The 55830-nt window shown below is 60.5% G+C and carries 59 protein-coding genes and 2 tRNA genes (1 of these 61 only partly in view); 39 read left to right on the top strand and 22 right to left on the bottom strand.

What is annotated here, in order from left to right:
- The 23 genes from HX805_RS17445 to recX form a co-directional block, all read left to right on the top strand.
- On the top strand, nt 1–277 hold the 3' portion of the coding sequence (locus HX805_RS17445) for a phage tail protein (RefSeq protein WP_087695294.1). 107 nt of this gene lie to the left of the window's left edge; 277 of the gene's 384 nt are visible here — the last part of the coding sequence; its start codon lies beyond the left edge, outside the window; the stop codon is at nt 275–277.
- Nucleotides 270–482 (top strand): tail protein X, encoded by a 213-nt coding sequence (locus HX805_RS17440; protein ID WP_087695295.1) that lies wholly within the window; start codon nt 270–272, stop codon nt 480–482. The genes HX805_RS17445 and HX805_RS17440 overlap by 8 nt, the downstream gene beginning before the upstream one ends.
- Nucleotides 483–491: 9 nt before the next feature.
- Nucleotides 492–1499 carry a phage tail protein gene (locus HX805_RS17435; RefSeq protein WP_087695296.1) on the top strand — a complete coding sequence of 336 codons (1008 nt, stop codon included), beginning with the start codon at nt 492–494 and terminating at the stop codon, nt 1497–1499.
- A gap of 64 nt (nt 1500–1563) precedes the next feature.
- Entirely contained in the window at nt 1564–2154 is a 591-nt protein-coding gene (locus tag HX805_RS17430) for a hypothetical protein (RefSeq protein WP_177117123.1), read from the top strand.
- Nucleotides 2151–2333: a DUF2635 domain-containing protein gene (locus HX805_RS17425; RefSeq protein WP_087695298.1), complete on the top strand. Its 183-nt coding sequence runs from the start codon at nt 2151–2153 to the stop codon at nt 2331–2333. Before HX805_RS17430 ends, HX805_RS17425 begins: the two co-directional genes overlap by 4 nt.
- Entirely contained in the window at nt 2333–3829 is a 1497-nt protein-coding gene (locus HX805_RS17420) for a phage tail sheath subtilisin-like domain-containing protein (RefSeq protein WP_177117122.1), read from the top strand. Before HX805_RS17425 ends, HX805_RS17420 begins: the two co-directional genes overlap by 1 nt.
- Nucleotides 3830–3893: 64 nt before the next feature.
- Nucleotides 3894–4241: a phage tail tube protein gene (locus HX805_RS17415; RefSeq protein ID WP_010170089.1), complete on the top strand. Its 348-nt coding sequence runs from the start codon at nt 3894–3896 to the stop codon at nt 4239–4241.
- A complete protein-coding gene (locus HX805_RS17410; protein ID WP_102369827.1) occupies nt 4238–4534 on the top strand; it encodes a phage tail assembly protein in 297 nt (98 codons plus the stop codon). Before HX805_RS17415 ends, HX805_RS17410 begins: the two co-directional genes overlap by 4 nt.
- Nucleotides 4535–4539: 5 nt before the next feature.
- On the top strand, nt 4540–4665 hold the full coding sequence (locus HX805_RS32400; protein ID WP_010170085.1) for a hypothetical protein: 126 nt from the start codon (nt 4540–4542) through the stop codon (nt 4663–4665).
- Nucleotides 4665–6281: a hypothetical protein gene (locus tag HX805_RS17405; protein ID WP_177117121.1), complete on the top strand. Its 1617-nt coding sequence runs from the start codon at nt 4665–4667 to the stop codon at nt 6279–6281. Before HX805_RS32400 ends, HX805_RS17405 begins: the two co-directional genes overlap by 1 nt.
- Complete coding sequence (locus HX805_RS17400; RefSeq protein ID WP_177117120.1) at nt 6268–7506, top strand: DNA circularization protein; 1239 nt, start codon at nt 6268–6270, stop codon at nt 7504–7506. The genes HX805_RS17405 and HX805_RS17400 overlap by 14 nt, the downstream gene beginning before the upstream one ends.
- A gap of 3 nt (nt 7507–7509) precedes the next feature.
- A complete protein-coding gene (locus tag HX805_RS17395; RefSeq protein ID WP_177028949.1) occupies nt 7510–8547 on the top strand; it encodes a phage baseplate assembly protein in 1038 nt (345 codons plus the stop codon).
- 16 nt (nt 8548–8563) lie between these two features.
- Nucleotides 8564–9073, top strand: a complete 510-nt coding sequence (locus HX805_RS17390; RefSeq protein WP_177081954.1) for a phage baseplate assembly protein V — start codon at nt 8564–8566, stop codon at nt 9071–9073.
- Nucleotides 9073–9471, top strand: a complete 399-nt coding sequence (locus HX805_RS17385; protein WP_177117119.1) for a phage GP46 family protein — start codon at nt 9073–9075, stop codon at nt 9469–9471. The genes HX805_RS17390 and HX805_RS17385 overlap by 1 nt, the downstream gene beginning before the upstream one ends.
- Complete coding sequence (locus HX805_RS17380; protein ID WP_177070237.1) at nt 9461–10501, top strand: baseplate J/gp47 family protein; 1041 nt, start codon at nt 9461–9463, stop codon at nt 10499–10501. Before HX805_RS17385 ends, HX805_RS17380 begins: the two co-directional genes overlap by 11 nt.
- A complete protein-coding gene (locus HX805_RS17375) occupies nt 10489–11088 on the top strand; it encodes a YmfQ family protein (RefSeq protein WP_177070235.1) in 600 nt (199 codons plus the stop codon). Before HX805_RS17380 ends, HX805_RS17375 begins: the two co-directional genes overlap by 13 nt.
- Nucleotides 11089–11099: 11 nt before the next feature.
- Nucleotides 11100–12419: a tail fiber protein gene (locus HX805_RS17370; protein ID WP_177081956.1), complete on the top strand. Its 1320-nt coding sequence runs from the start codon at nt 11100–11102 to the stop codon at nt 12417–12419.
- Between the two features lie 8 nt (nt 12420–12427).
- On the top strand, nt 12428–13024 hold the full coding sequence (locus HX805_RS17365; RefSeq protein ID WP_177081957.1) for a hypothetical protein: 597 nt from the start codon (nt 12428–12430) through the stop codon (nt 13022–13024).
- A gap of 49 nt (nt 13025–13073) precedes the next feature.
- Complete coding sequence (locus HX805_RS17360) at nt 13074–13598, top strand: glycoside hydrolase family 19 protein (protein WP_371133023.1); 525 nt, start codon at nt 13074–13076, stop codon at nt 13596–13598.
- Nucleotides 13586–14098, top strand: coding sequence for a lysis system i-spanin subunit Rz (locus tag HX805_RS17355; RefSeq protein WP_177081959.1), 513 nt, complete (start codon nt 13586–13588; stop codon nt 14096–14098). The genes HX805_RS17360 and HX805_RS17355 overlap by 13 nt, the downstream gene beginning before the upstream one ends.
- A 71-nt stretch (nt 14099–14169) precedes the next feature.
- Nucleotides 14170–14670, top strand: coding sequence for a CinA family protein (locus HX805_RS17350; RefSeq protein WP_102370300.1), 501 nt, complete (start codon nt 14170–14172; stop codon nt 14668–14670).
- An 83-nt stretch (nt 14671–14753) separates the two neighbouring features.
- On the top strand, nt 14754–15812 hold the full coding sequence (gene recA / locus HX805_RS17345; RefSeq protein WP_003208645.1) for a recombinase RecA: 1059 nt from the start codon (nt 14754–14756) through the stop codon (nt 15810–15812).
- 8 nt (nt 15813–15820) lie between these two features.
- Nucleotides 15821–16288: a recombination regulator RecX gene (gene recX, locus HX805_RS17340; RefSeq protein WP_003208644.1), complete on the top strand. Its 468-nt coding sequence runs from the start codon at nt 15821–15823 to the stop codon at nt 16286–16288.
- A gap of 168 nt (nt 16289–16456) precedes the next feature.
- Here the strand turns inward: recX and HX805_RS17335 are convergent, their stop codons facing one another.
- The gene (locus tag HX805_RS17335) at nt 16457–17566 is read right to left on the bottom strand and encodes a TIGR00730 family Rossman fold protein (protein ID WP_177009844.1); all 1110 of its coding nucleotides are present in this window, start codon (nt 17564–17566) and stop codon (nt 16457–16459) included.
- 375 nt (nt 17567–17941) lie between these two features.
- On the bottom strand, nt 17942–18382 hold the full coding sequence (locus HX805_RS17330; protein WP_003208640.1) for a PA3611 family quorum-sensing-regulated virulence factor: 441 nt from the start codon (nt 18380–18382) through the stop codon (nt 17942–17944).
- A gap of 205 nt (nt 18383–18587) precedes the next feature.
- Here HX805_RS17330 and HX805_RS17325 point away from each other — a divergent pair, with 205 nt between their 5' ends.
- From HX805_RS17325 to HX805_RS17315, 3 genes are all read left to right on the top strand, one after another.
- Entirely contained in the window at nt 18588–19298 is a 711-nt protein-coding gene (locus HX805_RS17325) for a tRNA-uridine aminocarboxypropyltransferase (RefSeq protein WP_003208638.1), read from the top strand.
- Nucleotides 19299–19552: 254 nt separating this feature from the next.
- Nucleotides 19553–20203 carry a response regulator transcription factor ErdR gene (gene erdR / locus HX805_RS17320; RefSeq protein WP_003208636.1) on the top strand — a complete coding sequence of 217 codons (651 nt, stop codon included), beginning with the start codon at nt 19553–19555 and terminating at the stop codon, nt 20201–20203.
- Nucleotides 20204–20278: 75 nt separating this feature from the next.
- The gene (locus HX805_RS17315) at nt 20279–20641 is read left to right on the top strand and encodes a diacylglycerol kinase (protein ID WP_003208635.1); all 363 of its coding nucleotides are present in this window, start codon (nt 20279–20281) and stop codon (nt 20639–20641) included.
- Here HX805_RS17315 and HX805_RS17310 read toward each other — a convergent pair.
- Nucleotides 20638–21564: a LysR family transcriptional regulator gene (locus HX805_RS17310; RefSeq protein ID WP_003208633.1), complete on the bottom strand. Its 927-nt coding sequence runs from the start codon at nt 21562–21564 to the stop codon at nt 20638–20640. The two genes, HX805_RS17315 and HX805_RS17310, sit on opposite strands and share 4 nt — an antisense overlap.
- A gap of 124 nt (nt 21565–21688) precedes the next feature.
- Between HX805_RS17310 and fpr the strand changes: the two genes are divergently transcribed.
- Nucleotides 21689–22468: a ferredoxin-NADP reductase gene (fpr, locus tag HX805_RS17305; RefSeq protein ID WP_003189055.1), complete on the top strand. Its 780-nt coding sequence runs from the start codon at nt 21689–21691 to the stop codon at nt 22466–22468.
- A 118-nt stretch (nt 22469–22586) separates the two neighbouring features.
- Here the strand turns inward: fpr and tsaA are convergent, their stop codons facing one another.
- From tsaA to rimO, 5 genes are all read right to left on the bottom strand, one after another.
- Nucleotides 22587–23282, bottom strand: coding sequence for a tRNA (N6-threonylcarbamoyladenosine(37)-N6)-methyltransferase TrmO (gene tsaA / locus HX805_RS17300; protein ID WP_177117118.1), 696 nt, complete (start codon nt 23280–23282; stop codon nt 22587–22589).
- A gap of 4 nt (nt 23283–23286) precedes the next feature.
- Nucleotides 23287–23748, bottom strand: coding sequence for a DUF1456 family protein (locus HX805_RS17295; protein WP_003208629.1), 462 nt, complete (start codon nt 23746–23748; stop codon nt 23287–23289).
- Nucleotides 23749–23825: 77 nt separating this feature from the next.
- Nucleotides 23826–24536, bottom strand: coding sequence for an rRNA pseudouridine synthase (locus HX805_RS17290; protein WP_003208627.1), 711 nt, complete (start codon nt 24534–24536; stop codon nt 23826–23828).
- 71 nt (nt 24537–24607) lie between these two features.
- Nucleotides 24608–25081: a GNAT family N-acetyltransferase gene (locus HX805_RS17285; protein WP_003208626.1), complete on the bottom strand. Its 474-nt coding sequence runs from the start codon at nt 25079–25081 to the stop codon at nt 24608–24610.
- A 103-nt stretch (nt 25082–25184) separates the two neighbouring features.
- Nucleotides 25185–26525, bottom strand: coding sequence for a 30S ribosomal protein S12 methylthiotransferase RimO (rimO, locus tag HX805_RS17280; RefSeq protein ID WP_003208624.1), 1341 nt, complete (start codon nt 26523–26525; stop codon nt 25185–25187).
- Between the two features lie 301 nt (nt 26526–26826).
- Between rimO and HX805_RS17275 the strand changes: the two genes are divergently transcribed.
- Complete coding sequence (locus HX805_RS17275) at nt 26827–28728, top strand: potassium transporter Kup (protein ID WP_010170040.1); 1902 nt, start codon at nt 26827–26829, stop codon at nt 28726–28728.
- Nucleotides 28729–28782: 54 nt separating this feature from the next.
- On the opposite strand, the gene HX805_RS17270 is transcribed toward HX805_RS17275, so the two are convergent.
- The 4 genes from HX805_RS17270 to HX805_RS17255 all read right to left on the bottom strand — a co-directional run bounded on the left by HX805_RS17270 (nt 28783) and on the right by HX805_RS17255 (nt 33351).
- Nucleotides 28783–30069, bottom strand: coding sequence for a virulence factor family protein (locus tag HX805_RS17270; protein WP_003208620.1), 1287 nt, complete (start codon nt 30067–30069; stop codon nt 28783–28785).
- Entirely contained in the window at nt 30069–32711 is a 2643-nt protein-coding gene (gene mprF, locus HX805_RS17265; protein WP_008433574.1) for a bifunctional lysylphosphatidylglycerol flippase/synthetase MprF, read from the bottom strand. The genes HX805_RS17270 and mprF overlap by 1 nt, the downstream gene beginning before the upstream one ends.
- Before the next feature lie 280 nt (nt 32712–32991).
- Nucleotides 32992–33068: transfer RNA gene (locus tag HX805_RS17260), tRNA-Met, on the bottom strand.
- 206 nt (nt 33069–33274) lie between these two features.
- Nucleotides 33275–33351 (bottom strand) — tRNA-Met (locus tag HX805_RS17255).
- A 291-nt stretch (nt 33352–33642) separates the two neighbouring features.
- On the opposite strand from HX805_RS17255, the gene dinB reads away from it, so the two are divergent.
- Nucleotides 33643–34701: a DNA polymerase IV gene (gene dinB, locus HX805_RS17250; protein ID WP_003208617.1), complete on the top strand. Its 1059-nt coding sequence runs from the start codon at nt 33643–33645 to the stop codon at nt 34699–34701.
- Nucleotides 34702–34816: 115 nt separating this feature from the next.
- Here the strand turns inward: dinB and HX805_RS17245 are convergent, their stop codons facing one another.
- The 4 genes from HX805_RS17245 to HX805_RS17230 form a co-directional block, all read right to left on the bottom strand.
- A complete protein-coding gene (locus tag HX805_RS17245) occupies nt 34817–35770 on the bottom strand; it encodes a hypothetical protein (RefSeq protein ID WP_003208616.1) in 954 nt (317 codons plus the stop codon).
- Between the two features lie 20 nt (nt 35771–35790).
- A complete protein-coding gene (locus HX805_RS17240; protein WP_008433579.1) occupies nt 35791–37506 on the bottom strand; it encodes a proline--tRNA ligase in 1716 nt (571 codons plus the stop codon).
- 179 nt (nt 37507–37685) lie between these two features.
- Complete coding sequence (locus tag HX805_RS17235) at nt 37686–39227, bottom strand: AmpG family muropeptide MFS transporter (protein WP_008433581.1); 1542 nt, start codon at nt 39225–39227, stop codon at nt 37686–37688.
- Nucleotides 39228–39270: 43 nt separating this feature from the next.
- Nucleotides 39271–39585 (bottom strand): MGMT family protein, encoded by a 315-nt coding sequence (locus HX805_RS17230; RefSeq protein WP_218166212.1) that lies wholly within the window; start codon nt 39583–39585, stop codon nt 39271–39273.
- Nucleotides 39586–39787: 202 nt separating this feature from the next.
- Here HX805_RS17230 and HX805_RS17225 point away from each other — a divergent pair, with 202 nt between their 5' ends.
- A complete protein-coding gene (locus tag HX805_RS17225) occupies nt 39788–40795 on the top strand; it encodes a DUF481 domain-containing protein (RefSeq protein ID WP_003208606.1) in 1008 nt (335 codons plus the stop codon).
- Nucleotides 40796–40810: 15 nt separating this feature from the next.
- Here the strand turns inward: HX805_RS17225 and HX805_RS17220 are convergent, their stop codons facing one another.
- Nucleotides 40811–41569 carry an SDR family oxidoreductase gene (locus tag HX805_RS17220; RefSeq protein ID WP_003208604.1) on the bottom strand — a complete coding sequence of 253 codons (759 nt, stop codon included), beginning with the start codon at nt 41567–41569 and terminating at the stop codon, nt 40811–40813.
- A gap of 75 nt (nt 41570–41644) precedes the next feature.
- Between HX805_RS17220 and HX805_RS17215 the strand changes: the two genes are divergently transcribed.
- The 4 genes from HX805_RS17215 to groL all read left to right on the top strand — a co-directional run bounded on the left by HX805_RS17215 (nt 41645) and on the right by groL (nt 45159).
- Nucleotides 41645–42376 (top strand): HugZ family protein, encoded by a 732-nt coding sequence (locus HX805_RS17215; protein ID WP_003208603.1) that lies wholly within the window; start codon nt 41645–41647, stop codon nt 42374–42376.
- 66 nt (nt 42377–42442) lie between these two features.
- On the top strand, nt 42443–42919 hold the full coding sequence (locus tag HX805_RS17210) for an FxsA family protein (protein WP_003208601.1): 477 nt from the start codon (nt 42443–42445) through the stop codon (nt 42917–42919).
- Between the two features lie 249 nt (nt 42920–43168).
- A complete protein-coding gene (gene groES / locus HX805_RS17205; protein WP_003208599.1) occupies nt 43169–43465 on the top strand; it encodes a co-chaperone GroES in 297 nt (98 codons plus the stop codon).
- A gap of 50 nt (nt 43466–43515) precedes the next feature.
- Nucleotides 43516–45159, top strand: coding sequence for a chaperonin GroEL (gene groL, locus HX805_RS17200; RefSeq protein ID WP_003208597.1), 1644 nt, complete (start codon nt 43516–43518; stop codon nt 45157–45159).
- Nucleotides 45160–45290: 131 nt separating this feature from the next.
- Here the strand turns inward: groL and HX805_RS17195 are convergent, their stop codons facing one another.
- The 5 genes from HX805_RS17195 to HX805_RS17175 form a co-directional block, all read right to left on the bottom strand.
- Nucleotides 45291–46718, bottom strand: coding sequence for a glycosyl hydrolase family 8 (locus HX805_RS17195; protein WP_177117117.1), 1428 nt, complete (start codon nt 46716–46718; stop codon nt 45291–45293).
- Between the two features lie 85 nt (nt 46719–46803).
- Nucleotides 46804–48099 (bottom strand): HAMP domain-containing sensor histidine kinase, encoded by a 1296-nt coding sequence (locus HX805_RS17190; protein WP_177022732.1) that lies wholly within the window; start codon nt 48097–48099, stop codon nt 46804–46806.
- On the bottom strand, nt 48089–48787 hold the full coding sequence (locus HX805_RS17185; RefSeq protein WP_003208592.1) for a response regulator transcription factor: 699 nt from the start codon (nt 48785–48787) through the stop codon (nt 48089–48091). Before HX805_RS17185 ends, HX805_RS17190 begins: the two co-directional genes overlap by 11 nt.
- 73 nt (nt 48788–48860) lie before the next feature.
- Nucleotides 48861–49604, bottom strand: coding sequence for a phosphatase PAP2 family protein (locus HX805_RS17180; RefSeq protein WP_177081964.1), 744 nt, complete (start codon nt 49602–49604; stop codon nt 48861–48863).
- Nucleotides 49605–49658: 54 nt separating this feature from the next.
- Nucleotides 49659–51608 (bottom strand): LTA synthase family protein, encoded by a 1950-nt coding sequence (locus HX805_RS17175; RefSeq protein WP_177117116.1) that lies wholly within the window; start codon nt 51606–51608, stop codon nt 49659–49661.
- 201 nt (nt 51609–51809) lie between these two features.
- On the opposite strand from HX805_RS17175, the gene colR reads away from it, so the two are divergent.
- From colR to HX805_RS17150, 5 genes are all read left to right on the top strand, one after another.
- Nucleotides 51810–52493 (top strand): two-component system response regulator ColR, encoded by a 684-nt coding sequence (gene colR / locus HX805_RS17170; protein ID WP_003208587.1) that lies wholly within the window; start codon nt 51810–51812, stop codon nt 52491–52493.
- Complete coding sequence (locus HX805_RS17165; RefSeq protein WP_008433601.1) at nt 52483–53763, top strand: HAMP domain-containing sensor histidine kinase; 1281 nt, start codon at nt 52483–52485, stop codon at nt 53761–53763. Before colR ends, HX805_RS17165 begins: the two co-directional genes overlap by 11 nt.
- Before the next feature lie 188 nt (nt 53764–53951).
- Entirely contained in the window at nt 53952–54632 is a 681-nt protein-coding gene (locus tag HX805_RS17160; RefSeq protein WP_008433602.1) for a class I SAM-dependent methyltransferase, read from the top strand.
- A 4-nt stretch (nt 54633–54636) separates the two neighbouring features.
- Complete coding sequence (locus HX805_RS17155) at nt 54637–55353, top strand: lipopolysaccharide kinase InaA family protein (RefSeq protein WP_008433603.1); 717 nt, start codon at nt 54637–54639, stop codon at nt 55351–55353.
- A complete protein-coding gene (locus HX805_RS17150) occupies nt 55353–55583 on the top strand; it encodes a hypothetical protein (RefSeq protein WP_008433604.1) in 231 nt (76 codons plus the stop codon). Before HX805_RS17155 ends, HX805_RS17150 begins: the two co-directional genes overlap by 1 nt.
- Nucleotides 55584–55830: the final 247 nt, after the last annotated feature.

Below are 55830 nucleotides of genomic sequence, written 5' to 3'. Positions count from 1 at the left end.
TATTGCCGGCAAACCCAAATCCAGCCAGACCGGCCAGGCCCTGGAGACATTGACCTTCGGTGGCAAGGCGGCGCGGGCGACAGGGATGGCGCGGCTGGATGAACTTCGTGCGTTGCAAGCCATGCGTACGCCGTTGCCGCTGGTAGATGGCATAGGTCGTAACTGGGGGTTGTGGACGATCAAGTCGGTGGACGAGAAGCAGGCTAACGTGATCGACGACGGCACGGCGATGCTGATCAATTGGACGCTGACATTGGAGGAGTTCGTCAATGCGTAAAGTTCGAAGTATTGCCGGTGACTCGGTGAACTTGCTGCTCTACCGTGAACTGGGCCGCAGCGATGATGCGGCGGAGGAAGCACTGTGGAGCCTGAATCCCGAGCTTGCGGAGCATGGCGCGGTATTGCCTGCCGGCATTGGCGTGATCGTGCCGGAACTGAGCGTGCGCCCTGTGGCGAAAAGTCCGGTTTCGGCGTGGGATTAAGGAGGATTCATGGCACTAGGATTCACACCGGTAGTGGAGATTTACGGGGCCAATGCCGTGTTGCTCAACGAGCGACTGCTGGAGTGGGAACATACCGACACTGCGGGTTTCGTGTCTGACCAGCTCAAGCTGACCCTCGACATTGAAGGGCTTGAGGGCTTGCCCGATCTGGGCGGCAGGATCGGTTTGCGTGTCGGGTATCTCGAGTCGGGCCTGGTAGATAAAGGCCTGTTCAAGATTACTCAGCGCACGCCATACCTATTTCCCATGCGCCTGGTACTGGTCGCCACCGCGGCGCCGTTTGACGAGCACGAATTCAAACAGCGTCGCACCGCCAGCCATGGACCGATCACATTGGGCGCACTGTTTCGCCAACTGACGACACGCTATGGATTTTCACCGCGCGTGGCGCCGGACCTGGACGGTCAGATGATCAGCCATATCGACCAGACCAATGAAAGCGACATGAGCTTCCTGACCCGGCTTGCCCGGCGTTTTGATGCAGTGGCCAAGCCGGTTGACGAGCTGTACGTACTGGGCCGCAAAGGCCAGATCACCACATTGTCGGGCAAGGTGTTGCCAGACGTGCCGCTGTCGGTAACCCGCGATAATCGCCCCGGCGACCATGCGTTCATCAGTGCCAGCTTTACCGAGACAAGCCGCGCTAAATTCAATGGTGGTCAGGCGTCCTGGTGGGATGCATCTGCCGGTAAAAAACGTGAAGTAGAGGTCGGTTTCGCGCCGTTCAAAATTCTGTCGCAGCGTTATCAAAGCGAAGAAGAAGCCCGGGCTGCGGCTGAAGGCGAGATGCGCAGGGTTGGCCGTGAAGGTCTGGTCATCAATGTGGTCTGCCCGGGCGATCCGGCGCTGGGGGCTGAAGGGCTGTTACTGCTGGATGAGACCTGGCCCGGCTTCATGCAAGGGCGCTGGTCGATCGATACGGTGACGGCCAGCGGCAAGCGCAAAGAGAGCTACCGCTGCACAGTCAAGGCGAGCGGGTTGTCCGCACCTGAATGACACCTCCAATAATCCCCATTCACCCACCCGCCGTTGCGGGTTTTTTATTGCCTGGTGAGATGCCATGAAGATAACCCCTCTGGTCAGTCATCTTCGGGATCACTGCCCATCGTTCAACCAACACATCCGCGCCGGCCTCGACCTCGACGCGCTGCAAAACCTGCCAGTGCTCGACTCACCCCAGGCGGTCGTGACGCCGATCAGTGACAAGGCCAGCCCTAACGCTGCGCAAAACAGCAGTCGCCAACCCCTGCGCGAACATTTTGGCGTGGTGCTGGTGCTGGATTTGCCGGAGGGCCAGCAAGCCCAGGCGATGGACCAGCTGCATGCCTTGCGCGCCGAGGTCTGGCGGGCGCTGGTGGGCTACAGGCCCGAGGGGTTCTACGAGCCCATCCAGTACGACGCTGGCGAATGGCTGTTGCTCAGCAAGGTTCGCGGGTTGTACCGGCTACGGTTTTTTCTCGAGAGCCAGTTGGGACGCAACCTCAGCACACAGCCGGCGGAAACCTGGCTCGAGCTTGAACTGGACGCTTTGCCGTCCTTCAACGGGGTGACGGTGCGGGTCGATGCCATTGACCCAGCCGACCCCAACCTGCAACGCCCAGGCCCCGACGGGCGCCTGGAAATGACGTTTTCTGCCGAGGTAAAACCATGAGCAAACGCATCACCGTACTGCCGGTTTCCGGCCGTGCCGTACCTGACCCGGAGGCGGGCGATCTGTTGCCCGCCGAAGGCCGCGAAGTCCCGGACAACGCCTGGTGGCGTCGACGTCTGGCCGATGGCGACATCACAACCAAAGCCGTCAAGGCGGCAAAAACACAGGGAGCCAAGTAATGGCGATCGGATTCAGTCATATTCCGGCGGACATTCGTGTGCCGCTGTTCTACGCCGAGATGGACAATTCGGCGGCCAATAGTGCGTCGTCGGCCTTGCGCCGGCTGATCGTGGCCCAGGTCAACGACAACGTCACCAGCCCGGAAATCGGCAGCCTGGTGCTGGTATCGAGCGCGGCCATGGCCAAGCGTATCGGTGGCCAGGGTTCGATGCTGGCGTCGATGTACGAGACGTTCCGCAAGAGTGACCCGGTGGGCGAGATCTGGTGCCTGCCGCTGCACAGCACCGAAGGCAGCGCGGCCAAGGCCGAGCTCAAGCTGACCGGCGCCGCGACCCAAGGTGGCATTCTCAGCCTGTACGTCGGCGGCACCCGGGTTCAAGCGACCGTGATCAATGGTGCGACGGCTGCCGTGGCTGCCACCGCCCTGGCGCTGAAAATCAACGCCAGTGCCGACCTGCCGGTCAGTGCGGTAGCCGCCGATGGCACCGTCACCCTGACCGCCAAGTGGACCGGTGAGAGTGGCAACGACATCAGCCTGCAGCTCAACCGCCTGGGCCAGAGCAACGGCGAACAAACCCCCGACGGCCTGACCGCCGTGCTCGGCAAAATGGCGGCGGGCGCCGGTGTGCCGGACCAGCTCGCGGCATTGGCTGCGCTGGGCGACGAGCCGTTCGAGTTCATCTGCATGCCCTGGGCCGACACCACCAGCCTCAACGCCTGGCAAGCGGTGATGGATGACAACAGCGGTCGTTGGTCGTGGGCCAAGCAACTGTTCGGCCACGTCTACACCGCCAAGCGCGGCACTATCGGCACCCTGGTGGCGGCCGGGCAAGGGCGAAATGACCAGCACGTGACCATCCAGGCCATGGAGCCGGGCGTGCCGCAACCGTTCTGGGTCCAGGCCGCAGCATTGGCTGCACGCACGGCGGTGTTCATCTCTGCCGATGCCAGTCGTCCGACCCAAAGCGGTAGCTTGCCGGGCCTCGATCCGGCCGAAGCGAGCGAGCGCTTCACTCTGACCGAGCGCCAATCGCTGCTCAACTACGGCATCGCCACCGCTTACTACGAAGGCGGTTACGTGCGCATTCAGCGGGCGATCACCACTTACCAGAAGAACGCGTTCGGCCAGGCGGACAATTCCTATCTGGACAGCGAAACCCTGCACCAGTCGGCCTTTATCGTGCGCCGCCTGCAGAGCGTGATCACCAGCAAGTACGGGCGCCACAAACTCGCTGCTGACGGCACGCGCTTTGGCGCCGGCCAGCCGATCGTCACCCCGAGCACCATCCGCGGTGAGCTGATTGCCCAGTACGCCAAGCTTGAACTGGAAGGCCATGTGGAGAACGCCGAGCTGTTCGCCGAGCACCTGATCGTCGAGCGCGACAGCCAGGACCCGAGCCGGGTCAACGTGCTGTTCCCGCCGGATTACGTCAACGGGCTGCGGGTGTTCGCGCTGCTCAACCAGTTCCGTTTGCAGTACGACGCGGCGGTGTAGGCCCCGCGCTTTTCGCAACTGATTCCAGCCCGCCGAGTGCGGGCTTATTTTTGGGAGAAACATCATGGGTCAACTGATTGCGGGCACCTGCTACGTCAAAGTGGACGGCGCTCAACTGACCATCAACGGCGGCTGCGAAGCACCGTTGATGGCCGTCAAGCGGGAAACCGTGGTGCCGGGTTTCTATAAGGAAACCGACATCACCCCGTCTTTCAAAGTTACCGCGCTGCACACGCCGGACTTTCCATTGAAGCAACTGATCGCCGGCACCGACATGACCGTCACCTGCGAATTCAACAACGGCAAGGTCTACGTGCTGGCCGGTGCCTACCTGGTGGAAGAGCCGGTGGCCAAGGGCGACGATGCCGTGATCGAGCTGAAATTCGAAGGCATCAAGGGGACCTGGCAATGACCGATACGGTGAAGCTGCAAGCGGCCATCGAGGCCCACGGCGAGTCATTGACCGAACTCACCCTGCGCCGCCCGACGGTGCAGGAGGTGCGGGCAATCAAGGCGCTGCCGTACAAAATCGACAAGGGCGAAGACGTGAGTCTGGACCTTGACGTCGCCGCCAAGTACATCGCCGTGTGCGCGGGTATCCCGCCGTCGTCGGTCAACCAGCTCGACCTGATGGACTTCAACGCGCTGAGCTGGGCCGTCGCCGGTTTTTTCATGAGTGCGGCGCAGGCTCCGTCGCCGAGCTGATTGCGGTGGCCTATGACCTGGCCTGGTTCTGGAAGGTTGATCCCGAACAGATGCTGGCCAGGCCTTTGGATACGCTCCGGGAATCCCTGGAGCATGCGCAACGGATCAATGCGATGCAGCAGGTGCAGTGATGGCAGAAGCTCAGAAAGTAGAAAGTACCGCGGTGCGCCTGACCGGCATCGACCAGTTGTCGCCCAAGCTCGCTGCGCTGCAGGCCATGGTCGGTCGCTTCAGGCAGAACCTGGAACAGACCGGTCTCGGCAAGCTGGATATCGCCGGTTTGGAGAAGGGCGGTGGGCTGGCGGCACCGTTTATCAGCGGTATCAAATCGGCGCTGGCGTTCAGGGCTGAGGTCGGCGAGGTCAATGCCGCCGTAGGGCAGGGCGTTACCGAAACGGCGGCGCAAGGGCTGAAGGATTTCAACGCGTCGCTGGACAAGGTGTCGGTGGCGTTTGGTACTGCGCTGTTGCCGGCCGTCACGGCGGTGGTGGTCGGGTTGGAGCCGTTGCTGACGACGTTGGCCCAGGTGCTCACCGAAAATCCGCAACTGGTGCAGGGCCTGGCTGCCGGCGCAGTAGCGTTTACCGCGATGCAGGCGGCCGTCACCGGCGTGTCTCAGGCACTGGGCTTGATGCAGCTGGTGCTCAGCGCCAATCCGATAGTTTTGGTGGCTGTAGGCATTGCCGTGGCGGCAGGCTTGATCGTTGCCAACTGGAAGCCGATTTCGGCATTTTTTGTCGGGCTCGGCGAACGGGTGATGGCGGCGATTGGAACCTTGGGCGAGTTTTTCCAGACGGTCTTTGCGTTTCGTCCGCTGGAACAGGTGATGCGCTTGTGGGGGCCGATCACAGGCTTTTTTTCCGGGTTGTGGACGTCGCTGAAGGTAATGGCGCAGCCCTTGGTCGGCTTTTTCACCACACTGTTTTCCTGGTCGCCAATGGGTTTGATCGTCAACAACTGGACGCCGTTGAGCGGTTTTTTTGCGGCCCTCTGGGACTTGCTCAAGGCACTGAGTGTGCCGGTGGTCGAGTTCATGAAAAGCCTGTTCAGTTGGTCACCCCAAGGGCAAATCATTGCCAACTGGGGCGTGATCAGTGAGATGTTTGCGGCGATCTGGAGTGACTTCAAACTCACCGCGCTGGCGGCTTTTACCATCGTCAGCAGTTACTTCGATTGGTCGCCCCTGGACAAGGTTTCTGCCGTCTGGGGTAGCGTCAGCGGTGCATTCGCCTCGATCTGGGGCGATATCAAGTTGCAGGCCCAGGACGCCTTTGTAGTGTTGAGTGGCCTGTTCGACGACTGGCATCCGATGGAGCAACTTGAAGCCATGTGGGCACCGGTGCTGAGTTGGTTCACGGCGCTCTCGGAGAAGCTTGCGGTGATCACCGCACCGATTCGCAAGCTGTTCAACGGTGGGCTGGGTGAGGTGATCAACCAGGCGACCGGCAGTGTGCTGGAGTTGACCACCGAGCAACAGGAACGTAATGCCGAAAGCGCGCGCGATCCGTCCTGGTTCCGCAAGGGGCCTGGCTTGGTATCACCGCTGGCGTCCAGCTCCAGTTCGCTGCTGCAACAAACCGCTGCCAACAACCGCACGCAGCTCAACGGCGATTTGCGGGTGAGCTTCGACAATGCACCGGCCGGCCTGCGGGTCGACCAGCCCAGAACCAACCAGCCCGGCCTGAGCGTCACCCCACGTGTCGGCTACCGTTCCCTGTCCCTTGGAGGCTCCAATGAGCTGGCGTGATCGTTTGTTGCCGGCGTCGTTTCGTGGCGTCGGGTTTTGGGTTGACCAGGCGAAAGTCCCGGTCGGCAAGAAGGGCCAGTTGCACGAATACCCTCAGCGCGACCTGCCTTTTTTTGAAGGGCTGGGCCAACAGTCCAGGGTGCATGAGCTGACGGCATTTGTAGTGGGCGAGGATTGCCTGGAGCAACGCGACAAGTTGCTCAAGGCCCTGGAGGAGGGCGCCGGCGAGCTGGTGCACCCGTGGCTTGGACGGTTGCAGGTCAAGGTCGGCGAATGCGAGATGACCCAAACCCGCCAGGACGGCGGGCTGGTGACCTTTGCCCTGAAGTTCTATCCCGACGAACCTTTGAAGTTTCCCACTACGGCGGTCAATACCCGCCAGCTGTTGCTGGTGTCGGCCGACAGTTTGCTGGGTTCGGCGGTGCTGCGCTTTGAGCAGGCCGTCGCACTGGTGAAGCAGGCGCGGGTGGGCATCCAGGCGTTGCGCAATGGCCTGGCAGAGGTTTACCAGGTAATTGAGCAGCAGTTTGCCCCACTGATTCAGTTGTATGGCGACCTGAATGCCTTGGTCAAAGCCATCAAGGAAGTGCCCAAGGAATTGAGCGCCGAGTTCAAGGGCTTGCTCGGTGATGTGAAGGAGTTGAAGGCATTTGCCCGCAACGGCTATCGCGGCATGTTGGCCAACCTCTCGCAGCAGGTGGAAGCGGCTCGGAATATCGACGTGCCGAAGCTGACCACCGGCAAGGACAGCGTGGCGGCGGTGCAAGCCACTGCCAACCTGGTACAGGATGCGTTGTGGGTGAAGATCGCCCATTGGCTGGCGGACGTACCGGTGGCGACAAAAGCGGTGACCCTCAGTACCACGCCATCCCTGGCGCAACAGGCGGCACAGCCGGTGCAGCGCCGCGAAGTGCCGGTGGCCGACGATGTGCTGGTGCTGCGTGACCTTCTGAACGAAGCCATGTGGCAAGCCGCATTGAAGGCCGACGCCGGGCACTATGTTGCGCTGAACGACCTGCGCCAACAGATGTTCGCGCATCTGACGGCAGTGGCTTCGTCCGGTGTCCGGCTGGTCAATCTGACGCCGATGCGCAGCATGCCCGCCTTGCTGTTGGCCTATCAGCGGTTCGGTGACGCGACGCGAGTGGGCGAGGTGGTGCAGCGCAATCGGGTGGCCCACCCGGGCTTCCTGCCACCGGCGGACCTGCAAGTGGTCAGGGAGTAACCCATGAACGAGTTGGACAATGCCGTCACCCTGACCGTGGACGGCCTGGATTATGGCGGCTGGAAAAGCGTGGAAATCAGCGCCGACCTGGAGCGTCAATTTCGCACCTTCACCCTCAACATCACCTGGCAATGGCCCGGGCAAACCCTGGCGGCGCCGATCAAGCCCGGCGCCCGTTGCCAGGTACGCATCGGTTGCGACCTGGTGCTCACCGGCTTTGTGTTCAAGGCGCCCATCAGTTACGACGGCCGACAGATCAGCCTGAGTATTCAGGGCGGTTCAGTGACCCAGGACCTTGTGGACTGCGCAGCGATAAACCAGCCCGGCCAGTGGCGCGGGCAAAGTGTGCTGAGCATCGTCCGGGCGCTGACGGCCACCTATGGCGTGGAGGTGCACAGCGAGATTGCCGAAACTGCGCGCCTGCATACCCACAGCATCGTGCCCGGGGAGACGGTATTTCAATCCATCGACCGCTTGCTGACGTTGTATCGGGTGTTCTCCACCGACGATGCGGATGGGCGCCTGGTATTGGCATCGCCCGGTAGTGCAGGGCGTGCGAATGACAGCCTGGAGCTGGGACAGAACATCCTTTCGGCTAACGCACCGATGGACTTCAGCTCGGTATTTTCCGAGTACCGCGTCATCGGCCAGCACAAGGGCGATGATCAGAAAAGTGCAGCGGCGGTCAGTGAGGTTTCAGGGATTTCCCGGGATGAAAAAGCCACGCGAAAACGCGTCACGGTGATCAGCGAACCGACGCAGTTGACCCCCGAGCTGGCCCAGCAACGCGCCGACTGGGAACGCGCCACCCGTACCGGAAAAGCCCTGACCACCACCTACACCGTGCAAGGCTGGCGGCAGTCCAACGGCGATTTGTGGCGCCACAACCTGTTGGTGCGGGTGATCGATCCGGTGCTGGGCTTTGACCAGGACATGCTGATCTCCAAGGTCACCTGGTCGCTCTCCGACCAAGGTTCGATCACCACGCTACAGGTGGCGCCGCCGTCCACCTTTGATGCCAATCCGTTGCCATCCGCTTAACCACCAAGGAATTTCCATGAGCTTACTGACTCGCCTGCTGGCGCGCGGCACTGTCGTGCTCGCCCACTCGGCCACCAAGCTGCAATCGCTGCAAATGCGCCTGACGGCAGGCGAAGTGAACGACGACATGGAGCACTTCGAACCCTACGGTTTTACCAGCAACCCTCTGGCGGGTGCTGAAGGCATCGCCACCTTCCTGGGCGGTGACCGCTCCCATGCCATCGTGCTGGTGGTGGCAGACCGTCGCTATCGCTTGCAGTCCCTGGCGCCGGGTGAAGTGGCGATCTATACCGACGAAGGCGACAAAGTTCATTTCAAGCGCGGGCGGGTAATCGACATTGAAACCGGCACCTTGAATATCCGCGCCAGCCAGGCGGTGAACATTGATACGCCGATCCTGACCCAGAGCGGCAAGATCATCTCCCAGGGCGACCAGATTGCCGGCGGCATCAGCCAGATCCGGCACGTGCATGTGGGCGTCCAGCCCGGCAGCGGTCAGACCGGTGCGCCGGCGGGAGGCCAGTGATGTTTGTCTCCGACAACCTGAAAAAGGCCCTGACCCGCTCGGTGCTGATCAGCCTGTTCACCTGGCGCCGTGCCGCGCCGGATGACCCTGTTGACGATGACGAGCGCTTCGGCTGGTGGGGCGACAGTTTTCCCAGCGTGGCCGACGACCGTATCGGCTCAAGGTTGTGGTTGCTGCGCCGGGTCAAGCTGACCCGCCAGACGCAACTGGACGCCGAATTCTATGCCCGCGAAGCCTTGCAATGGCTGATCGACGACGGGCATTGCAGCGCCATCGAAGTCCTCAGTGTGCGCCTCGACACCCAGCGGCTCAACCTGCGCACGCAGCTGACCCTGGCCGATGGCGAGCGCCTGGACATCAACCCTCATAACAGTTGGCAGGTGATCTATGCCGTTTGAAACCCCTTCGCTGCCGGTGCTGATCAAACGCACCCAAAGCGACCTGGCCAGCGATTCGCTGCGCCAGTCCGATGCCCAGGTCCTGGCGCGCACACTGAGTGGTGCGGCGTTCGGCCTGTACGGTTATCTCGATTGGATCGCTGAGCAGATCCTGCCGGATACCGCCGATGAATCCACCCTGGAACGCATCGCTGCGCTGCGTTTGAACCAGGCACGCAAGGCGGCGGTAGCCGCCAGTGGCACCGTGAGTTTTACCGCCGCTGCGGGCGCGGTGCTGGATGTGGACACGGTGCTGCAAACCAGTGATGGTCGCAGCTTCAAAGTCACCGCTGCCGGTACCACCCATGCAGGCCTCAACACCGCCACGGTGCAGGCGATTGATGCCGGCACGCTGGGCAACGCTGATGCCGGGCTGAGCCTGATTGCGGTCCAGCCGCTGCAAGGTATTGGTTCGACCTTTACCGTGCTGGCGCCGGGGCTGACCGGCGGTGTGGCGCGAGAAACCCTGGAGTCGCTGCGGGCGCGGGTGATTCGTTCCTATCGCGTTATTCCCCAGGGCGGTTCGGCACAGGATTACGAGACCTGGTCCCTCGAAGTGCCCGGCATTACCCGCGCATGGTGTCGCGGCAATTACCTGGGGCCGGGGACGGTGGGGGTGTTCGTGATGCGTGACGACGACCCGCAGCCGATCCCTAATGCAGCGCAGTTGGCGCAGGTTCAAGCCCATATCGAACCGCTGCGGCCAGTCACCGCTGATGTGTATGTGTTGGCGCCGGTGATGAAACCGGTGGCTTATCAACTGCGCCTGACCCCCGACACCAGCGCCGTGCGCGCGGCTGTCGAGGCCCAACTGCGTGACCTGCACAACCGTGAGGCGGGGCTGGGCGACACCTTGTTGCTGACCCATATCGCCGAAGCCATCAGCACGGCGACCGGCGAGACCGATCACACCCTCACAAACCCGTTGGCGGATGTTGCAGCGGCGACGAATCAGTTGCTGGTGTTCGGAGGTATCACATGGCTGGAGTGAGAACCGCTGGCCAGTATCAGGAACAACTGATCGCCTTGTTGCCCAGCGGCCCGGCCTGGGATCTGGAGACCATGCCGCAGTTGCAGACGGTGCTCAAAGGCATCGCCGAAGAACTTACGCGCATCGACGCCCGCGCCTGCGACCTGCAAAACGAAATGGACCCCGTGACCGTCAGCGAACTGGTGCCGGAGTGGGAAAGGGTGATGCAACTGCCCGATCCCTGCCTGGGCTTGAGCCCGCTGTACGACGACCGTCGCCTGGCAGTGCGTCGACGCCTGTTGGCGGTGGGCAGCCAGCGCGCCGCCTACTACATCGAAATCGCCCGCAGCCAGGGTTATCCCGACGCCAGTGTCACTGAACATCGCGCCCCGCGCATGGGCCGCTCACGGTTTGGCGCTGCGCATTTTGGCACCTGGCGGGCGCACTTCATGTGGACGCTCAACACCGGCGGGCGCCAGCACCTGGGGCGGCGGTTTGGGGCGAGTTATTGGGGAGAGCGGTTTGGCGTCAATCCGGGGAACGCCCTGGAGTGCCTGATTCATCGCAGCGCACCTGCTCATACGCAGGTGCACATCAATTATGACTAGAGGGTAGAAGCGTGGATTATCCAAAGAGTGTGCCCAGCGTTGGGCTGGTGAATGGCAAGTTTGTGGATGAAAACCCGGTTACGGGGACGCCGGGGAGTTTGATTCCGGCGGCTTGGGGGAATGGGGTTACGCAGGAGATTTTGAATGTGCTGGCGGCGGCGGGGATCGCGCCGGACGAGACGAAGACCGATCAGCTGGCGCAGGCATTGAGTGTTTTGAGTGATTGGTTGAAGTTGAGGAATAAGCCCACGACGTTGGCGGGGTATGGGATTACCGATGCGCTGCTGGTTGGACGTACAACAGACCAACGGCCTAGCTTGTCCGCCAGTGATTTGACTGATACCGGTAATGGTCTTGGTGGTGCGCTGGAAATCCGTGAGGCTCAACAGGTAGAAAGCAAAAAGCTGACGTTCGAGTACGCCCCGAAAATCATGTTTCATTGGAAGGACCGCTGGGCGAAAGCGTTGGCGATGGATGCTAACGGAGAGATGGTATGGGGGGGGCAGAAAGTTTGGACTGCTGCCAATTTGGATCTGACAAACAAGGCGGATAAGGCAACCACTCTGGCGGGATATGGGATTACCGATGCGTTGGCAGTTGGGCAATACGGATTGGGCGGAAACATAGCTCCCAAAGCGAGTATTGATACGGTGGGGTTGCCGGGAGGTTTTTACTCGTACCTTGATGGTAATACCAGCTTTGCCAACTATGTCGGGTTGGTAAATATTCCTTATAGTGCGGGAAGTCATGCTGGACAGTTGGGGTTTCAACAGGGAAATCTGGATGCCGTGGTCCTTGTCAGAGGCTGTGATCCAAATGGTAAGTGGACGCCTACTCGGCAGTTGTGGCATGACGGCAATCTCAAACCGGGCGACATGTTTCCTGCGGGCACCACTATTCAATATGCGGGTCCTTACCCACCGGCAGGTTTCTTGAAAGAGAATGGCGCAGAAGTTTCACGCACTGTGTACGCAAGACTGTTTGCAGCCATCGGAACGATCTATGGCGCTGGAGACGGCAGCACTACGTTTAATTTGCCTGACAGTCGAGGTGAGTTTATTCGCGGGGTTGATGATGGCCGAGGCGTTGACCCACAGCGTGTACTGGGATCCTTGCAATTGGATGCGATGCAGGGACACTGGCATGGACCACGTCCAGGTACAACCCTAAACGGGAGTCCAGGCAGTTGGAACGGAAGCAACGGTACTAATGGCGGCTACAACATCGGCAGCACGGGTGACCCCGTTACTAACGGTGTAAATGGAGCCCCAAGAACCGGTAATGAAACGCGCCCGCGCAACACTTCCCGTCTTATGTGCATCAAGTACTGAGGTTATTTATGATTAACTCTACTCCTATGCTTTATCAGGCAGATCCGGTGACTGGAGAGTATATCGGTTCTGTGTTTGCTGATTCGGATCCGCTTGTTGAGGGCGAGTGGCTAATTCCAGCAATGGCTTTTACTACCGCTCCTCCAGTTGTCGAACCTGGTTATGCCGCTGTACATGTAAAAGACTCTGAACATATCTGGAGTTTGACGCCTGATTTGCGCGGCACTGTTTATCGAGTCGATAACGGCGAGGAAATCAACTGGCATCAATTGGGTGAACTGCCGTGCGACTTTACGCCTCTCCAACGTCCTGATATCAATCACACTTGGGATGGCTCTACTTGGGCGCTCGATGAACACGCAAAAAACAGTCATGAGTGCGAGGCGGAACGACGCTGGCGGAATTTGGAAATTGAGAACACCAAGTGGTTACGTGAGCGTCACCGCGACGAGTCGGACCTGAAACTGGATACGACGCTGACAGACATACAGTTTGGACAACTGTTGGCTCATCTTCAGCTCTTGCGTGATTGGCCGCAGCACCCTAAGTTTCCAGTGTTTGAGTTTCGTCCTAAAGCGCCGGATTGGATAAATGGGCAGAAGTAGGATCGGAGGTTTTTCCATGCCACTCGCTCAAAGTGACCTCGCGCAGATTATGCCCAACGCCCGCTCTCAAGCGGGCGTTTTCATATCCGCTCTAAACGCCGCTATGTCCCACTACCAATTAACCACCCCCAAACGCATCGCCGCCTTCCTCGCCCAAATCGGCCACGAATCCGGCGAACTGCGCTACGTACGTGAACTGGGCAGTGATCAATACCTGAGCAAATACGACACCGGCACCCTGGCCGCCCGCCTGGGCAACACCCCCGAAGCCGATGGCGATGGCCAGAAATACCGTGGCCGTGGCCTGATCCAGATCACCGGCCGACGCAACTACCTGGCGTGCAGCCAGGCGTTGTTCGGCGATGAGCGTCTGTTGCAGCAACCGGAGTTGCTGGAGCAACCGCAATGGGCCTGCGAATCCGCCGCGTGGTTCTGGCAGAGCAATGGCTTGAACGAACTGGCTGACAAGGACCAGTTCACCACCATCACTCGGCGCATCAATGGCGGCCTCAACGGTCTGGATAACCGCATGCAGTTGTGGGCTCGGGCGAAGGCGGTGTTATGGGCCTCCTGACGTCGTATCGCCTGCTTGGCTTTTTCCTGTTGGTGGTGGTCTCGGCGGGTATTGCCTGGCAGGTACAGGCTTGGCGGTATGGCATCCAACTTGAGCGCCTGGAGGCGCTGCATGCCGAAGCGCTCAGCCAACAAAGCCTGTCGGCTCAACGTCAACAACAGGTGGAACAGGACAAACGGCTGGCACTGGAGCAACAACTCAGCGCCAGCGACCAACAACACACCCGGGAGCTTTCCGATGCACAGCGCGATCAGGCTCACCTGCGGGATCGCCTGGCCACTGCTGATGTGCGGTTGTCAGTCCTTCTCGACACCAGCGACCCAACCAACGGCTGGCCAATGCCAGCCCCCACCCCCTCCGGCAGCGTGGTTCATGCAGCCCCGCGAGCCCGACTTGACCCGGCGCATGCTCAACGAATTATCGGCATCACCGACGACGGTGATAACGCCATGATCGCCTTGCGCGCCTGCCAGGCGTATGTCCGGGCCGTCGCGCGTTAGTCTCTTGTAACTTGCATGGCCCATGGGCTCCTGTAGGGTAGGCAAACGCCCGTCCACTCCAGGAGATGACCGTGAAGGAAATTACTCAACTCGCCGCTGAACTTGGTCGACGCTTGCAGGTGCTCAATGCCCACGTCACAACGGCCGAGTCGTGCACCGGCGGCGGTATCGCCGAGGCGATCACGCGGATTCCCGGGAGTTCGGCCTGGTTCGAGGCGGGCTATGTCACGTATTCCAATCGCCAGAAGACCCGGCAGCTGAATGTGCCGGAAGCGCTGTTCCCCAAGGTCGGGGCCGTCAGTCGCGAAGTGGTGGAGGCGATGGTGCGGGGTGCCCAGGAGAAAAGCCTGGCGCGTTTTGCCGTAGCGGTCAGCGGTGTGGCCGGCCCCGATGGCGGTTCGCCGGACAAGCCGGTGGGCACCGTATGGCTGGCCTGGGGCGTGGGCGATGAGGTTACCGCCGAGCTTGAACACTTCCCTGGGAACCGTGACGAGGTTCGCCGACAAACGGTAAAGGCCGCGCTAGAGGGCTTGTTGCGACGAGCTGCAGCAGAAATAGAAAAACAGGGGTAGGCGATCACGGATCTTTGTGGAACAATACTGTCTACTTATACAGGTGTTGGCCGCCAGGCCTTATTGATTACGTGAGGACTTTAATGGACGACAACAAGAAGAAAGCCTTGGCTGCGGCCCTGGGTCAGATCGAACGTCAATTCGGCAAGGGTGCCGTAATGCGTATGGGCGATCACGACCGTCAGGCGATCCCGGCTATCTCCACTGGCTCTCTGGGTCTGGACATCGCGCTCGGCATTGGCGGCCTGCCAAAAGGCCGTATCGTTGAGATCTACGGTCCTGAATCTTCCGGTAAAACCACCCTGACCCTGTCGGTGATTGCCCAGGCACAAAAAATGGGCGCCACCTGTGCGTTCGTCGATGCCGAGCACGCCCTGGATCCTGAATACGCCGGCAAGCTGGGCGTCAACGTTGACGACCTGCTGGTTTCGCAACCGGACACCGGTGAGCAAGCGCTGGAAATCACCGACATGCTGGTGCGCTCCAACGCCATCGACGTGATCGTGGTCGACTCCGTGGCAGCCCTGGTACCCAAGGCTGAAATCGAAGGCGAAATGGGCGACATGCACGTGGGCCTTCAAGCCCGCTTGATGTCCCAGGCCCTGCGTAAAATCACCGGTAACATCAAGAACGCCAACTGCTTGGTGATCTTCATCAACCAGATCCGGATGAAGATCGGCGTGATGTTCGGCAGCCCGGAAACCACCACCGGTGGTAACGCGCTGAAGTTCTACGCTTCGGTCCGTCTGGACATCCGTCGTACTGGCGCGGTGAAGGAAGGTGACGAGGTTGTTGGTAGCGAAACCCGCGTTAAAGTCGTGAAGAACAAGGTGGCCCCGCCGTTCCGTCAGGCCGAGTTCCAGATTCTCTACGGCAAGGGTATCTACCTGAACGGCGAGATGATCGACCTGGGCGTGCTGCACGGTTTCGTCGAGAAATCCGGTGCCTGGTATGCCTACAACGGCAGCAAGATCGGCCAGGGCAAGGCCAACTCGGCCAAGTTCCTTGCGGATAACCCGGATGTTGCCGCTACGCTCGAGAAGCAGATCCGCGACAAGTTGCTGACCCCGGCACCTGACGTCAAGGCTGCCGCCAACCGCGAGCCGGTTGAAGAAGTAGAAGAAGTCGACACTGACATCTGAAGCAAACGATGAGCGTTGTCCTGGATACACCCGTCGCCGTAAGGCGCACTGCAATGGACCTGCTCGCACGGCGCGAGCATGGTCGAGTCGAGCTGACGCGTAAGCTGCGTCAGCGTGGCGCAGATCCCGAGATGATCGACGCAGCCCTTGACCGTTTGACGGAAGAAGGGCTGCTGTCGGAGTCCCGTTACCTCGAAAGTTTCGTCTCCTACCGAGCCCGATCCGGCTATGGCCCTGCACGAATTCGTGAAGAGCTGAGCCAGCGTGGCCTGCAGCGTGCTGATATCGAACTCGCGTTGCGTGAGTGCGGCATCAGTTGGCAGGCGCAACTGGAAGAAACCTGGCGGCGCAAGTTTGCCGGTCATCTGCCCATTGATGCGCGTGAGCGGGCTAAGCAAGGTCGCTTCCTGAGTTATCGCGGGTTTTCGATGGAGATGATCAGTCGCCTGTTGAGCGGTCGGGATATGGATGACTGAAGGCTGCGCCTGGTAAATGGTTGCTCTGATCATTGCGGGGCTTGGTGTGGCGAGGGAGCTTGCTCCCGCTGGGCTGCGCAGCGGCCCTAACCTGCGCATCGTTCTACCTGACACAACCCAAAAGGCCCGCTATGAAAATAGCGGGCCTTTTTTCGTTTCAGTGTCAGGTCACGCCGTCTCCGTCACCCGCTGCTGCGGTTTTCCCTGAGCCTGGGCCCAGTTTTCCGGCAAGTTGATGTAATCCACCAATTCCCGCAACCGTCCCTGATCACGCCCGTTGAAGTTGAACACCAGCCGCGTCAGATGGCTGAAGCTTGGCTCGTCATGCTCTTCGCCGGTGTACGCGATTTGTTGGAAGTCGCCACTGAGGCGAAGACTGGCAAATGCCTCCTGCAGATGGGCCAGTGCGCGGTCACTCAACGGATGATTCATGCGAATCACAAACTGGCGCTTCAGCCAGCGGGTGGAGTGGAAGTTGGCGTAGAACTGGTTGATTTCGTCCACCGCCTCTTCGGCGCTGTACACCAGGCGGACCAGCTTGAGGTCGGTGGGCAGGATGTAGCGATTGGCCTCAAGCTGGCTGCGGATAAAGTCCAGTGCGCCTTGCCAGAAGCTACCGCCTGGTGCATCCAGCAGTACCACCGGTACCAGCGGGCTTTTGCCGGTCTGGATCAGGGTCAGCACCTCCAGCGCTTCATCCAGGGTACCGAAACCGCCCGGGCACAGGATCAAGGCGTCGGCTTCCTTGACGAAGAACAGCTTGCGGGTAAAGAAGAAGTGGAAGGACAGCAGGTTCTCGGTGCCATCGATGGTCGGGTTGGCGTGCTGTTCAAAGGGCAGGGTGATGTTGAACCCCAGGCTGTGCTCCAGGCCGGCACCCTCGTGGGCCGCCGCCATGATGCCGCCGCCACCGCCGGTGATCACCATCAGGTCCGAACGGGCCAGGACCGCGCCCACTTCCCGGGCCAGTGCATACAACGGGCTTTCCACCGGCGTGCGCGCCGAGCCGAACACCGTGACTTTGCGCCGCCCCTTGAACTGTTCGAGCACGCGGAAGGCGTGGTCCAGTTCCCGGATCGCCTGCAAGGTGATCTTGGCATTCCAGCGGCTGCGGTCGTCCTGGGCCATGCGCAACACGGTGAAGATCATGTCGCGATAAAGGGGGATATTTGGGCTGTTGGGCGCAATCAAGTGGAGTTGCGCGTCGACCTGCTGCGTGAGGTCGGTGCCGTTTTCTTCAAATTGACGGATCAGGAGTTCATTCGGTTCGTAAGGCATTCAACTTCTCCTTCTTCACAGAACCCTGGGTGCCGGCGAGAAATTCGTCGGGACCACGACACTGCATGTGTCGTTGCCTCTGATTAACGAGGTGGGCGATACCGGTTCTGTATATTCCTTATGATTAAAAACCTTTGCATTGCACGCTCAGGAGGGCAACCCTCTTTTGCCCTGAAAATGTTACAGGACGGTGTGAAAACCCGATGTTCCAGGCGTTCAGGATGAATTGATCATGAGCCTATAAAGTCTTGGCTGGCAACCGCTTATTGATCACTTCTGAGGGAGTTTAGACGCTGCCGCGAGCGGGCAATGGCGGAGAGTGCAGAGGGGTATATTGCGCGCCGCTGGTCAGCGGCGCGCGACAGGAGTTATCGCTTACTTTTTCTTCTTCGCGGCAGCCGGTGCCGGGCAATCTGCTTCCTGGAACTTCACCGAAGCTACCGGGCGGTTGGTTTTGTTCTCGGTGATTTCATAGCGCATGATCGCGCCCTTGGCCATCAGCTCGCGGTAACCCTTGTTCAGGCACACACTTTGGCCGAGCTGGAAGTACACAGCCTTGGGGTTGGCGCGCATTTGCTCGGCGCGGTCGGGCAGTACGCTCAAATGGTCAATCAGCTGCAAGCCTTCAACGGTGTAGGCAACTTCCAGGGTCTTTTCGTCAATTTCCCGTGGCAGTTCTTTGTTGGTTTCCTCTGCGACGCTTTGCAGCTTCCTGTTCAGTTGAGCCTCCAGCAACGAGGCCGCTTGGGCACCCAGAGGCAACACCAGCGCGAGGGCGACGGACGGAACTACAAGGCGTGGCATAAGACGCAGCATGAAACTCTCCTGATTCGGTTACTGGTGCATAGACCAGCCACTGCGCTGTGCGTTCAGTGGCGCGGGATTATAGGTGACCGCTTGCCCCTAGGGCCAGCCTATTGCCGGGAAGTGCAGGTGGCCGGGGGCGGCTCTGGTAAACTGCGGTAACTTTTGCCTTCCGAGTTCTATCCGTGTCGATTTCCACTTCCCTGCGGCGCACCCGATGAGCCATGCCGTCTCCCGTTTGCGCACGCAGCGCCTTGCCCGTGCCGTAAAACCGTTTGTAGCGCGAGGCTCGCGGGCCGAACGCTGCCCCGGCTGCCGGGTGATTCCCGAGTACTGCCTGTGCGCCTGGCGGCCCAAGGTCCAGGCCAGATCCGGCATGTGCCTGCTGATGCACGACGTAGAGCCGATGAAACCCAGCAACACCGGCTGGCTGATTGCCGATGTGATCAACGACACGACCGCGTTCCCCTGGTCGCGCACTGAGGTTGAGCCGGAGTTGCTGACCTTGCTGGCCGACCCGCAATGGCAGCCATACATCGTCTTTCCCGGCGAATTCGTGGCCCCGGAGCGGGTGGTCCATCAGGTCAGGCTGGAGGAGGGCAAGCGCCCGCTGTTCATTTTGCTGGACGGCACCTGGAGCGAGGCGCGCAAGATGTTCCGCAAGAGCCCGTACCTGGAGCACTTGCCGGTGCTGAGCCTGGCGCCCGAGCAACTGTCGCGCTACAAGCTGCGTCGCTCCAAGCGTGATGACCACTTCTGCACCGCCGAAGTCGCCGCGCTGTGCCTGGAGCTGGCTGAAGATGCCGCAGCCAGTGAAGTCCTGGATGCCTATCTGGACGTATTCAGCACTCACTACCTGGCCGCCAAGTTTCAACTGGCGCTGGACCCGGCCGATGTCGTCCATACTCGCCTTGCACCTTATCTATAGGTGTCATGGCCAGCCGACCTTTGCATGATGGCCGCGCAAACGCGCAGCCCGCTAAAATAGCCACGGGCGTAGCGCTTGACCACCCAGGCTACGCTGGGCATGCTTGGCGCCGATTGGGGCGCTGTCACAGATTGGATACGTCGCTTTTTGACGTTGAACGCGCCCTTTGGTGACTGCTGGCCTGGCAGCCACCTTGCGCGTTGGCGAGCACTGAACCCATCAGTGCCGCCCTAAAAAACAGGATCATTTAATAAATGGCCACATACGAAATCCTGATTGCCGATGACCACCCGCTGTTTCGCAGTGCGCTGCACCAGGCGGTCACGTTGGGCCTGGGGCCGGATGTACGCCTCGTCGAAGTCGCCAGCATTGCCGAGCTGGAAACCCGCCTTACCGAAAAGTCCGACTGGGACCTGGTCCTGCTGGACCTGAACATGCCGGGTGCCTACGGTTTTTCCGGGCTGGTGCTGCTGCGTGGGCAATACCCGCAGATACCGGTGGTGATGGTATCGGCCCAGGAAGAGGCGTCGGTGGTGGTGCGCTCCAAGGAGTTCGGTGCCAGTGGTTTCATTCCCAAGTCCAGCTCCATGGAAGACATCCAGAAAGCCGTGCGCACGGTGCTGGATGGCGATGTCTCCTGGCCGCCGCAGGCCTTTGAAGAGATCAACGTCTCCGACGAAGCCAAGGCCGCACGTGATGGCCTGGCCAGCCTCACGCCCCAGCAGTTCCGCGTATTGACCATGGTCTGCGAAGGTCTATTGAACAAACAGATTGCCTACGAGCTGAGCGTGTCGGAAGCGACCATCAAGGCTCACGTCACGGCGATCTTCCGCAAGCTCGGCGTACGTACGCGAACCCAGGCGGCGCTGCTCTTGCAACAACTTGAGTCAATTTCGCAGCATTAAGACGCTGTTCATTCACGTTTTTTTGACTTTGCTTACTCTAGTTTCCCCACACCTTTTTGCTCAGTTGCCTACTCTATGTCGCCTTTCAAGGGTCAAACCGGTATCAAACGTATCTTCAACGCAGGCGGATATTCCCTGGATGGCCTGCGTGCGGCTTTCACCGGCGAGGCGGCGTTTCGTCAGCTGGTGTTGCTCAATGTCATCCTGATCCCGCTGAGTTTCTTCCTTAACGTCAGCCGGGTAGAGCGGGCGCTGCTGATCGCCGTGTGCCTGCTGGCATTGATCGTCGAGTTGCTCAACTCCGCCGTCGAAGCGGCGATCGACCGGATTTCCCTGGACCTGCACCCCTTGTCGAAAAACGCCAAGGACATGGGCAGCGCCGCGCAGTTCGTAGCGCTGACCATGATTACCCTGGTGTGGGCCGTGATCCTGATCTAGGCAATGGTCGGCAGTACAATCTCGTCGCTGCGCTGCACCCCGGCGGTGAACGACCGGCACAGCTCGAGGAATTCGCGCATCGCCGAGGTCTGGTACTTCTGCTTGTGCCAGATGAAGTAGAACTGCCGGGCCAGGTCCAGGTCCGGGGTTTCCACCGGTACCAGGCTGCCACGCCGGAAGGCGTCGCGCAGCGCCAGCCGGGAAATGCAGCCAATCCCCAAGCCTGATTCCACCGCGCGTTTGATTGCCTCGGTGTGTTCCAGCTCCAGGCGGATATTCAGCGCGCTGCGGTGATGCCGCATGGCCTGGTCAAAGGTCAGGCGTGTTCCAGAGCCTTGTTCCCGCAGGATCCAGGCTTCATGGGTCAGCTCTTCCATGGTCGCCTGGCCGCGCTTGGCCAAGTGATGCTGGGGGGCGCAGAACACCACCAGTTCATCTTCCACCCAGGTTTGCACCTCGATGTCCGGGTGGCTGCAGTCGCCTTCGATTAGACCCAGATCAATTTCGTAGTGCGCCACCTGATGCACGATATGCGCAGTGTTCTGCACATGCAGCTTCACCTGGCTCTCGGGATGCTGCTGCATGAAGCTGCCGATCAGCAGCGTGGCCAGGTAGTTGCCGATGGTCAGCGTGGCCCCGACCGCCAGGGAGCCGAAGCCCGACTTGCCGTTGAGCAGGTCCTCGATCTCCTTGGCCTGGTCCAGCAGTGCCACCGCCTGGGGCAATAGCTGGTGACCGAGGGCGTTGAGGCTCAGGCGTTTGCCCGCGCGGTCGAACAACTGGCAGCTGGATTGACGCTCCAGCTCGGTAATCGACGTGCTGGCGGCGGATTGAGATAAGGCCAGAAGGCCAGCAGCGCGCGAGACGCTTTCCTGCTGGGCGACGGCGACGAAGACTTGCAGTTGACGTAGAGTAAATCGCATATCGATATAACCGATAACCCTTATCTTAATAATCCAGTTAACAGATATTGTCGCCGCCATTAGAATGCTGTGCAATTGCGCATCCATCATTTGGCGCAGACCCATTTCCAGGAGTCCCCCGTACATGAGCAACATGAACCACGAGCGTGTCCTCAGTGTTCATCACTGGAACGACACTCTGTTCAGCTTCAAGTGCACCCGCGATCCGGGCCTGCGCTTCGAGAACGGTCAGTTCGTGATGATCGGCCTGCAACAGCCCAACGGCCGCCCGCTCATGCGCGCTTACTCGATTGCCAGCCCGAACTGGGAAGAGCATCTGGAGTTCTTCAGCATTAAGGTGCCCGATGGCCCGCTGACTTCCCAATTGCAGCACTTGAAGGAAGGCGACGAGATCATCATCAGCAAAAAACCGACGGGCACCCTGGTGCTTGACGATTTGAAGCCGGGCAAGCACCTGTACCTGCTCAGCACCGGCACTGGCCTGGCGCCGTTCATGAGCGTGATCCAGGACCCGGAAACCTACGAGCGTTTCGAAAAAGTGATCCTGTGCCACGGCGTGCGTTACGTCAACGAAGTCGCCTACCGCGAATTTATCACCGAGCACCTGCCGCAGAACGAGTTCTTCGGCGAGGCCCTGCGTGACAAGTTGATCTACTACCCGACCGTGACCCGTGAGCCGTTCGAAAACGAGGGCCGCCTGACCGACCTGATGCGCAGCGGCAAGCTGTTCAGCGATATCGGGCTGCCGCCGATCAATCCTGAAGACGACCGCGCCATGCTGTGCGGCAGCCCAAGCATGCTGGATGAAACCAGCGAAGTGCTCAACAGCTTCGGTTTGAAGGTTTCCCCGCGTATGCGTGAGCCGGGCGACTACCTGATCGAGCGTGCGTTCGTCGAGAAATAAGCGCGACGCAAAAAAATGTGGGAGCGGGCTTGCTCGCGAAAGCGGTGTAACAGTCACCAGATGTATTGACTGATCCACCGCTTTCGCGAGCAAGCCCGCTCCCACATTTGTTTCCGGTTTACCCGGCCGACACGACTTCCAGCACACAAATCATCCCGGCTTCGGGATAGTGCCAGCGCACATCAACATCCCAGAACTGCGCCCCGTATTCCCGCTCCGGCCCCGGCGTCTGGTACGCCGGCCGTGGATCCTGCGCCAGGCACTGCTCGATCAACGCCACCAATGGCTCGCCAAGGCGCTGAGCGTGGCCTTCTGCCTGTTGCAGCGCAGTCTTCATCCACTGCACGGGAATCAGCTGTGGCGCAGCGCTGGCGATGCTGTTGGTCGCAGTGTCAACTATGTCTGCGTACGGCACGTACGGCTTGATGTCGAGAATCGGTGTGCCATCCAGCAGGTCGATCCCGGATATCCACAGGCGCCCATCTTCCACCTTGTCCAGCTTGACCACTGACTGGCCGATGCCGTTGGGCCGGTGCGTCGCGCGGGTGGCGAACACGCCCATGGACGTGTTGCCACCCAGGCGAGGCGGGCGCACTTTCAGGCGGGGCTTGTCTTCCAGCGCCTGGTGGAACAGGAACAGCAGCCACACATGGCTGACCTGTTCCAAACCCTGCACCGCCTCACCCTGGTCGAATGGCGCCACCAACTCCAGCACGCCCCGGGCGGCAGGCGCCAGTTGTGGCTGGCGCGGGATGGCGAACTTCTCCTTGAAGCAGGAGCGGACAAAGCCGATGGGCGAGACGCTGTAGTTCACGGGTTTAGGCGCGAACGCGCAGGGTCAGGCCCTTGAGGAAGTTGCGCAACAGCTGGTCACCACAGGTGCGGTAGTTGGTGTGGCCGAACTTGCGGAACAGTGCGCTCAGCTCAGGCTTGGACACCGGGAACTCGGAGGCCTTGAGGATTGCGTGCATGTCGTCTTCCTTCAGTTCGAAGGCCACGCGCAGTTTCTTCAGGACGATGTTGTTGGTCACCGGCAGTTCGATCGGCTGCGGTGGACGGCTCTCGTCCTTGCCGCGCTTGAAGATCACCAGGCCATCGAGGAAATGCGCCATGACTTCGTCCGGGCAGAACACGAAGCCTTCTTCCTCGTCTTTCTTGAGGTAGGTCAGCAGGTCGTCCTTGGTGACTTCCATGCCGCCGAGCTTGATGATCTCGACCATCTTGTTGTCGCTGATGTCGAGCATGTAGCGCACGCTGCGCAGTACGTCGTTGTGAATCATGGTGGGCAATCCTGGTCATTCAACTGTGGACACCGCCCAGGCAGGCGGTATCGAGAGATTCGGCGGCGAAAAAAGTCTTAGAACTTTTCTTTGCCGGACAGATAGCGCCATTGGCCTACCGGCACTTTGCCGATGGAGACTCCGCCAATGCGGATGCGTCGAATGGCGACGACTTTCAGGCCGACGGCTTCGCAGAACAAGGCAATCACACCCGGTTGCGGGTTTTTCAGCGCAAAGCGCAGGCGGTTCTCGTTCTGCCAGCTGGCTTTCACCGCCGGCAATTCCTTACCTTTGTAGGTCAGGCCATGGTTGAGGCGGTTCAGGCCGTGGGCGACCATGTCGCCGGACACCTCCACCACGTATTCCTGTTCGATCTTGTTCGCGTCAGCGGTCAGCTTGCGCAAAATCTTCCAGTCCTGGGTGAACACCAGCAGGCCGCTGGCCTTGGCTTGCAGGTCACTGCTGGCGGTCAGGCGCAGGAAGTGGCCCTTGAGCGGGCGCTTGCTGAAGCGGTGTTCTTCCGACAGGGTCTCGGCGTTGATCGACGCCATGGCTGTCTCGGCATCCACGCCGGCGGGGGCGTGGAACAGGATGGTCACCGGCTCCGGCGCTGTGGCCTTGGCCTCAGGGTCAAGCTCGACCTTCTGGGTGGTGACCTTGAACTGCGGCTCGTCGATCACTTCGCCGTCCACCGTGACCCAGCCGCCTTCGATGAACAGCTCAGCCTCCCGACGGGAGCAACCGACCAGTTCGATGAGGCGTTTGGAGAGGCGTAGGGGTTCAGTCATGACAAGGGCCGAAACAAAAGGGGGCGGCTATTGTACCTGTGTGGCGCCGGTTAATCCCGGCTCCATTTCATTTAGCCGCGACGCGCCTGTGGCTGGGCCTGGCGCAAACGCATGTGCAGCAACGGATAAGGCTGGCCCATGCCGTCATGGTCCGTGCGTCCGATCACCTCAAAGCCCTGCTTGAAGTAAAAGCCCAGGGCCTGCGGGTTCTGTTCGTTGACGTCCAGTTGATCGGCATTCATCGACTCGATGGCATAGCGCAGCAATTGCCGGCCCAGGCCCTGGCCACGGTGCTCGGGGTCGATAAACAGCATCTCGACCTTGCCCGCGGCCACCCCGGCAAACCCGGTGATGCGCTGGCGCGAGTCCTTGGTGCAGATCAGCATCACCGCGTCGAGGTAGCGGGTCAGCACCAGGTTTTTCAGCAACTCGATGTAACTGTCCGGCAGGAAGTCATGGGTGGCCCGCACCGAAGCCTCCCAGATGCGGGTCAGTTCCTGATAGTCGCTGGATTTGGGTGTATGGATAACCGAATGCTGACGCATGCCCGCTGCCCCTTGCCGATGATTGGCGCCGATGGGCAAAACGATAGACCTAAAAAAGCCCCGCATCTTGTCCAGAGGCAGGGCTTTTTCAATTCTTTACACCTTATGCGCGTTTTTCAGCCCACAGGTCGTACTCGTCGGCGTCGGTCACGGTGCACCAGACCTTGTCGCCCGGCTTCAGGCCGCTGGCATCGTCGATGAACACGTTACCGTCGATTTCCGGTGCATCGAAGAAGCAGCGGCCTACAGCGCCTTGCTCGTCGACTTCGTCGATCAGTACTTCGATCTCACGGCCGATGCGCAGTTGCAGGCGCGCCGAGCTGATGGCCTGCTGGTGCGCCATGAAGCGCTCCCAACGGTCCTGCTTGACGTCGTCCGGCACGATGGCAGCGTCCAGCAGGTTGGCCGGAGCACCTTCCACCGGCGAGTACTGGAAGCAGCCGACGCGGTCCAGCTGGGCCTCGGTCAGCCAGTCCAGCAGGTACTGGAAGTCTTCTTCGGTTTCGCCGGGGAAGCCGACGATGAAGGTGGAGCGGATGATCAGGTCCGGGCAGATCTCGCGCCAGTTCTTGATGCGCGCCAGGGTCTTGTCTTCGAAGGCCGGGCGTTTCATGGCCTTGAGGATTTTCGGGCTGGCGTGCTGGAACGGGATGTCCAGGTACGGCAGGATCTTGCCGGCGGCCATCAGCGGGATCAACTCGTCAACGTGCGGGTACGGGTAAACGTAGTGCAGGCGCACCCATACGCCGAGGCTGCTCAGGGCTTCGCAGAGTTCGGTCATGCGGGTTTTCACCGGCGCGCCGTTCCAGAAGCCAGTGCGGTATTTGACGTCGACGCCGTAGGCGCTGGTGTCCTGGGAGATCACCAGCAGCTCTTTCACGCCGGATTTGACCAGGCGCTGGGCCTCGTCCAGCACGTCGCCTACCGGGCGGCTCACCAGTTTGCCGCGCATCGACGGGATGATGCAGAAGCTGCAGCTGTGGTTGCAGCCTTCGGAAATCTTCAGGTAGGCGTAGTGGCGCGGCGTCAGCTTGATGCCCTGCGGCGGCACCAGGTCGATCAGCGGGTTGTGGTCCTGGCGCGGCGGCACTACGTCGTGCACGGCGTTGACCACTTGCTCGTACTGCTGCGGGCCGGTCACGGCCAGCACGCTTGGGTGCACGTTGCGGATGGCGCCTTCTTCCACGCCCATGCAGCCGGTGACGATCACCTTGCCGTTTTCCTTGATGGCTTCGCCGATCACTTCCAGGGACTCGGCCTTGGCCGAGTCGATGAAGCCACAGGTGTTGACCACCACCACGTCCGCGTCCTGGTAGGTGGACACGACGTCATAGCCTTCCATGCGCAGTTGCGTAAGGATGCGTTCGGAGTCGACCAGAGCCTTTGGGCAACCCAGGGATACAAAGCCGACCTTGGGGTTGGCTTTTGCGATGGTGGTGGACATGTCTAACCTCGGTATTGAATGACGCCGCCCGTCGTGCACGAAAGGTGGCGGATGGGCACTTGGTGTGCCTCTGATCAAAAAGTGCGCAATTCTAGCGACGGGAATCGCTCTTGACCAGCTTTATGCAGGGAAATACGACGAGTGCTGCGCTATGCTTCGCGCCGTTGCACCTGAGTGAATTTCCTCGGTCAATAAATCGTCTGTAACGAGAAGTAAAACAGCGCATGCTGTGGACAGCATAGGCGCCCGCAGCAGGCGCGCTGTTTATAAAAGACCGCAGGTCAAAGGGCAGGAGTGGTTGATGGGTCAGGCAAGTAGTCAGGCAGCAGGTGCCGAGCAGTCCAACGCAAAGCCGATCGGCATGCTGGTGGCGGCAGTGGGGGTGGTTTACGGCGATATCGGCACCAGCCCGCTCTACACCCTTAAAGAGGTGTTTACCGGTGGTTATGGGGTTCAGGTCAACCATGACGGTGTGCTGGGGATCCTGGCGCTGATCTTTTGGTCGCTGATCTGGGTGGTCTCGATCAAGTACATGCTGTTCGTGTTGCGCGCCGATAACCAGGGCGAAGGCGGCATCATGGCCTTGACCGCGTTGGCGCGACGAGCAGCGGGTGAGCGCAAGCGGCTGCGCAGTTTCCTGGTGGTCTGTGGCTTGTGCGGCGCGGCGCTGTTCTACGGCGACAGCATGATCACCCCGGCGATTTCCGTGTTATCGGCGGTGGAAGGTCTGGAACTGGCCTTCGATGGCCTCGAAAAATGGGTGGTGCCGATCGCCCTGATTGTGCTGGTGGCCCTGTTCCTGATTCAGAAACACGGTACCGATCGCATCGGCAAGTTGTTCGGGCCGGTGATGGTGACCTGGTTCCTGGTGCTGGGCGGCCTCGGCGCCTACGGCATCACCCAGCATCCGGAAGTACTCAACGCCATGAACCCGATGTGGGGCGTGCGTTTCTTCGAGGCTCACCCGGGCATTGGCGTGGCCATCCTCGGTGCCGTAGTGCTGGCGTTGACCGGTGCCGAGGCGCTGTACGCCGACATGGGCCACTTCGGCCGCAAACCCATTGCCCGCGCCTGGTTCATGCTGGTGTTGCCGGCGCTGGTGCTGAATTATTTCGGCCAGGGCGCCTTGTTGCTCGGCGATCCTGAGGCCGCGCGAAACCCGTTCTACCTGCTGGCGCCGAGCTGGGCACTGATCCCGCTGGTGGTGTTGTCCACGCTGGCCACAGTGATCGCGTCCCAGGCCGTCATCTCCGGCGCGTTCTCCCTGACACGCCAGGCCATCCAGCTCGGTTACATCCCGCGCATGCATATCCAGCACACCTCCAGTGCCGAGCAGGGCCAGATCTACATCGGTGCGGTGAACTGGTCGCTGATGGTCGGCGTGATCCTGTTGGTGCTGGGCTTTGAGTCCTCCAACGCACTGGCCTCGGCCTACGGCGTGGCGGTGACCGGCACGATGCTGATGACCACTATCCTGGTGTCGGCAGTGATGCTGCTGCTGTGGAAATGGCCACCGATATTGGCGGTGCCGGTATTGGTCTGCTGCCTGCTGGTGGACGGCCTGTACTTCGCGGCCAACGTGCCGAAGATCGTCCAGGGCGGCGCCTTCCCGGTACTCGCGGGGATTGTGCTGTTCGTGCTCATGACCACGTGGAAGCGCGGCAAGCAATTGCTGGTGGACCGTCTCGACGAGGGCGGCCTGCCGTTGCCGATCTTTATCAGCAGTATCCGTGTACAACCGCCTCATCGCGTGCAGGGCACCGCGGTGTTCCTGACGGCGCGGCCAGACGCCGTGCCTCATGCGCTGTTGCACAACCTGCTGCATAACCAGGTACTGCACGAGCAGGTGGTGCTGTTGACGGTGGTCTATGAAGACATTCCGCGGGTGCCGGTCGCACGCCGCTTCGAGGTGGATGCCTACGGCGAAGGCTTCTTCCGGGTGATCCTGCACTTCGGCTTTACCGACGAGCCGGACGTGCCCGAAGCGCTGAAGCTGTGCCATCTGGATGACCTGGATTTCAGCCCGATGCGCACCACCTACTTCCTCAGCCGCGAAACCGTGATCGCGTCCCGCATCAAGGGCATGGCGCGTTGGCGCGAAGGGTTGTTCGCGTTCATGCTGAAGAACGCCAACGGCAACCTGCGCTTCTTCAAGTTGCCGGTTAACCGGGTGATCGAGCTCGGCACTCAAGTAGAAATGTAAGCCCAACAAAAAGCCCCCGGTGCCTTGCGGCAGCGGGGGCTTTTTTGTGGGCGCTTATTCGGCCGGGGTCTTGCCCTGGCGCTTCTCGATGATGTCTACCAGACGCTTGGCCAGCGCCGGGTAGTTCTCGTCGAAGTGATGGCCGCCAGGCAGCTTCACGGCTTCGCCGACAGCGGTCTTGTCGGTACAGCCGCTCTCGTCGACTTCTTCGGCACCGTAGATGCACACCACCTTGTCGGCCGGCAGCTTGGCCATTTCCGGGCCGGTTGCAGCTTCCTTGCCGGCGTTGCCCAGCCAGCCTTCCACTTCGATCTCGAAGCTGCCGGTGCGGGCGAAGGCCAGCAGGATGATCGCGTCTACACGCTGCTGCTCGTTTTCCGGCAGACGGTTGTAGATGGCCGGCAGCACATCGGCGCCGAACGAGTAGCCGGTCAGCACGAAGCGCTTGGTACCCCATTTTTGCCGGTAGTGCTGCATCAGCTCGGCGAGGTCCTTGGCGCTTTGTTCCGGGGTCTTGTGCTGCCAGTAGTAGCGCAGGGTGTCGATGCCGACCACCGGGTAGCCGATCTTGGCCATTTCACCGGCCACGTCGCGGTCCAGGTCACGCCAGCCGCCGTCACCGGAGAGGAACAGGGTGACGGTGTCCTTGGCCTGGCCAGCCGGCACTTCGACCACCGGGATCGCCAGGCCGCCGTTGTCCGAGCCCACCAGTTGCTTGCGCAGCTCGTTGTTCAGCACTTGCGGGTAGTGAACGTCGTAGTCGCTGATGCTGGTGGTAGCACGCGGTGTATCGCGTACGAAGCTGGCAGCATCGTCGTCAGGGTTATCGTTCCAGGCCACCAGCCAGCTACCGTGGGCCGAAGTCTTCGGCAGCGGGTCGTTGCAGCCTGGCTGCGCCAGCGCGAAGCCGACGGAGATGGCATTGGCCTTGTCGTCGTTCTGCGCGGCCAGCCAGCGCCAGGCCAGGGCTGCGCCAGGGCCGATGCCGCTGACCAGGGTCGCCGGGCCGGCGAGCTGGCCGAGGGCGGTTTGCAGGGCTTGTTCCTGCAGCTTGCAGTCATCCTTGGGCAGGATTACCTGGACGATCTGCGCTGCGCCGCCCTGGCTCAGGGCGATCAGTTGGCTGTCGGTCAGGGTTTCGTCGGCCAGCACGGCCACCGCCACGCGGGCCTTGGGTGCGGTACCCGGGGTCACGCGGGTCAGGACGGTGCCGTCAGCCTGTGGCAGTTGTTCCAGAGTAGGTTGCGGTGCAGGGCGGTTCCAGTACCAGTAGCCGCCACCGAGGATCAGTGCCAGTACCACCAAAAATGCCAATACATACCGCCAGGAGCGTCGAATCATCAGCGTTTCACCAATCCAGTCAAGCCGCCCGCAATCAGGGCGGCGGTGTCGGCCAGTGCCACCAGCGGATCAAGTCCTGCGGGCACGGCCATATAACGGGGTTCCCAGTCAGGCTGGAACTTGTCTTTGAAGCGGCGCAAGCCTTGGAAGTTATACAGTTGCTCGCCACGGCGGAACACCATCGAGCCCAGGCGTTGGGTCAGCGGGGCGCCACGTCGTGGTTGCAGGCCCGACAACGGCACCATGCCGAGGCTGAAGCGGGCGTAGCCATGGTTCTTATAATGTTGAATCAGGCCGACCATCATGAATTCCATGGTCAGTTTCGGCGCGTCCGGGTGCGCACGCATCAGGTCGAGACTGGCCAGGTCGTGGCTGTAGGTCTCAAGCAGGTTCGCAAACGCTACCGGGCGCCCTTCGAAGCGAATGATCGCAATACGAAAGTGCTTGAGGTAGTCGTCGCTGAATCGTCCAAGGGAAAAGCCTTTTTCCCGCACGTTCTTGCCGGTCAGCCACGCGTCGGAGATGACTTTCAACTCCTCCATCGGGGCCTGGCCGGGTTCGTGGATCTCCAGGGACAAGCCATCACGGGTCCCGCGGTTCCAGGTGTAGCGCAGGTCCTTCATCTCTTTGCCCTTGGCTTCCAGGTCAAAGCGTTTGAGGTCGACCCGGGCTTCTTCACCCAGTTTGATCGCGGTGAGGCCGATGTCCATGTAGTACGGCAGGTTCTCCGCGCGCACCTGGTAGAACACCGGGCGGGCGTGGTGAATGTCGCACAGGTCGCGGAACTGCCAGATCATCTCGGCCCGTTGCAGGGTCGGGCCAATCGGATCGTACAAGGCCACCAGGCTGCGACCGCGACGAGCGTACATCAGGAACGCTTCGTCGTTGGGATGAAACAGCAGGGCCTTGTCGCCGGTCAGCGCCAGGCCGCCGTCGGGTTGTGCAGAGTTCATCAGGATCTTGGTGGCGCGCTCCAGCTCATCCGGTGTCGGCAAGTGGATGATCGGGCGCGCGGTACGCAGCAGCCAGGTCAGCGACACCACCACCAGCACCACGGCCGCGCCCAGCAGCGAACGCAGGCCCCGCGGGGCGTTGGCGTCGAGGGTGAACTGCCACCACAACTGATGGCTATAGGGCACGTCCTGGTAGGCGAACAACAGCAGCCAGATTGACGCACCGAGTACGCACACGCTGGCCACCAGGTACAGCGGCGAGAACGGCAGTTCGGTCAGGCGGCTGGCGCGATAGAACGAGCGCCGGAAGATCGCCAGCAGCACCGCCGTCATGGTCATCAGGCTGGCTTCTTCCCAGTCGAAACCCTTGAGCAGGGAGAGCAGGGCGCCGGTCAGCAGCAGCACCATGGTCAGCATCCACGCCGCGGACAACCGTCGACGCAGGCCCTGGGCCAACAGAAGGCAGAGCACGCCGATCAGGCTGGCACCAAAGTGCGACGCGTCAATCAGGCGATGAGGAATCAGGAAGCCGATGTTTTCCAGGCGTGAGTCGATTTCCGGGGTTGCGCCGGAAAACAGCAGGACCACGCCTGACAAAAAAACCAGTACGGCCAGGATCGGCGCAGCGAGGCCGGAGGCCGCGCGCAGGCTTTGTTGCGTATGGAACAGGCGCTGGGCTTCATTGACCAGCAGGAACACACAAGCGATCAACAGCGGCAGCACCACATAGATCATCCGGTACAGCAGCAGTGCGGCCGCCAGTGGCGCGGCACCGAGCTTGTCGGCGAAGGCAGCCAGCAGGATTGCTTCGAACACCCCGACGCCACCGGGTACATGGCTGAGCACACCGGCGGCCAGGGCCAGCAGGTACACCAGCAGGAACGGGCCAAAGGGCGGCGCTTCCGGCAGCAGCATATACAGCACGGTAGCGGCCGCAGCCACGTCGAGGGCAGTGATGATCAGTTGCAGGAAGGTCAGGCGACGGCCCGGCAGGCGCAAGGTGCGACGCCCGGCCCTGACCAGCAGGTTGTCCGGATACGGTTGTTCCGGCAGGCGGCGGCGGTAGATGCCGATGCACAGTGCGGCTGTTAACAGCAACACAGCGCCGGCGATGCCGCCGAGCAGGCTGGCGGGTAGATGCAAGGCATTGGACGCGGCAGGCAGGTTGCTCAGGGTGGCCAGCGCAGCGAGCGGCGGCAGGGCGCAACCCAGGGCCAGGCTGGCAAACACGGTCATGCGTGCCACTTCCGAAGCGCCGATGCCATACCGTGCATATAAACGGTAGCGTACCGAGCCGCCCGAGAGCATCGACAGACCAATCGCGTTACCGATGGCGAATGCGGTAAAGCCGCCGTAGGCCAGAGTCTTGGCAGGCAGCTTCACGCCGGCATAACGGGCACCGGAAAATTCATAGCCCAACAAAATGATAAAGCCGGCGACAGCAGCACCGAACGCACCCAGCAGTGCAGGCTTGGGTACTTCAAGGATTGAATCGTGGAGCGCGTACAGATCCAGTTCAAGCAACAGGTGGCGACAGGCGATAAGGGCGATTGCGAACAGCAACAAGGTGACGGCCAGCCCGATGGGTTGGCGGTATTTGCTCAACAGATCCAGCCAGCGCAAACGGGTGGGAGTGATCGGTTGTGTCGCTGTGACAGAGTCTTGTGGTTCAGACGAGTTGGCGCGCATCAATCACCTCGTGGATTGTGCGCGACAGGATGGAGGTATCCAGCCAAGTTACCAATCCCTATGGACAAAATAATTACAAATATTAACGCGTATCGCGAAGTGCGGCGACAGCGCCCATTGGTCGTAGAAGGACAGTGCTTGAAGACTTAGCATAGCTTGCAATGAGATGGACTCTACAAACCGTGTACGGTTTCATGAAAGATGCCATGCCATTGTTTCAAAAGGACTTTTTCGTCAGATACAAAAAAGGCCACTCTTTCGAGCAGCCTTTTTTGATGTTTGGTTGCGGGAGCCGGATTTGAACCGACGACCTTCGGGTTATGAGCCCGACGAGCTACCAGACTGCTCCATCCCGCGTCTGTGTGGCGGCATTCTACAGAGCAACGGCGGGGTGTCAACCGTTAATCGAACGATGGGTCAAATAAGTGCAATTTAGCGTCGGATTGTCACGCGGGTGCGGTAAGTGCGCGATTGGGAAAGGTTTTTTGTCAGACAATCGACGCGAGGGCTAAAATAGACAGGCACAAAAAAGGCCACTCTTTCGAGTAGCCTTTTTTGATGTTTGGTTGCGGGAGCCGGATTTGAACCGACGACCTTCGGGTTATGAGCCCGACGAGCTACCAGACTGCTCCATCCCGCGTCTGTGTGTCGGCATTCTACAGAGGAACGCGAGTGTGTCAACCGCTGATTCAAAGAAAAGCGCTTGTGGTTCAATCGGTTAGCTCTCCAAGGTTGCCCCTTGATAGGCCGCGGGGCCAGTCTGGCCGAGGCTTTCAGCTCTATTGGGGGGTGTGTTTCGATTGAGAAAATGAATTCACCTGCGAATTTTCCTACCGCTTAAGCGGAAGATTCAAACTACTGGTGCTATATACAGGTGTGAGTGAGATACTGCCGGCCTGTCCGTTTTCTGCCCAGAACCACTGCCTTATATATGACGCAGCGCAAAATCATCCACGTCGACTGTGATTGCTTCTACGCCGCCATCGAGATGCGCGACGACCCGACCCTGGCGCAAAAGCCCCTGGCTGTCGGTGGCTCGGCAGACCGTCGCGGGGTGATCGCCACCTGCAACTATGAAGCACGGGCCTATGGTGTGCGTTCGGCCATGTCGTCCCGCCATGCCCTGAAGCTGTGCCCGGACCTGACCATCGTCAAGCCGCGCATGGATGCTTATAAAGAAGCATCAAAGGAAATCCAGACGATCTTTCGCGACTACACCGACCTGATCGAACCGTTGTCCCTGGACGAAGCCTACCTGGACGTCTCCGACAGCCCGCATTTTGGCGGCAGTGCCACGCGCATTGCCCAGGACATTCGCCGGCGGGTCTCCAACCAGTTGCACATCACCGTTTCCGCGGGCGTGGCGCCGAACAAATTTCTCGCCAAGATCGCCAGCGACTGGAAAAAGCCCAACGGACTGTTTGTGATCACCCCCGACCAGGTGGAAGACTTTGTCTCGGCGCTGCCGGTGAAAAAGCTCCACGGCGTGGGCAAGGTGACGGCCGACAAGTTGGCGCGGCTGGGGATCGAGGACTGCCTGCAACTGCGGGAGTGGAACAAGCTGGCGCTGGTGCGAGAGTTCGGCAGTTTTGGCGAGCGGCTTTGGAGCCTGGCGCGTGGGATTGATGACCGGGTGGTGCAGAACGACAGCCGCCGGCAATCCATCAGCGTGGAAAATACCTACGATGTCGACCTGCCGGACTTGCCCAGTTGCCTGGAAAAACTGCCGGAGCTGATGGACACCCTGGCCGGGCGCATGGCGCGCATCGACAGCAGTTATCGGGCGGGCAAGCCGTTCGTCAAAGTGAAGTTTCACGACTTTACCCAGACCACCCTGGAGCAGGCGGGGGCGGGGCGGGACCTGGAGAGCTACCGGCAGTTGCTGACCCAGGCGTTCAATCGCGGCGACAAGCCGGTGCGATTGCTGGGAATAGGCGTGCGTTTGCTGGATTTGAGCAACGGCAACGAGCAGCTCCAATTTCCCTGGTAGAAACCGAAAGCCAAATGTGGGAGCGGGCTTGCTCGCGAATGCGGTGTGTCAGTTGACGCATGTGCTGGCTGACACGCCGCATTCGCGAGCAAGCCCGCTCCCACATTTAAAGGCTTCAGCGTGCTCCGGGATCCGCCACCAGGCGTCCGGCATCCTTGGTCAAGGCCTGCAGGAATTCCTGCTGCAACTCCGGATCATTGCGGGTCAGTTCGATCAGGCTCTGTTCCAGCTCGCTGGCTTCTTCTTCCAGGCCCAGCTCCGACAGGCGCTTGACCCGGTGCACCCACTCGTTGACCTCGTCGTCTTCCAGGTCGTCATAGATCAAACCGTGAGCTTCGAGCAATTTGCCCCGCAGGGTGCCGCTGATGGCCAGGGATGAGTCCGAGTGCACGTCATCCTGGGCATCTTCAACACTGATCTTCAGGGTGCTGATGCGGTTCAGGTCCTGCTCGGCAAACGGGCTGTCCAACAGGTTCAGGCGCAGCACGCCATCGCGGTCGGTGGTCAGCTCATGGGTTTGCTTGCCGGCAGTCACCTGTACCGGGCGCTCGCTCCAGGGCAGGCTCGAATACTCCACGCGCTTGTCGCGCTGGACTTCATCGATACCCGCCAGGTTCTGTTGCGCACGGCCGTTGGATTGCACGTTCATGAACGGGTTGAGCCCGTCCACGCCATAGCTGAGCCAATCCCGGGTCATGCTGGCAGGCAGGTTGCCCAGGGCAAACACATTCGCCACGTTGGCGCCGACGCCCGCCACGAGCGCGACCGCGCCCAGGGGCATCTCATAGAGTTTGCGCCAGGGCTGGTAGGGCGTGTAGCGGTCGTAGCGACGGGTAACTTCGAACTCGGTGACCTCAAAGGTCTTTTGCTCGTGAATGCGCACCCGGCGTTGCGGCAGCTCCAGCACCTTCGGCTCGCCCACGTCGATCTGCAGGCTGTGATCGAGCAATTTGCGCTCGATGCGTTCCTCGTGCTCGCTGCGTTGCGACATTTGGTTGGCGCAGCCGCTGACCAGCAGGGCGCCACATAACGTGGCGCCCCCCAGGGCTATGGTGTTTCGCTTGAACATGACGACTCTTGATCTGGTTTTCAGCGACGAATACGCGCCTGAAGGAAAGACAGCACGTCAGCCACCGGCAACGGTTGGGCCTCGGCTTCGGTCCGGCTCTTGTATTCCAGATTGCCATCGGCCAGGCCGCGGTCACTGACCACGATCCGGTGCGGGATGCCAATCAATTCCATGTCGGCGAACTTGATGCCTGGGCTGGTTTTCTTGTCCCGATCATCCAGCAGCACTTCAAAACCGGCAGCTGTGAGTTCGGCATACAGTTTGTCGGTGGCTTCGCGTACTTGCTCGGTTTCGTAGCGCAGCGGTACCAGGGCAACCTGGAATGGCGCCAGGGCGTCGCTCCAGATGATGCCTTTCTCGTCGTTGTTCTGCTCGATGGCAGCCGCAACCACGCGGGATACGCCAATGCCGTAGCAGCCCATTTCCAGGGTGATCGGCTTGCCGTTCTCGCCCAGCACTTCGCACTTCATCGCCTTGCTGTACTTGTTGCCCAGCTGGAAGATGTGCCCGACTTCGATGCCGCGCTTGATTTCCAGGGTGCCCTTGCCGTCCGGGCTTGGGTCGCCGGCCACCACGTTGCGCAGGTCGGCCACGGTCGGAACCGGCAGGTCACGTTCCCAGTTCACGCCAAAGTAGTGCTTGTCATCGATGTTGGCACCGATGCCGAAGTCGCTCATCAGCTCTACCGAACGGTCGATGATGATCGGCAATGGCAGGTTCAGCGGGCCCAGGGAACCGGCACCGGCGCCAATGGCGTCACGCAGTTCGGCGTCGGTGGCCATGACCAGCGGGCTGGCAACGCCTGGCTGCTGGGCGGCCTTGATTTCGTTGAGCTCGTGGTCGCCGCGGATTACCAGGGCGATCAGCTTGCCTTCTTCCTCGGCGCGCACGATCAGGGTCTTGATGGTCTTTTCAATCGGCAGATTGAATTTTTCCACCAGGGCCGCGATGGTCTTGGTCTCGGGCGTGTCCACCAGGCGCAGCTCTTCGCTTGGCGCAGGGCGGGAAGTTTCCCGTGGCACGGCTTCGGCTTTCTCGATGTTTGCCGCGTAGTCGGAACCGTTGCTGAACACGATGTCGTCTTCACCGGACTCGGCCAGCACGTGGAACTCGTGGGAGCCGGCACCGCCGATGGAGCCGTTGTCCGCTTCAACCGGGCGGAATTTCAGGCCCAGGCGCGTGAACACATTGCAGTAGGCGGTGTGCATGCGGTCGTAGGTGACCTGCAGGGACGCCTGGTCAGCGTGGAACGAATAGGCGTCCTTCATGATGAATTCGCGGCCGCGCATCAAACCGAAGCGTGGGCGGATTTCGTCACGGAACTTGGTCTGGATCTGATACAGGTTGAGGGGCAGCTGCTTGTAGCTGCTCAACTCGTTGCGCATCAGGTCGGTGATCACTTCTTCGTGGGTCGGGCCGGCGCAGAAGTCCCGGCCATGACGATCCTTGAAGCGCAGCAATTCAGGGCCGTACTCTTCCCAGCGCCCGGATTCCTGCCACAGCTCAGCCGGTTGGGTGCTCGGCATCAACACTTCCAGAGAGCCGGCAGCGTTCATTTCTTCACGAACGATGGCTTCGACCTTGCGCATCACCTTCAAGCCCATGGGCAGCCAGGTGTACAGGCCCGAGGCCAGTTTGCGGATCATGCCGGCGCGCAGCATCAGCTGATGGCTGATCACGACCGCGTCGGAAGGCGTTTCTTTCTGTGTGGCGAGCAAATATTGACTGGTGCGCATGGTAGGCCGTTGTCGGTTGCTTGGACTTGAAATGACTTGGGATTGTACGGGCGCTTGCTGCCGACGTACAGGCATCTGGTTGCTGGAGCAGGGCTTCTGTGGGAGCTGGCATGCCTGCGATGCAGGCAACACGGTGTGTCAGTTACACCGCGGTGATGCAATCGCAGGCAAGCCAGCTCCTACAGTGATTCGTTTTCCTCGGGAGGATTCAAGCGAATCCGCCGGCTTTCCTGAAACCAGTGCAAGGCGATCAGGACCAGCGTCGGCACACCCAGCAGGCAGGTGATCATGAAGAAGTTGTGGTAACCGAACTTCTCGACCATCACCCCCGAATACCCGCCGATCAAGCGCGGCAGCAGCAGCATGATCGAGCTGAGCAGGGCGTATTGGGTGGCGGAGAACTTCAGGTTGGTCAGGCTCGACAGGTACGCGACAAACGCCGAGGTCGCCATGCCTGAACTGAAGTTATCCAGGGAAATGGTGAAAATCAGCATCTGCAGGTCCGGGCCCATGTCGGCGAGCATCACGAACAGCAGGTTGGTGCCGGCCGATGCAATGCCGCCGATGAACAGGATCGGCAGAATCCCGAAGCGCACGATCAACAGGCCACCCATGCCGGCACCCAGCAAGGTCATGATCAGGCCGAAGACTTTGCTGACACCGGCGATCTGGTCCTTGGTAAAGCCCTGGTCGATATAGAACACGTTGGCCATTACGCCCATTACCGTGTCCGACATGCGGTAGGTGGCAATCAGCCCCAACAGCAGGAAGGCCTGCCAGCGGTAGCGCAGGATAAAGTCGTTGACCGGCGTGAGCACCGGCGCCAGGCCCCGGCGGCCCATGGTCGACAGGCACAGCGTGGTCAGGATGATGTAGAGGATGGCCCGCAGGAACGCGCGATCTTCCAGCAGCAGGTCCAGCAGGCTGACCCCATGGAACAGCACGCTGGCGAAATCAGTGTTGTACAACTGGGTGAACATCGCCGGCACCGACACCAGCAGCACGATCAACACGAACACCGAGACCAGCTGGTGAGCAAAGCTGTAGCGCCCGGCCTGCAATTGGGTACGCAGCGGCACATTGGGTTCGCGCATGAACAGCGTGGTCAGCAGCGCAGGCACCATCAGTGCACCAAACAGCACGTACGTACCGGCCCATGCCGAGTGCTTGTAGTTGAACCCGGTGGAACCGAAGCCTTCGGCAAAAAACAGCGCACCTGCGGTGGCAAGCAGCGCGGCCACGCGATAACCGGACATATAGCTGGCGGCAAGCGCGGCCTGCTGGCTGTCGCTGGCGATTTCCAGGCGGTAGGCGTCTACGGCGATGTCTTGCGTGGCGGAAGCGAAGGCCACGATCACGGCGATGGCGATCAGCCAGGACAGATGCTTTTGCGGATCACAGAAACCCATGCCGATCAATCCGAGGATCACCAGCGTCTGGGACAGTACCAGCCAGGAGCGACGACGTCCGAGCTTGCCGAGCAGTGGCAGGCGCCATTGGTCGAGCAGGGGCGACCAGACCCACTTGAAGGCATAGGCCAGGCCGATCAGGCTCGCATAACCGATGGTTTCGCGGGCCACGCCGGCCTCGCGCAACCATACCGAGAGCGTCGAGAACACCAACATGTAAGGCAAGCCGGCAGCAAAGCCGAGCAGCAACAGCACTAACGTCGAGGGGCTGGCATAGGCGGCGAGCGCGGCGCGCCAGGTTTTACGGGGCATGGGCTGGAGTCTGCCTCAGAATTACGCAAATAAAGCGCGCACTCTAACCGCTGTGCTCTACCGGGCGCCAGCCATGACGCTGAATATCAACACGATTGTTCAGGATGCTGACGCCTTCGCCGCGCAAACGCGCACGTTGCTCGTCACCCGAGGCACTGCCCACCGGCAGACTTATCCGACCACCGGCACCCAGCACGCGATGCCAGGGCAGTTTGGTGTCCTCGGGCAGTTGGCTCAGGGTGCGACCCACCCAACGTGCGGCACGACCCAAACCGGCGAGGTGTGCCAGCTCCCCGTAGCTGATCACGCAGCCTTCGGGCACTTGGGCGAGGGTCAGGTACAGCACGGTGCGGCGCATTTCAGCGGGGCTTTGCGGAGCGTCGGTCAGTTCGTTCACGGTGGCATATCCGATGAAAATATCCGTCTATTTGTAAGAATTTTCTGCAAAATGGGGGGCTGAGAGCGGAACTCGATACGAATACCCGAGTCAGTCCTTGCTAAGAAGTTATCCACCCCGATAATGCCCGTTTTTTCGTCAAACTCGAGCCCCATATCCGCTTATGTTGTCCAGAACCCTGCTGTGCCTCGCTGTCTTCAGCGCCTCCACCCCGTTGCTCGCCGACACCGTCTGGTTGAAGAACGGTGACCGCCTGACCGGCAAGATCAAGGTTTTCGACGGTGGCAAGCTGCTGATCCAGACCGACTATGCCGGCGCGATCCCGGTGGACTGGAAGCAGGTCAAGACCCTGGAGAGCGATCAGGAATTGCTGGTCAAGCAGGATGCCTACAGCGGTGAGAAGGCCAAGTCCCTGCAGCCGGCCGACGATGGCAAGGTCATCCTGGCCAACGGCGAGGCGCCCAAGACCGTCGAGCTGGCGAGCATCCAGCAGATCATCAAGCCCAAGCCGGTGATCGAGGACCTGGTGTGGAAGGGCAATGTCGATATGGCGCTGGACTACAAGCGCGCGGAAAAAGACACCAACGACTACGACATCGACTTCAAGACCACTGCCCGCCATGGCCAGTGGCGCCATACCGCCGAGGGCGAGTACAACCGCGAATTCCAGGACGACGTGACCACCACCGACAACTGGGCGCTGGAGTACGACCTGGACCGGTTTATTACCGAACACTGGTTCTGGCAGGGCCGCTTGACCTACAAGCGCGACAAGGTCGAGGACCTGTCCCGCCAGCGCACCGTGGGTACCGGCCCGGGCTACCAATTCTGGGATGACGAACTGGGCGCGTTCTCCCTCGGTTCGCTGGTCAACCGCACCGACTATGAATACCAGGACGGCGGCAAGGACAACTTCTATTCGCTGGCCATGAAGTGGAACTACAACCGCTACCTGGTGGGCAAGACCGTTGAATTCTTCACCAATGGCGAAGTGGGCAAGCCGCTGGCCGGGCCGTCCGAGTACTCCCTGGATGCGGAAATGGGCTTGCGCTACAAAGTCACCGAGTGGGCCTCCCTCAACCTCAAGGCCGAGCGCGACATTATTAGTGGCGACTCGGAAAGCGCGTTGAGCAAGACCCGCTACACCGCAGGGTTCGGCGTCGCCTGGTAACGAGCCGCCTGGTAATTAAAGGCGTAACCCGCCGTCCATTTCCAGAATCCGCCCGGTGTAGTAGTCGTTCTCGAAGATATACGCCGCTGAATGGGCAATCTCCTCAGGCCGCCCCATGCGCTTGAGGGGAATGCCGGCGGTCATCTTCTCCAAGGCCTCGGGCTTCATGCCCAGGGTCATCTCGGTCTCGATAAACCCCGGTGCGATGCCCGCCACGCGGATGCCGTAGCGCGCCAGCTCCTTGGCCCAGGTCACAGTGGCGGCCGCTACACCGGCCTTGGCGGCGGAGTAGTTGGTCTGCCCGACATTGCCGGCCCGCGAGATCGACGAGATGTTGATAATGGTGCCCTGGTTCTTCAGCTCCACCATTTTCGCCGCCACCTCACGGGTGCACAGGAACACCCCGGTGAGGTTGACATCGATCACCGCCTGCCACTGGGCCAGGCTCATCTTGGTCATCTCGCCGTCCTTGACCTTGAGCAGCAAGCCATCACGCAAGATCCCGGCGTTGTTGATCAAGCCGTTGATCGCACCGAAGTCTTCGGCGATCTGTGCCACGGTGTGGGTCACCTGCTCTTCATTCGCCACGTTGCACAGATAGGCGCGTGCCTTCACCCCATGGGCCTGGCAGGCGGCCACCGCCTGGTCGAGTTTTTCCTGATTGAGGTCCACCAGCGCCAGGTTGGCGCCTTTGGCGGCAAAATACTCGGCCATGGAGCGGCCCAAACCCTGGCAACCGCCGGTGATAATGATTACTTTGTCGTTGAGATGCATTCGCAAGTCCTGTGGGCAGAATTAAGCGGCTATCCAGGTTTGTTTTTTGACGAAATTTATCGAAGGAGTCATAAGTTGAGCGCGCACGTTGCCAAGAATGCCCGAGAACTACTGCTCAAGGAATACCGTGGGGCACTCGCCACCTTGTCCAAGGCCATGCCCGGTTTCCCGTTTGGCTCGGTGGTGCCGTATTGCCTGGACGCCGAGGGCCGGCCGCTGATCCTGATCAGCCGTATCGCCCAGCACACCCATAACCTGCAGAAAGACCCCAAGTGCTCGTTGCTGGTCGGTGAGCGTGAGGCGGACGACGTGCAAGCGGTAGGGCGCCTGACCTACCTCGCCGAGGCCGAAAAGCTCGAAGACGGCGCTGCGATTGAAGCCGCCGCCGAGCGTTATTACCGCTATTTCCCGGACTCGGCGAACTACCACAAGGCCCATGATTTTGACTTCTGGGTGCTCAAGCCGGTGCGCCATCGTTATATCGGCGGGTTCGGCGCGATCCACTGGGTCGACCAACTGACCCTGGCCAATCCGTTTGCCGGCAAGGCCGAACTGAGCATGGTCGAGCACATGAACAGCGACCACACCAAGGCGATTGCCCACTATGTCGAACTGGCCGGCCTGCCGACCTCCGAGCCTGCGCAACTGGCCGGTATCGACAGCGAAGGCATGCACTTGCGCATTGGCCAGGCCCTCTATTGGCTGCCCTTTGCCGAGCCTTGCAACACGCCGACACAAGTACGCGAAGCCTTGGTTTTCCTGGCTCACGCCGAGGTCTGGCCGAAAAAAGCAGCCGCTGAAGCTTGAATTCACGAAACGGCGACGTCATCTAAGGTGAAGTAGCAAGGCATTCTTGCGTTGAGGAACCATTTGATGCGCCCTTTTTTGTTGCTTTTTTTGTTGTTTCCGGTGCTTGAGCTGTTCGTGTTCGTACAAGTCAGCGGGGCAATCGGGTTTTTCCCGGCGCTGCTGCTGATCATTCTCGGCTCGATGCTCGGCGTACTGGTGCTGCGCGTCGCCGGCCTGGCCACGGCGCTGCGTGCCCGTGAAAGCCTGAATCGCGGCGAGCTGCCGGCCCAGACCATGCTCGAAGGCCTGATGATGGCATTGGCCGGTGGCCTGCTGATCCTGCCGGGCTTTATCAGCGATGTGGTTGGCCTGGTGATGTTGCTGCCATTCACTCGCAAAGTGCTGGCGGGCAAGATGCGCCAGCGTGCCGAAGAGGCTGCCATTCGCCAGCGCGCCTTTGCCGACGACCTGCAACCCCGTGGCGGCCCGGCCCCGCGCCAGCCCCTGGGGCGTGAAGGTGACGTGATCGAAGGTGAGTTCGAACACCGCGACCCCAAGTAATCTTCTCACTGGCACGGCACCCGCGGGTGCCGTGCGTCTTTTGAAGACGCCCCCCGACACAAAAATTTTCATCTCGGTACCCTTGTAATAAGCTTATGCGCCCTTATGTAACGGTCACCGCAAGGTTTCTGGTGGCGACACCAGACAGACTTCCGCGTTTCGCGCCGCGAACCGCGACCGGCACCGCCGGAATTTAACTAGCCGGAATTGACACCGGCCGATGAAAAACACAATTAGGAGAGATCGACAATGAGCAAGCTTCGTCCTCTGCATGACCGCGTCGTCATCCGTCGCAGTGAAGAAGAAAAGAAAACCGCTGGCGGTATCGTGCTGCCAGGTTCGGCTGCTGAGAAAGCCAACCACGGTGTGATTCTCGCTGCTGGCCCAGGCAAGACCCTGGAAAACGGTGAAGTACGTGCGCTGGCTGTGAAAGTGGGTGACAAGGTTGTTTTCGGCCCTTACTCCGGCAGCAACACTGTGAAAATCGACGGCGAAGACCTGCTGGTAATGGCTGAGAACGAGATTCTCGCTGTTCTGGAAGGCTGATTTCCCCGCTCATCTTCCCGTTACTACAAAGTATTTAAGGAATATCGATCATGGCTGCTAAAGAAGTTAAATTCGGCGATTCCGCCCGTAAGAAAATGCTCGCCGGTGTGAACGTCCTGGCTGACGCAGTAAAAGCGACCCTGGGCCCTAAAGGCCGTAACGTGATCATCGAGAAGAGCTTCGGCGCTCCGACCATCACCAAGGACGGCGTTTCCGTCGCCAAAGAAATCGAGCTGAAAGATCGCTTCGAAAACATGGGCGCGCAGCTGGTCAAAGACGTTGCCTCCCGTGCCAACGATGACGCAGGCGACGGCACCACCACCGCTACCGTCCTGGCTCAGTCGATCGTCAACGAAGGCCTGAAAGCCGTCGCTGCCGGCATGAACCCGATGGACCTGAAACGTGGCATCGACAAGGCGACCATCGCCATTGTCAAAGAGCTGAAGTCCCTGTCCAAGCCATGCGCTGACACCAAGGCAATCGCTCAGGTCGGCACTATCTCGGCCAACTCCGACAGCTCCATCGGCGACATCATTGCCGAAGCCATGGAAAAAGTCGGTAAAGAAGGCGTGATCACCGTTGAAGAAGGCTCGGGCCTGGAAAACGAACTGTCGGTTGTTGAAGGCATGCAGTTCGACCGTGGCTACCTGTCCCCGTACTTCGTCAACAAGCCAGACACCATGACCGCCGAGCTCGACGGCCCGCTGATCCTGCTGGTTGACAAGAAGATCTCCAACATCCGTGAACTGCTGCCAGTTCTGGAAGCTGTTGCCAAGGCCGGCCGCCCACTGCTGATCGTTTCCGAAGACGTTGAAGGCGAAGCCCTGGCGACTCTGGTTGTGAACAACATGCGCGGTATCGTGAAAGTGGTTGCTGTCAAGGCACCTGGTTTCGGCGATCGTCGCAAGGCCATGCTGCAGGACATCGCTGTTTTGACTGGCGGTACCGTTATCTCCGAAGAGATCGGCCTGAGCCTGGAAAGCGCTACCCTGGAACACCTGGGTAATGCCAAGCGCGTCACCGTGACCAAGGAAAACACCACCGTGATCGACGGTGCTGGTGTTGAAGCTGACATCCAGGCACGTGTTACCCAGATCCGCGCTCAAGTGGCTGATACCACTTCCGACTACGACCGTGAAAAACTGCAAGAGCGTCTGGCCAAGCTGTCCGGCGGCGTTGCAGTGATCAAGGTTGGCGCGGGTTCCGAAGTTGAAATGAAAGAGAAGAAAGCCCGCGTTGAAGACGCCCTGCACGCTACCCGTGCAGCCGTTGAAGAAGGCGTGGTACCTGGCGGTGGCGTGGCGCTGGTTCGCGCTCTGCAGGCTATCTCCGAGCTGAAAGGCGACAACGCTGACCAAGACGTCGGTATCGCTCTGCTGCGTCGTGCTGTTGAAGCACCTCTGCGCCAGATCGTTGCCAACTCCGGCGACGAGCCAAGCGTAGTGGTCGACAAGGTCAAGCAGGGTTCGGGTAACTTCGGTTACAACGCTGCTACCGGCGAATACGGCGACATGATCGAAATGGGCATCCTGGACCCGGCTAAAGTGACTCGTTCGGCTCTGCAAGCGGCTTCGTCGATTGCCAGCCTGATGATCACCACTGAAGCAATGATCGCCGAGATCAAAGAAGATGCTCCAGCTGGCGGCGGTATGCCAGACATGGGCGGTATGGGCGGCATGGGCGGCATGATGTAAGCCAGCCTTACCCCGATACTGAAAAACCCCGCCTGCAGCGATGCAGGCGGGGTTTTTTTATGCTGATCGTTCCCACGCTCTGCGTGGGAATGCCGCCAGGGACGCTCCGCGTCTCTCTTTACGCGCACGCCTCAGCTGACGCCGCGACGCCCCAGCAGTTTCTTGAACATGAAGCCGCGAGCCAGCATCAGGTGCGAGGCGGGCGGCAAAGATGCCACGGGTCCCGGTGCCGCAGTGCCGGATGACGGATGGACAGGCACGTGTGCGGTTTTTTTGAGGGGCGCCGGTTGGGGCCGCTCCCAATGGCCGGACATGACCACCATGCCCAGCAGTTTGAGGGTATTGCCGTAATAGTCATGGTCACGGATGGACCGGCGTTGCAGGTTGTCCCAAAGGTTATTGAGCCACAGCTGATTGTCGGGGCTGATCATTGCGCTGACCCCGAGCGCCGCCACAAAGGCTGGCTCATTCTGCGCTTCCTCGATTGAACTGCCGTCGATCCGGTAACCACTGTTGAAGTTGCCCGGCTCATCGTGGGTGGTGGCGCGTGCCCAGCGGTTGAAGGTGGTCAAGGTGTACAGCGCACGCGGGTCACCGTACATCAGGTAATCCAGGCCGATGCGCCACGGGTAGCGGGCCGCGTTCCACGAATAGCTGCCGTCGTATGGGCCTTCCACCAGATCGGGCCGCGCCGGGGTGATCGAGGTGTCCAGGTGGCTGATGAAGTCCGGCACCAGCCCGCTGTTGGCGCTGTACCGTTGGGTAAAGTCACTGATGATCGAATAGGTCTTGTCGCGCACCGCCTGCCAGCGCTTGTCCCCGGTCATGGTGAAAAAGCTGTAGAGGTGCGACTGCATGAAGTCCGAGCTGCGGGTGGTGTACTCAAGCTCTGCGTCACCGTCGGTACCGGCCCAGTCGCCGAGCATCAGGTGCTGAGTCCTGGGGTGCACCTCGTGTTTCATGATCGCCGCCATCACCGTGTTGGCCTCGCTGCGATAGTCAATGGAGCCCTCGCTGCCCCATTTCTGATCGGCCAGCAACAGGGCGTAGGCGATGTCCAGGTCGCCATCGGTGGCACTGACGTCACCACGGAAAGGGTCGGTGGAGTCGCCGCATCCCTCGGTCTGGTTCCAGGCCATCAGGCCGGGATCGGACGCTGCCGGGTGATCCTGGAAGTAGCGCACCATGCCGTCGAAAGTCCGTTGGGCCTCGTCATCGTAGTCGGCCATCATTACAGTGAGCAGCATGCCGTAGCCATGGGCCTCGGACACGGTGATGGTGTTGGGCGCGGCGCCACCACCCACGGGTTTGTGGTCGGCGTTGACCTTGATGAAATACCGGCCGCTGCCGCATTCCCCCGACAGGTAAACCGCCTTCCAGTCCTTGTAGAACGTGACCAGTTGTTGATCCATGGTCGCCTGGGGCTGGCGATTGGGCAGGATGGTGCCGGGGTAGTAGGGCGCGTGGACATTCTGGGCCGCAACGCCGCCTGACCATGAACCGGCGGCCATGCACAGTGATAACAGCAGCGTGGGCAGATGCCGTCTAGGGTGACGCATGAGCTGACTCTCCAACCTGATCCAAAGGGCAAGGTCGCGAGGTTAGCGGCAGCGCGGATGTTCCACTGTCACAGGCTGTAACAGCCTAGGCCGGGCGCAGTGCGAGGGTCAGGGTCAGGCGTGCGCCGCCCAACGGGCTGCGGGTGATCGACAGCTCACCACCGTGCCAGTGGGTGGCGCGCTTGGCCAGTGCCAGGCCGAGGCCAAACCCGCTGGGCTCGTCGCCGCCCATGGCCAGGCGCACGAAGGGTTCGAAGATCTTTTCGCGGTTTTCCGGCAGCACGCCCGGGCCGTCATCATCCACATGCAGCACCAGGTGCTGGCCCTGGCACGCAGCGCTGACGTTCACCCGTTCGCGGGCGTAGTTAATGGCGTTGCTTAACAGGTTGCGCACGATCAGATGCAGCAGGGCGCGGTCGCCGATCAGTTCCAGGTCGGCCGGGTCGGTGTCCAGGGTCAGCAATCGATGGTGCCCGTCCAGCAGGGCAAACTCCTGCTGCAGCCAGGCATGGAGATTGATTGGCTCATGCTGCAGGTCGCTGGGTGCATCGGCCAGCCGGGCAAAGGCGAGGCTGGCGCGAACCAGCGACTCCAGTTCTTCGATATCGGTGTGCAGGCGCTCTTGCAGGCGGGTGCGGGTGTCGGGGTCGGCGCTTTTACTCAGCAGTGCCAGGGCAAAACGCATCCGCGCCAGGGGTGTGCGCAGTTCGTGGGACACCGCCTGGGAAACCTCCCGGTGGCGTTCGCCCATCGAGCTGATATCCAGCGCATGCCGTTGCAAGGTCAGCAGCAGCGGCGCCCACTCCTGGCTCATCGCGGGCAGCAGCGTGTTGGGCGAGCGGGCGAGGGTAGCAATGCAGGCATTAAGGGCATCGAGGTCATGGGTGTATTTGCGCCGGGCACGCAGGGCAATCCAGAGAAACAGCAGTACCGGCAGGCCGGCGACACAGGCGGTCACCCAGTACACCGGATATTGCAGCAGGTCCTTCACTTCGGCAGTTCCCCACAAGGGACCGAATTGAATCACCGTGTCATCGTCCAGCGGGAAGTAGGTGACGTCCTCATCACTGTTCTGCGCCGGCTGATGGTGGTCGAGCATCACAATAGCTTCAGGCGGCAGCTCGATATCATCCTTTTTCACCAGGCTCACCGGGTACTGAAAGCGTGCTTGCAGTGACTCGATGCGCGCTTCCCGTTGTTCGGCGGGCAAGGCCTTGAGTTGCTCGGCAACCAGATAACCCGGCCCGGCCATCAGCCGCAGAAAACTGTAGTCCCCGATAAACACCGAGGCGTTCGAGCACAACCACAACAGGTAAAAAGTGAGGGCGGCCCAGCTGGTGCCGGCCGCGATGGCCATCCACGGGCGAACTTTAGACAGCATGCTGGCTCCCCGTCGGGATTTCGACGAACAGGTATCCCTGCGCCGTGATGGTCTGGATGGTCACGGGGCACTCAAGGCTCATCAGCTTTTTGCGCAAGCGCGACACCCGCATATCAATCGACCGGTTCAGCCCGTCGTACTCCAGGCCGCGCAGGCGCTGGAGCAGTTTTTCCCGGGTCAGCAATACGCCGCAATGGCGGGCAAAGATGGCGAGCAACTCGAATTCGGCCACCGAAAACTGCAAGGGCGCCTCGCCAAGCCAGGCGAAGTGGTTGTTCAGGTCCAGCCGAAAAGCGCCCCACTGGTAGTAACTGCGGGGGGCCTGGGGATGGCGGCGCAGCAGCGAGCGGATCCTTGCCAGCAACAGTTGCGGGTCGATCGGCTTGACCACGTAGTCGTCGGCCCCGGCGGCAAACCCCACCAATTGTTCGGCGTTCTCGTCCAGGGCCGTCATCATCAGGATCAGCCCGGGGTAGTGGTCGCGAATCTGTCGGCACAGGGTAAAACCGTCGATGCCCGGCAGCATCACATCGAGGATCAACAGTGCCGGCTGTTCATCCTGGATACGCTGGGCGGCGCGGTCGCCACGGTGTTCCACTGCAACGCTAAAGCCTTCGGCGCGCAGGAACTCGGCCGTCAGTGCCGCCAGGGGCAGGTCGTCTTCGATCAGCAACAGGGTATCGGACATGGCTCAGCAGGATCGTTGCCAAAAAGTGCGCAGAGTGTTGCGCCCTTGCCCCCGGCTAGGCAAGGGCTGTTCATCACGGCGTCACGGGCTGCTTGCGGAAGGCGGGCTGCGGTGTTTTCACCGGCCGGTACAGCAGGAAGTAATAGGCGCCCAAACAAATCAGCCAGCTGAAAATTGCCGTCCACACGTTGTGGGAAAGAAAGTGCGCCCCTTGCATCGTGCGGCTCACCGAAAGCACCGTGCCCAGGCCCAGCGCAAACAGGAACGCCGAGCGCGCCATCCGCGGTCGGCGATCCCTCAGGGCAAAAAACAACGCAAACAGCGCAAACCCGGTCGCCGCATGTCCGCCCGGCCAGCAACGGCCAGGCTTGTCGGTCGGCGGCCTGGGGCTCAGCAGTTTGCTGTACGTCTCCTGGCCGCCAAACTCCTTGACGCTCCACGGGCATTGCACCCCGGTCACCGTCTTCAACGGTGAAACGAACGAGGTGGCCAGTGCCAGCGACAGCACCAGGCAGCCCAGTTCTCGGCGATAGGGTTTGAGTCGCTCAAAGACAAAGGCCCCGGCAAACCCGGCGATTGCCAGCACCGAAAACACGATCACCATCTGCTTGGCGCGATCGTGAAGAATGTCCTCCAGAAAAAAACTGTGCCGGCCCACGAAGCCGCCTTCGGACGCGTCGTAAAACAGCCTGGCGATGTCCATGTCCAGCGACGTCAGCTCCAGCAGCAACATGGCCACCGCCAGAACGGCAGGCACACCGAGGCACAGCCAGAAGTTGAGGGGTTGGGATAACGGACGAACAGCGATTGCGTGCATGGTGAACTCAGACTCTAAAAAAAGCCCCGGTCAGACCTGGCCGGGGCATTTTGGTTAGCGTGTACTCACTTGGGGAACCTCGTCCTTGGGCACCCTCCAGCTCAGCAACTGTTGCTTGTAGCCATAACTGGCGCCCTGGTAGTAGGTGATGGCCCGCTGGATCAACGGGTCATCGCTGCCAACGCGGATTTCGTGGCTGTCGCCCAGGGCCTGGTCATGCCGACGCAAGCCTTGGCGCGGGCTGAGAATCGCCAGGTCCTTGCCGTCGAACAACCCCAGGTACTGGTAATTGCCGACCACTACCCGTGGCGGCAGCGGGTTGTCTTGCAGCAGGTTGCGGCCAAAGAACGTCGACTCGTAGCTCAGGTTCAGCAAGCCCAGCAGGGTCGGGGCGAGGTCGATCTGGCTGGCCAGCTTCGCGTTCTCGCCGGCGTCTACCAGTTTGGGTGCGTAGATGAAGAGCGGGATCTGGTAATTGACCATCGGCAGGTCTTCCTTGCCGGCGCTGCCCGCCGTGTGGTCGGCGACGAAAATAAAGATCGTGTTGTCGAACCAGGGTTTCTGGCGCGCCGCCTCCAGGAACTGGCCGATGGCATGGTCGGTGTACTTCACCGCGCCGTCGCGACCGTCACCGGATTTGATATCAATGCGGCCAGCCGGATAGGTATACGGACGGTGGTTGGAGGTGGTCATCAGTTGCAGCAGGAATGGTTGCTGCTTGGCGTAGTCGGCGTCCGCCAGTTTCAGCGTCTGTTTATAGAGGTCTTCGTCGGCCATGCCCCAGGCGTTTTTAAAGCTGATTTCGGATTCGGGCACGCTGCTCTGGTCGACCACGCGGTAACCGTTGCCGCTGAAAAACGCGTTCATGTTGTCGAAGTAGCCCCGGCCGCCGTAGACAAACACGCTGTCGTAGCCGATGGCGTTGAGCTGCTGGCCCAGGCTGCCGAAACCGCTTTCCCGGCCGATACGCTTGACGATGGAGCGCCCGGGCGTTGGCGGGATGGCCAGGGTGATAGCTTCCAGGCCGCGGTCGGTGCGGGTGCCGGTGGCGTAGAAGTTATTGAAGTACAGGCTCTGTTTGCGCAGCGCATCGAGGTTGGGCGTGAGGTTATTCGGGTCGCCGTTGCTGCCCATGTACTTGGCACTGAAGCTTTCGATGGTCACCAGCACAATGTTGGGTTTGCGCAGCGTGCCCGGGTTGGTAATGGCGCGACGGATATCCAGCGGATCCGTGCCGATAAACCGTGCGTTGGGCTCGCTGAGTTCGGCGCGCAACTGCTTGGCGACTACATCCGCCGGCAGGCTCTTGTAGAACTGGGTGTAGTCCAGTTCGTTGTTACGGAAAGCGGCGAAGAACTGATAGGGGCCGTTGCTGGCCAATTCGTTGTTGTAGGCGTTACCGCCCTGGCTGCGCGGGCTGTCCTGGTTGATCAGTTGCAGGCTCAGGCCGGCCACCAGCAACAGGCCAAGGGCACTGAGCAGACGCTTGCGCATCGCAGGCAACGGCGCGTCCATGGCCGCGTTGAACGGTTTACGCAAGGCCACGCTCAAGACGATCGCCATCACGGCCAGCAGACTCAGCAGCTTGCCGATCGGATACGACTCCAGCAGGTTGTTCAGCACTTCCTTGGAGTAGACCAGGTAATCCACGGCAATAAAGTTGAAGCGCACGCCGAACTCGTCCCAGAACAGCCATTCGGCCACGCTGGTGAAAAGCATGGCGAACAGGCTGACGGTGAGTACCGCCTGCAGGAACCAGCGATGGCCGCGACGGCGCCACAAGCCTGGCGGGCACAGCAGCAAATACAGGCCCAGGGGCAGGGCGGCATAGGCGAGGAAGCCGAGGTCATAGAGCAGGCCCACGCCGAATACCGGCAGCAGGTTACCGCTCACTTCATCCAGATGGGTTACCAGCAGCACGCTGCGGGTCAGTAGAAAAACCACCAGCCAGGCACCGGTTACCAACAGCAAATAGCGCATTGGCGCTGTTTTGGGAAAACCCATGTCAATGTTCCTTATTTTCGATGGGCGCGATCTTCGCGCTGACACTGTAGTCAGGTTGTGAACCTATAGTGAAAAACTCGTTAAGTCTCGCAATCGGTTGAAAACAGTAATCGGCGCGGCCTTCAGGCCTAGCCGTGAGCCATACTTGGCCTTAAGCTGCGCGAGCCAACACGGCCGTTACCGCGTACGGAGACACTGCCCATGCGAATTTTATTGGTTGAAGACAACCGCGATATTCTGGCCAACCTGGCCGATTACCTGGGGCTGAAGGGCTACACCGTAGACTGTGCGCAGGACGGTTTGTCGGGCCTGCACCTGGCTGCCACCGAACATTACGACCTGATCGTGCTCGACATCATGCTGCCTGGCATTGATGGCTACACCCTGTGCAAACGCCTGCGTGAAGACGCGCGCCGGGACACGCCGGTGATCATGCTCACCGCCCGCGACCAGCTGGATGACCGGCTGCAGGGCTTCAAGTCCGGCGCCGATGACTACCTGCTCAAGCCGTTTGCGCTGTCGGAGCTGGCCGCGCGTATCGAAGCAGTGCTGCGTCGTGCCCAGGGCGGCGGGCGCCGTGCCTTGCAGGTGGGTGACCTGAACTACGACCTCGATACCCTGGAAGTCACCCGCGAAGGGCGCCTGCTCAAGCTCAACCCGGTCGGCCTGAAGCTGCTGGCGGTGCTGATGCAGAAAAGCCCGCATGTATTGCGCCGTGAGATTCTCGAAGAAGCCTTGTGGGGTGATGACTGCCCGGACAGCGACAGCCTGCGCAGCCATGTCCATCAACTGCGTCAGGTGATTGATAAACCCTTCGCCAAGCCGTTGCTGCAAACGGTGCACGGTGTGGGTTATCGCCTGGCCGAGGGTCGTGATGGAGTTTAAGCAAAGCCTTGCCCAACGGATCATCATCGCCTTCGCCTTGATGAGCGCGCTGGTGGCGGGGGCCTTCGCCATGGGCATCGTCGCTACGGTGCACCTGGTGGAAGAAAAACTCATATCGGCAGGCCTGGGCGGTGACTTGCAACGGCTGCTGCTGATGGACAGCGTCGAGGACTGGAGCCATCGCCCCGAGCCCGACCAGTTGTTCTACTTCAGCGGCGGCCCCGGCGATTTTGAACTGCCCAAGGACTTGCGCCACCTCGACGCCGGTTTTCACGAGGTGTTCCGCGAACAGCTTTCCTACCACGCAATGGTCGAAATCGTTGACGGTCGCCGTTATGTCCTGCTGCAAGACCAGAGCGATTTTGAAGAACGCGAGCGCGTGCTGTTTGCTGTCGTGCTGGTGGGGTTTGTACTCAGCCTGGCGCTGGCGGTATTTCTCGGTTGGGTACTGGCGCGCAAGGTAATGGCGCCGGTCGTACGCCTGGCCCGCCAGGTGCGGCATCGCGACCAATTACTTGGCCTGGCACCCCCGCTGGCGCCGGATTATGCGGCCGATGAAGTCGGTGAACTGGCCGTGGCCTTCGATGCAACCCTGGGCCGCTTGCGCCAGGCGTTGTCCCGGGAGCAGCTGTTTACCAGTGACGTGAGCCACGAATTGCGCACCCCGCTGATGGTGCTCGCCAGCTCCTGCGAACTGTTGCTGGAGAACCCCGCGATTGACCAGCGCGGCCGCAAGCAGGTCGAGCGCATTGCGCGGGCCTGTGAAGAAATGCGCGAACTGGTGCAGACCTTCCTGATGCTGGCCCGTGCCCAGCGCGAGGAGGCCGGCATGTCGCCCCAGGCCAACCTGGCCCAGGTGGCCGAGGACTTGCTGGGGATCTGGCGTGAGCCGATCGAGCGCAAAGGCCTTGAGCTGATCTATCAACCGGGCAATCCACTGGATACCCGCTACAACGCGACCTTCCTGCACGCGGTCATGGGCAACCTGTTGCGTAATGCCCTGCACTACACCGAGCATGGCTTGATCCGCCTTACCCTGGAACCGAGCGGTTTTGTGGTGGAAGACACTGGCGTGGGCATTCCCGAGGACAAGCGCGAAGCGATGTTCGAACCGTTTGTGCGTGGCAGTGAAAAGCGCGGTGAAGGCCTTGGCCTGGGTTTGTCCTTGGTTCAGCGCATCTGCGAGAACCAGGGTTGGAGCGTCAGCCTCAGCACCATGGAGCCCAACGGCTGCCGCTTTCACGTCGAATTGAGTCAGGTCAAAGCCTGATGCCTGCCCTGCCGCTAAGCTGCGGCAGACTTCTTGATTTTCGCCGAAGATGGCACCATGCCACGACTTGTGTCTGCAAAGTTTTGTAATGTATACGATTCGACAGGACAAGTTTTTCACAACGTGTTGACCTGTTGATCACAGGATTCTTTTTAAGGTTGTAGGCATCAGTAACTGGAGACCCGGTGATGCCTACCCCGATCAAGCTCGAATTTTCCGAAAAGTACGACGATCAGCACGCGCAGAATTATTTACTCAAACATCAGGACAATCTGGCTCGCCGGTTGTCCCACAAACGCGACGAGCAATTGGCTCGTGGTGCGCTGGCCATGGCCGGTGAGCCTGGCCTGGTGCTGGACCTGCCATGTGGTGCCGGGCGTTTCTGGCCGTTGCTGGCCGAAAAGCCCAACCGCGTGATCATCGGTGCCGACAACTCCGCGTCGATGTTGAAGATTGCCACCGTCGCCCAACCGGCGGATGTGGTGAAACGGGTACGCCCCTTGCAAACGTCTGCCTTTGATATCGATTTGCCAGATAACGCGGTCGACAGTATTTTCTGCATGCGCTTGATGCACCACATTGGTGACCCCGAGCACAGGCTGGCAATACTGCGCGAATTTCAGCGTGTTACCCGAGACAGCGTGATTATCTCGCTGTGGGTGGACGGCAACTTCAAGGCGTGGAAACGCAAGCGTGCCGAAGTGCGGCGTCGCAACAAGGGTGAGCAGGAAGGTTACCAAAATCGGTTCGTGTTACCGGCTGCTACTGTTGAGGCAGAGTTTGAGCAAGCCGGTTTCCGTGTTCAGGAATCCCTGGACTTCATACCGCTCTACGCCATGTGGCGAGTGTATGTATTGCGCAAGAGGTAACAGGATGGCTGTCGAGTGTTTACCAGGTAGTGAAGTAGCTCCCGAGGAGCGATTTGATTATTTCTGGCGCCAGCAGGGCGAGTGGGTCGAAGAGCCCAATCGTCGTCGCGGCGGTGAAAGTGGTGTGCAACGGGTGACGGGCACCCATGGGCGTTTGCTCTATAGCAAGCGCCAGACGGGCCATATCTACCGCAGTTGGCTTCATCCGTTTGGGCGCCCCACTGTGTTGCGTGAGCGTGATGCCCTGAAGGGCCTGCGTTTACTGGATGTACGCGTGCCGGAGTTGGTGTTCTGCGAGGCCCGTCGCGATCCTGAGCACCAATGGAAGGCCTTGTTGGTGACGGCGTCGCTGGACGGTTTCGACGAGATTGAAAACTGGTACGCCGCCGGTGGTCGTGAGCAGTATGGCGAGTTGGTGCATGAGCGTTTGCTCAAGGAACTCGCGGGTACGTTGGCGCGGATGCACAAGGGGCGTTGGCAGCATGGTTGCCTGTATATCAAGCATATCTTTGTGCGGGTGACAGGTGAGGGTGACGCGGCGAAGGTTGAGGTGGCGTTGCTGGATTTCGAGAAGTGCCGGCAGCGCTTGACCGCTTTGCGGGCGGCCCGGCATGACATGTTGCAGTTACGCCGCCATTCGTCGTGGAATGCTACGGACTGGCAAAAACTGAGCTACTTTTACGAGACGGCGTTTGGCAGCGCTATCAAGGGTTTAACGTAATGAAGCTAGAAATTGCACGAGGTTTGTTTCTGTTGGGGGCGTTGGGCATAGCTGCCCTGGCCCTGGCTGCCTGGGAGCAGCCCCGGACACAAGTCCTCAGTGCGGTGCAGGGTGTCGGGCAGCAATGCCCGATGCCGCGGATCGCCAAGGTCGGTGTCGCGGCCAAGCCTGATCATGAGTTGTTGTTGTTCATGTTTGGGATGTCCCAAGGGATGAGGCCACAGAGTTGAAGAGATTGAAGCCCAAATAAAAGGCCTCGCTAGTTCGAGGCCTTTTATTTGGGCTTGGGTTTTGGGTTGGTTGGTTGGTTGGTTGGTTGGTTGGTTGATCGAGTACATATCCGTTGCTGCGGTAACGGCGGCTTATGGTTCCGCTCTTACAGCGGGTCACTTTTGGCAAACGCCCCAAAAGTAACCAAAAGGTCTTTGCCCCACCACTCGGTGCCTCGCCTAGGCTCGGCATGCCCGCACTCCGGCC

It is taken from the genome of Pseudomonas sp. G5001 (assembly GCF_013385475.1).
Taxonomy (GTDB): domain Bacteria; phylum Pseudomonadota; class Gammaproteobacteria; order Pseudomonadales; family Pseudomonadaceae; genus Aquipseudomonas.
This window is presented reverse-complemented; position numbering and strand designations above follow the sequence as displayed.

Coding starts and splice junctions, on each gene's coding strand:
- recX (WP_003208644.1), top strand. CDS start 15,821: ATGAGCGTTGTCCTGGATACACCCGTCGCCGTAAGGCGCACTGCAATG.
- HX805_RS17435 (WP_087695296.1), top strand. CDS start 492: ATGGCACTAGGATTCACACCGGTAGTGGAGATTTACGGGGCCAATGCC.
- HX805_RS17310 (WP_003208633.1), bottom strand. CDS start 21,564: ATGCGATTTACTCTACGTCAACTGCAAGTCTTCGTCGCCGTCGCCCAG.
- HX805_RS17195 (WP_177117117.1), bottom strand. CDS start 46,718: ATGCGTCACCCTAGACGGCATCTGCCCACGCTGCTGTTATCACTGTGC.
- HX805_RS17165 (WP_008433601.1), top strand. CDS start 52,483: ATGGAGTTTAAGCAAAGCCTTGCCCAACGGATCATCATCGCCTTCGCC.
- HX805_RS17245 (WP_003208616.1), bottom strand. CDS start 35,770: ATGTTCAAGCGAAACACCATAGCCCTGGGGGGCGCCACGTTATGTGGC.
- HX805_RS17380 (WP_177070237.1), top strand. CDS start 9,461: ATGCCGTTTGAAACCCCTTCGCTGCCGGTGCTGATCAAACGCACCCAA.
- HX805_RS17210 (WP_003208601.1), top strand. CDS start 42,443: ATGCGCCCTTTTTTGTTGCTTTTTTTGTTGTTTCCGGTGCTTGAGCTG.
- HX805_RS17395 (WP_177028949.1), top strand. CDS start 7,510: ATGAACGAGTTGGACAATGCCGTCACCCTGACCGTGGACGGCCTGGAT.
- HX805_RS17415 (WP_010170089.1), top strand. CDS start 3,894: ATGGGTCAACTGATTGCGGGCACCTGCTACGTCAAAGTGGACGGCGCT.
- HX805_RS17185 (WP_003208592.1), bottom strand. CDS start 48,787: ATGTCCGATACCCTGTTGCTGATCGAAGACGACCTGCCCCTGGCGGCA.
- HX805_RS17155 (WP_008433603.1), top strand. CDS start 54,637: ATGGCTGTCGAGTGTTTACCAGGTAGTGAAGTAGCTCCCGAGGAGCGA.
- HX805_RS17220 (WP_003208604.1), bottom strand. CDS start 41,569: ATGCATCTCAACGACAAAGTAATCATTATCACCGGCGGTTGCCAGGGT.
- HX805_RS17390 (WP_177081954.1), top strand. CDS start 8,564: ATGAGCTTACTGACTCGCCTGCTGGCGCGCGGCACTGTCGTGCTCGCC.
- HX805_RS17360 (WP_371133023.1), top strand. CDS start 13,074: ATGCCCAACGCCCGCTCTCAAGCGGGCGTTTTCATATCCGCTCTAAAC.
- fpr (WP_003189055.1), top strand. CDS start 21,689: ATGAGCAACATGAACCACGAGCGTGTCCTCAGTGTTCATCACTGGAAC.
- HX805_RS17385 (WP_177117119.1), top strand. CDS start 9,073: ATGTTTGTCTCCGACAACCTGAAAAAGGCCCTGACCCGCTCGGTGCTG.
- HX805_RS17230 (WP_218166212.1), bottom strand. CDS start 39,585: ATGCGCCGCACCGTGCTGTACCTGACCCTCGCCCAAGTGCCCGAAGGC.
- HX805_RS17235 (WP_008433581.1), bottom strand. CDS start 39,227: ATGCCCCGTAAAACCTGGCGCGCCGCGCTCGCCGCCTATGCCAGCCCC.
- HX805_RS17240 (WP_008433579.1), bottom strand. CDS start 37,506: ATGCGCACCAGTCAATATTTGCTCGCCACACAGAAAGAAACGCCTTCC.
- HX805_RS17430 (WP_177117123.1), top strand. CDS start 1,564: ATGAAGATAACCCCTCTGGTCAGTCATCTTCGGGATCACTGCCCATCG.
- HX805_RS17405 (WP_177117121.1), top strand. CDS start 4,665: ATGGCAGAAGCTCAGAAAGTAGAAAGTACCGCGGTGCGCCTGACCGGC.
- HX805_RS17425 (WP_087695298.1), top strand. CDS start 2,151: ATGAGCAAACGCATCACCGTACTGCCGGTTTCCGGCCGTGCCGTACCT.
- HX805_RS17330 (WP_003208640.1), bottom strand. CDS start 18,382: ATGCTGCGTCTTATGCCACGCCTTGTAGTTCCGTCCGTCGCCCTCGCG.
- groL (WP_003208597.1), top strand. CDS start 43,516: ATGGCTGCTAAAGAAGTTAAATTCGGCGATTCCGCCCGTAAGAAAATG.
- recA (WP_003208645.1), top strand. CDS start 14,754: ATGGACGACAACAAGAAGAAAGCCTTGGCTGCGGCCCTGGGTCAGATC.
- HX805_RS17440 (WP_087695295.1), top strand. CDS start 270: ATGCGTAAAGTTCGAAGTATTGCCGGTGACTCGGTGAACTTGCTGCTC.
- HX805_RS17160 (WP_008433602.1), top strand. CDS start 53,952: ATGCCTACCCCGATCAAGCTCGAATTTTCCGAAAAGTACGACGATCAG.
- dinB (WP_003208617.1), top strand. CDS start 33,643: ATGACGCAGCGCAAAATCATCCACGTCGACTGTGATTGCTTCTACGCC.
- HX805_RS17190 (WP_177022732.1), bottom strand. CDS start 48,099: ATGCTGTCTAAAGTTCGCCCGTGGATGGCCATCGCGGCCGGCACCAGC.
- HX805_RS17290 (WP_003208627.1), bottom strand. CDS start 24,536: ATGACTGAACCCCTACGCCTCTCCAAACGCCTCATCGAACTGGTCGGT.
- HX805_RS17375 (WP_177070235.1), top strand. CDS start 10,489: ATGGCTGGAGTGAGAACCGCTGGCCAGTATCAGGAACAACTGATCGCC.
- HX805_RS17420 (WP_177117122.1), top strand. CDS start 2,333: ATGGCGATCGGATTCAGTCATATTCCGGCGGACATTCGTGTGCCGCTG.
- HX805_RS17275 (WP_010170040.1), top strand. CDS start 26,827: ATGGGTCAGGCAAGTAGTCAGGCAGCAGGTGCCGAGCAGTCCAACGCA.
- HX805_RS17315 (WP_003208635.1), top strand. CDS start 20,279: ATGTCGCCTTTCAAGGGTCAAACCGGTATCAAACGTATCTTCAACGCA.
- HX805_RS17410 (WP_102369827.1), top strand. CDS start 4,238: ATGACCGATACGGTGAAGCTGCAAGCGGCCATCGAGGCCCACGGCGAG.
- HX805_RS17225 (WP_003208606.1), top strand. CDS start 39,788: ATGTTGTCCAGAACCCTGCTGTGCCTCGCTGTCTTCAGCGCCTCCACC.
- HX805_RS17175 (WP_177117116.1), bottom strand. CDS start 51,608: ATGGGTTTTCCCAAAACAGCGCCAATGCGCTATTTGCTGTTGGTAACC.
- rimO (WP_003208624.1), bottom strand. CDS start 26,525: ATGTCCACCACCATCGCAAAAGCCAACCCCAAGGTCGGCTTTGTATCC.
- colR (WP_003208587.1), top strand. CDS start 51,810: ATGCGAATTTTATTGGTTGAAGACAACCGCGATATTCTGGCCAACCTG.
- HX805_RS17400 (WP_177117120.1), top strand. CDS start 6,268: ATGAGCTGGCGTGATCGTTTGTTGCCGGCGTCGTTTCGTGGCGTCGGG.
- HX805_RS17270 (WP_003208620.1), bottom strand. CDS start 30,069: ATGATTCGACGCTCCTGGCGGTATGTATTGGCATTTTTGGTGGTACTG.
- HX805_RS17150 (WP_008433604.1), top strand. CDS start 55,353: ATGAAGCTAGAAATTGCACGAGGTTTGTTTCTGTTGGGGGCGTTGGGC.
- erdR (WP_003208636.1), top strand. CDS start 19,553: ATGGCCACATACGAAATCCTGATTGCCGATGACCACCCGCTGTTTCGC.
- HX805_RS17180 (WP_177081964.1), bottom strand. CDS start 49,604: ATGCACGCAATCGCTGTTCGTCCGTTATCCCAACCCCTCAACTTCTGG.
- HX805_RS17285 (WP_003208626.1), bottom strand. CDS start 25,081: ATGCGTCAGCATTCGGTTATCCATACACCCAAATCCAGCGACTATCAG.
- HX805_RS17355 (WP_177081959.1), top strand. CDS start 13,586: ATGGGCCTCCTGACGTCGTATCGCCTGCTTGGCTTTTTCCTGTTGGTG.
- mprF (WP_008433574.1), bottom strand. CDS start 32,711: ATGCGCGCCAACTCGTCTGAACCACAAGACTCTGTCACAGCGACACAA.
- HX805_RS17335 (WP_177009844.1), bottom strand. CDS start 17,566: ATGCCTTACGAACCGAATGAACTCCTGATCCGTCAATTTGAAGAAAAC.
- groES (WP_003208599.1), top strand. CDS start 43,169: ATGAGCAAGCTTCGTCCTCTGCATGACCGCGTCGTCATCCGTCGCAGT.
- HX805_RS17365 (WP_177081957.1), top strand. CDS start 12,428: ATGATTAACTCTACTCCTATGCTTTATCAGGCAGATCCGGTGACTGGA.
- HX805_RS17325 (WP_003208638.1), top strand. CDS start 18,588: ATGAGCCATGCCGTCTCCCGTTTGCGCACGCAGCGCCTTGCCCGTGCC.
- HX805_RS17295 (WP_003208629.1), bottom strand. CDS start 23,748: ATGATTCACAACGACGTACTGCGCAGCGTGCGCTACATGCTCGACATC.